Below are 56,578 nucleotides of genomic sequence, written 5' to 3'. Positions count from 1 at the left end.
CGACGCCGCGCGTGCAATCGCCAGAAAGGTCGGGTGCAGTGCATGCGCGGAACGCAGCATCGTGTCCAAGTCGAGGTCGCGATGCGCGCCGCTGCCGCGTTGATCGACGAGCGCGGGCTTCGGCGTCAGCCGTGCCTCGGCGATCAGCGCATCACGCGCACATGTGGCGATGACCGCCGGTTCGAGTGCAAGCTCGCGGGCTTCTTCATGCAGCAAGGGGAGGGCGTTCATCGCGCTCACCAGCTGCGAAAGCGCGCGGGCGGCGCATACAGGCCACCCGACCACGCGACGAGATCGTCGATGCTGCGCGCTGCGAGCAGCGAGCGCTTCGCTTCGCCGCGCCGCACGCCGAGGTCTTCCGGATACGCGACGATGCCGCGCCGTCTCAACTCGGCCGTCTTCGCGGGATCGGCGCGCATGCCGATGGGCGTCACGCCCGCAACCGCCGCAAGCGCCGCACGCCGTTCATCGAAACCTTCGGCCGCGTGCAGATACGCGATGCCTTCCTCGGTGACGACATGCGTGACATCGTCGCCGTAGATCATCACGGGCGCGATGGGCATGCCGCTCTTCGCACCGACCGCGATGGCATCGAGCGACTCGACGATGGTCGGCTCGCCGCCTTTCTTGTAGGTCTCGGCGGTCTGTACGACGAGCTTGTGGCCGCGCGCGATCTGCGGATTCGGGCCGTCGTTCTTGAGCAGCTTGAGCCAGGCTTCGCTCGAATGGCGCCGGCCGCGCGGATCGTGTCCCATGTTCGGCGCGCCGCCGAAGCCCGCGAGGCGGCCGAGCGTGACGGTCGAGGAATTGGCGTCGGCGTCCATCTGCAAGGTCGAGCCGATGAACAGGTCCACGCCATACTGGCCCGCGAGCTGACAGAACACGCGGTTCGAACGCAGGCTGCCATCGCGTCCGGTGAAGAACACGTCCGGGCGCGCCGCGATGTAATCCTCCATGCCCACTTCGCTGCCGAAGCAATGCACGCTCTGCACCCAGCCGGATTCGATCGCGGGAATCAGCGTCGGATGCGGATTGAGCGCCCAATGCGTGCAGATCTTGCCCTTCAAGCCGAGCGCTTCGCCGTAGGTGGGCAACAGCAGTTCGATCGCCGCGGTATCGAAGCCGATGCCGTGATTGAGCGCCGTCACGCCGTAGCGGTCGTAGATGCCGCGGATCGTCATCATCCCCATCAGGATCTGCAATTCGCCGATATGGCGCGGATCGCGCGTGAAGAGCGGCTCCACGGCAAAGGGCCGGTCGGCCTGCACGACGACATCCACCCACGAGCCGGGAATATCGACGCGCGGCAGTTCATCGACGATCTCGTTCACCTGCGCCACCACAATGCCGTGCCGGAACGCGGCGGCCTCGACGATGGTCGGCGTGTCCTCGGTGTTCGCGCCCGTGTAGAGATTGCCGTGACGGTCGGCCTGTACCGCGCACACCAGCGCAACCTGCGGCGTGAGATCGATGAACATGCGCGCGTACAGCTCGATGTACGTATAGATCGCGCCGATCTCCAGCATGCCGTCCTCGAGCAGTTGCGCCACGCGCAGGCTCTGCGGTCCGGCGAAGGCGAAGTCCACCTTGTGCGCGATCCCTTGCTCGAACAGCGCGAGATGTTCCGGGCGGCTGATGCTTGAAATCAGGAGATGAATGTCGTGCACGCGCGCCGGATCCAGTTTTGCGAACGCGCGCGACAGGAAGTCGGCCTGTTTCTGATTGTTACCTTCCAGCGCCACGCGGTCGCCCGTGACGATCAGCGCGCCCAAGGCATCGACGATATGCGCCGGATCGAGCACCGCGCCGTCCAGCCAGGGCTCGATCAGTTTCAGGCGGCGCGCCTTTTCCTGTGCGCGCGTGTTCCAGTTGCGGCTGTCGCGGGAAGCGTCAGCGGGGAGGGACGAATTCATCGGTCGGCCTTCGGAGTGAGCGTTCGGGAAGAAGCGCGGCGCTTTTTCTTCTTGTGGCTCAGGTGAGCGAGCGCTTGCGCATCGGCGAGAAAGCGGTAGATCAGGTCTCCCGTCGCGAGCAGATGGCGCGCGACCAGCGTCTGCGCCTGTTCGGTATCGCGGGCGGCGAGCGCGGCGAAGATCGCGCGATGCTCGGCATCGGACGCGTCCTTGTGAATCGGCAAGCCGAGCTTCAGGCGCAGATAGCGTTCGCCGCGCCGGTGCATCTGGCCGATCAGTTCCATCAGGCGTGGCCGGTCGGCGGGCGCATAGAGGCTCATGTGGAACTGCTCGTTGCGCACGACATAGAGCGCCGGGTCGGGCTCGCGTTCCGCGGCTTCCAGCAGACCCTGCGCTTCGGTCAGCGTTTCCGGCGTGTGATGCTCGATGGCAATGCCGATCGCCAGACTCTCCAGCGACGCCCGTATCTCGTAGATCTCGCGCGCCTCGTCGGCGGATTGCAGGCTGACGGCCGCGCCGCGATTCGGCTCGATGGTCACCCAGCCCTCGCTTTCGAGCTGGCGGAACGCTTCGCGCACGGGAATCGCGCTGACCGAGAACTGCCGCGCGATGGCGTCCTGGCGCAGCGGCTCGCCCGGCAGCAGCGCGCCCTCGACGATGGCCGAACGCAGCGCATCCGCAATGAAGCGCGACGTGCTCTGGCGCGGTTCGAACTGCGCGTCGCGGAACGACGCGGCAGGCTGGGATCTTCCGGAAGCAGCGAGATCGGTAGGCATGGCTAGGTGAAAGTGCGGACTTGTCGGGGGTCGATGTTGAAATATTATATATAAAAACGCGCACCGGGTTTCGGTGCTTTCCCTAGACGCCATAACAAGATTCCGAATGCGCGCGTCGTTCATCCTCGCTTTGAGTTTCATCGGAGAGACATGGCCATGCCGACAACGCTAGATCGTGAGATAGGCGCGACGCGCGCCGCGAAGACACCGCTCAACCGCTCGCAGATCACGGGCTTCTGGGGCGCCTGGGCCGGCTGGACGCTCGACGGCATGGACTCGTTCATCTATGCGCTCGTGCTCGCGCCCGCGCTCACCGAACTGCTGCCGCGCTCGGGCTATGCCGCGACGCCGGCGAACGTCGGTCTGGCGGGCTCGATCCTGTTCGCGCTGTTCCTGGTGGGATGGGGACTGTCGTTCATCTGGGGCCCGCTCGCGGATCGCTTCGGGCGCACCAAGGTGCTCGCCGCGACCATCTTCACGTTCGCGATCTTCACCGGACTCGCCGCGACCGCGCACAACGTGTGGGAACTCGGCATCTACCGGTTCTTCGCGGGCGTGGGGATCGGCGGGGAATGGGCGCTCGCCGGCACCTACGTCGCCGAGGCCTGGCCGGAAGATCGCCGCAAGATGGGCGCGGGCTATCTGCAAACCGGCTATTACGCGGGCTTCTTCCTCGCGGCCGCGCTGAACTATACGATCGGCGCGGCGTTCGGCTGGCGCGCGATGTTCCTGGTCGGCCTGTTCCCGGTCGTCATCTCGATCCTCGTGTTGCTGCGCGTGAAGGAAACCGACAAGTGGCAACGCGCCGAAACCGCCCAGCCGCATGTGAAGCACGAAAGTGCGCTGAAGGCGATCTTCAACGCGCAATACCGCAAGCGCACGATCGTCGCGGCGGTGCTCCTCACGGTGGCGATCATCGGCTTGTGGGCGGGCGCGGTGTATGAGCCGTCGGCGGTCATCCAGCTGGCGACGAAAGCCGGCATGGACAAGCATGACGCGGCGCGGATGGCGTCGATCGCGACAGGGCTGCTTTCCATCGGTACCATCGTCGGCTGTCTCGCGCTACCGCCGATGGCCGAGAAAATCGGCCGCCGCAAGACGCTCGCGGTGTATTTCATCGGCATGGCGGCGTCGATTGCGCTGGCCTTCGGCTGGGCGTTCTATCTGCCGAACGGGCTGGTGCCGTTCATTGCGCTGCTGGTCGTGCTCGGCTTCTTCGGCGGCAACTTCGCGCTGTTCTCGTTGTGGCTGCCGGAGCAGTTCGAAACCCGCGTGCGCGCGACCGCCTTCGCGTTCTGTACGTCGGTGGGACGTTTCATCGGCGCGATCGTCAACTTCGGCATCGGCGCGATGGTGCTCAACATGAAGACACTCGGCGTGCCGATCGCGCTGACCGGCATCGTCTTCCTGGTCGGACTCGCTGTCATTCCGTTCGCGCCGGAAACGAAAGGGCAGGAACTGCCGAACTGAACGATGTTCGCGTAGGTGTCCAACGGCGGCCTGCTCAATGCAGGACCGCCGTTTTTGCATCTGGGCGCGTTTTCCTTTCGAAAGGTTTCCGGCGGTAATAGGACGTTACCAAGTCAAACACTTGCGTCGGCATCCGTCCGATATAGTCCGGTCAACACTACAAACAAACCGTCGAGGTGGGCTTCACATGAACAAGGTTTTGAAGGCTTCCGCGCTGGCCGGCGCCGTGCTGATCGGTGGCGTGACGATGTCCGGCGCAGCCATGGCAGGGGTGTCCGTCGGCGTGAACATCGGGGTGCCCGCGCCCGTCTATGTCGCGCCCGCGCCGGTTTATGCACCGCCGCCGCCCCCGGTGGTCTACGCGCCGCCCCCGCCGCCCGTGTATGCGCAACCGGCCATCGTGATCGGCTGGCATGGCGACCGTTACTGGGACGGCCGCCGCTACTGGAATCACGACGATTACTACCGCAACCACGGGCATGGATACGGCCACGGCTACGACCACGGCCATCGCGGCTGGCATTGACCGGCTGGGAAGTCCCCGAGGAAGCCACCCCGCGCGGGTGGCTTTTTCATTCTTGTCAATGCTCGAAAGGGGTAATTGCCGTTGGCTGTCTGTTTGAAGGCAATTTCCACCCACGTGCAATGTAACAAAAGGTAAGCTTTCTCCTGACATTACGCCGGGACGCGCAACAACTTACAAAGCTGAAATATTGCATTGAAAGCCTTCCGTTATATTTCCCGGCAAGCGAACAAGCACAACAGCGAGGTCCGTTTGCACATGAAGATCCACTCGAAAACATTCTGGACGGGCGTGATGGCCGTCGCGGCCGTCGGTCTGATGAGCACGCAAGCCGCGCGCGCTGACGTGCATGTCGGCGTGAACGTTGGCATTCCGGCGCCGGTGTATGTCGCGCCCACGCCGGTGTACGCGCCGCCGCCGCCGCCGGTCGTATATCGTCCCGCGCCCGTCTACGCGCCGCCCGTCGTGATCGGCTGGCATGGCAGCCGCTACTGGGACGGCCGTCGCTACTGGAGCCGCAACGATTACTACCGACATCACGGGCATGGTCGCGGGCCGCATCGTGGTCCGCCGCCGGGACATGGCCACGGGCACGGACACGGCGGGCCGCACGGCCGTCATTGAGGGCAGGGCAGGCTGAAGTCGCCACGAGAGTCGCTGCGATCGAGCCTTCAAAGCCAATTCGTTGAAGCAAATGAAAAGCGCCGCTCGACCCACTGAGCGGCGCTTTCGTTTGTGCGCTTTGTATCGGCGCGTCCGTTTGCACGGCACGCCTTGCGAAGAGGACGCGTTACTCCGCGTCGACGCCCATTCCGCCAACCACGGCATGGAAGCCCGCATCGACGTGCACGACTTCCGCGCTTACGCCCGCCGACAAATCCGACAGCAGGAACGCCGCGACATTGCCCACCTGTTCGGTCGTGACATTGCGCTTGAGCGGGGCATTTTCCTCGACGAAGTTCAGGATCTTGCCGAAGCCCTTGATGCCGCTCGCGGCGAGCGTCTTGATCGGGCCAGCCGAGATGGCGTTCACGCGCACGCCCTTGCCGCCCAGCGACGGCGATGCCGCCATGTAGCGCACGCTCGCTTCGAGCGAGGCCTTCGCGAGACCCATCGTGTTGTAGTTCGGCAGCGCGCGTTCGGCGCCGAGATAGGACAGCGTGAGCAGCGACGAGCCGTCTTTCAGCAGCGGCAGCGCGGCCTTGGCGAGCGCCGGGAAGCTGTAGGCGGAGATATCGTGCGCGATGCGGAAGTTCTCGCGCGTCATGCCGTCGAGGAAGTCGCCCGCGATGGCCTCGCGCGGCGCAAAGCCGATGGAATGCACGAGACCGTCGAGCGAGTCCCAGCGTTCCTTGAGCGCACCGAACAGCGCGTCGATTTGCGCGTCGTCGCCGACGTCGCACGGGTAGATCATGTCGCTGCCGAACTCGGCGGCGAATTCGGTGATGCGCTCCTTGAAGCGCTCGCCGACGTAGGTGAACGCGAGTTCGGCGCCTTCGCGCTTGCAGGCCTCGGCGATGCCATAGGCGATCGACCGGTTCGACAGCAGGCCTGTGAGCAGAATCCGTTTTCCAGCGAGAAAGCCCATGAATGCTCCTTCTTTGAAGTCAGTGTCGCGCGCGGGCGGGCAGGCGGGGCCGCGCGCAGTCGCCGGCGGGGACCGCCTTCGGGAGGACCCGATAGAGCAAGCCGGACGGCGCGTGATTTTGGGTAGAATTCTCTCACATCGCAATGCCCCGCCGAGGATTGCTGCGCTTGCGCGGGTTGTCCGGCGAGGCGTTCATCTCCATCACCCAGCGCGCCCAGAGACCACCAAGGCACATGACGACTCGCCCGACGATCCGCTCATCCAGCGTCTTACGCCTGGTTCTATCCGGGTGGCTGGCCGGATCGATTGCACTGGCGGCGAGTCCGGCTTTCGCAGTGCATGCCATCGCGCAATACGGCGAGCCCAAGTACCCGGCGGATTTCAAGCATTTCGACTACGTCAATTCCGACGCCCCGCGCGACGGCACGCTGGTGCTCGCCAATCCGAACCGCCTGACGAGCTTCGACAAGTTCAATCCGTTCACGCTGCGCGGCAATCCGGCGCCGGGTCTGTCGTTGATGTTCGAGAGCCTGACAACAGGTAGCTCCGATGAAGTCGCGACCGCCTACGGCCTGCTTGCCGACGACATCTCGGTGGCGCCCGACGGCATGTCGACTACCTTCCACATCAATCCGAAGGCGCGCTTCTCGAACGGCGACCCGGTCACCGCCGAAGACGTGAAGTTTTCGTTCGAGACGCTGAAGAGCCCGCTCGCCGCGCCGCAGTTCGCGGTGTATTTCGGGCAGATTGCGCGTGCGGTGATCGTCGATCCGCTGACCATCCGCTTCGAATTCAAGGCCGCGACGCGCGAAATGCCGCTGCTTGCGGGCGGCATCCCGGTGTTCTCGCGCAAGTGGGCGATGAAGCCCGACGGCACGCGCGTTCCGTTCGATCAGATCGCGTTCCAGAAGCCAATCGGCAGCGGCCCGTATCTGATCGATCATTACGACAACGGCCGCACCATCTCGTACCGGCGCAATCCGGATTACTGGGGCGCGGCGCTGCCGGTGCGGGTCGGCTTGTTCAACTTCGCGCACATCGACTACAAGCTCTACGGCGATCCCACCGCGCGCCTCGAAGCCTTCAAGGCCGGCGAGTACGACGTGCTGGTCGAGTACATCGCGCGCAGCTGGGTGCGGCGCGACATCGGGAAGCGTTTCGACAACGGCGAACTCATCAAGCGCGAATTCCCGCAGCACAACGGCACCGGCATGCAGGGCTTCTTCATGAACACGCGCCGGCCGCTGTTCAAGGACGTGCGCGTGCGTCAGGCGCTGGATCTCGCGCTCGACTTCGAATGGCTCAACCGGCAACTGTTCTTCAACCAGTATCGGCGTATCGACAGTTTCTTCGTCAACACGGACCTGCAGGCGAAGGGCCTGCCGAGCGAAGGCGAACTGGCCATCCTGAATCCGTTGCAGCCGCAACTCGACCCCTCCGTGTTCGGTCCGATGCCGCGCCAGCCGGACACCGATCCGCCCGGTTCGCTGCGCGCCAATCTCATCAAGGCGCGCGAGTTGCTGGCGCAGGCGGGCTGGACCTATCGCGACGGCGCGCTGCGCAACGCGAAAGGCGAGCCCTTCGTGTTCGAGATCCTCGATGACACGGGCGGCGGCGCGTCGATGGAGCCGGTCGCGGCCGCGTTCGGGCGCAATCTGCAGAAGCTCGGCATCACGATGAACTTCCGCACGGTGGATTACGCGCTGATCCAGAAGCGTCTCGATGCCTTCGACTTCGACATGACGAGCGTGCGCATGCCCGACGTGCAAGTGCCGGGCACGGAACAGGTGTCGCGCTTCGGCAGCCAGTCGGCGAACGAGCCGGGCTCGGACAATCTGGCGGGCGTGAAGTCGCCGGCCGTCGATGCCATCTTGCAGAAGGTGGTGTCCGCGCAAACGCGCGAGCAACTGGTCGACGCCACCCACGCGCTCGATCGCGTACTGATGAACGGCTACTATGTGGTGCCGCATTGGTACTCGGCGACGCATCGCGTGGCATATCGCAACACGCTGGCGTATCCGTCGACCTTGCCGCTGTACTACGGCGCCGAGGAATGGATCATCTCGACGTGGTGGGCGAAGCACGCGCCCGCGGCGTCAACCAAATAGCCGATTAAGCCGAATAGGGCGCGCCATGTGGAGCTACATCCTTAAACGCATTCTGTTGATGATCCCGACGCTGCTCGGCGTGCTGACGCTGACCTTCGTCGTGATCCAGTTCGTGCCGGGCGGGCCGGTCGAGCAGGCGGTGCACGATTTGCGGCGCGGGCAGTCCGAAGGCGGGGGCGGCGGTTTCGGGTTGCGCACGCACACGGGCGTCGATGCACAACAGGTCGAGCAACTGAAGAAGCTCTACGGCTTCGACAAGCCGCCGCTGCAACGCTATGTGCTGATGCTCGGCAAGTTCGCACGCTTCGACCTCGGCGAGAGCTATTTCAGGCATCAGAGCGTGTGGTCGCTGATTGTCTCGAAGCTGCCGGTGTCGATCAGCATCGGCCTGTGGACCTTCTTCATTACATATCTGATATCGGTGCCGCTCGGCATTGCGAAGGCGGTCAGGAACGGCTCGAAGTTCGATGTTGCGACGAGCCTGATCGTGCTGATCGGCTTTGCGATCCCGGGCTTCGTGCTCGGCGTGCTGCTGCTCGTGCTGTTCGGCGGAGGAACGTTCTGGCAACTGTTCCCGCTGCGCAATCTCACCTCCGACAACTGGGCCACGCTGTCGCTCGGCGGCAAGATTCTCGATTACCTGTGGCACATCACGCTGCCGGTGACGGCCTCGGTGGTGGGCAGCTTCGCCATCGTCACGATGCTCACCAAGAACGCCTTCCTCGATGAAATCCGCAAGCAATACGTGCTGACCGCGCGCGCGAAGGGCCTCTCCGAGCGCCGCGTGCTGTGGAAGCACGTGTTCCGCAATGCGCTGCTGCCGTTGATCGTTGGCTTTCCGGCGGCGTTCATCGGCGCGTTCTTCACCGGCAGCCTGCTGATCGAGACGCTGTTCTCCCTCGACGGGCTCGGCCTGCTTTCTTACGAATCCGTCGTGCGCCGCGACTATCCGGTGGTGCTCGGCACGCTCTATCTCTTCACGCTGATCGGCCTCGCGACGAAGCTCATTTCAGACCTGTGCTACGTCTGGGTCGATCCGCGCATTCAATTCGAACAACTGGAGCGCTGATTTGAATCGAGCCGCTTCATCCCGCTCCTCACGGCGCGACGCGCACGGCAGCGACGCCCAGCCGCTCAGCTTCGAAAAGTCCATCCCGCCCGGACGGCGCGTGTGGCAGCGCTTCAAGCGCAACCGGCTGGGCTACTGGAGCCTGGTCGTGTTCGTCGTGGCGTTCGTCATCAGCCTCGCCGGGCCGCTGTGGTCGAACGACAAGCCGCTGGTCGTGCGCTATCAGGGGCATCTCTACTTTCCGCTCGTGAAGACCTACGCGGAGACCACCTTCGGCGGCGACTTTCCCACGCCCGCCGATTATCTCGATCCCTTCGTGCGCGACCGTTTCAGCGCGCCCGGCAACTTCGCGATCTATCCGCCGAATCACTACTACTACGACACGCTCAACTACTTCTCGAAGGGCTCGAATCCGGCGCCGCCGTCGCGCGAGAACTGGCTCGGCACCGACGACCGCGGACGTGACGTGTTCGCGCGGCTCGTGTACGGCTTTCGCGTGTCGGTGCTGTTCGCGCTCGTGCTGACGGCGATCGGCACGCTGCTGGGCGTCGTCGCGGGCGCGGTGCAGGGGTATTTCGGCGGGCGGATCGACATCACGGGGCAGCGGCTCATCGAAGTCTGGAGCGCGTTGCCCGAGCTTTACCTGCTCATCATCTTCGCGTCGATCTTCGAGCCTAGTCTGATCCTGCTGATCATCCTGCTCTCGCTGTTCGGGTGGATCGGCCTGTCGGACTATGTGCGCGCCGAGTTCCTGCGCAATCGCACGCAGGATTACGTGCGCGCCGCCCGCGCGATGGGCCTCTCGAACTGGCAGATCATCTGGCGTCACGTCTTGCCGAACAGTCTCACGCCGGTCATCACGTTCCTGCCGTTCCGCATGAGCGGCGCCATTCTCGCGCTGACGAGCCTCGACTTTCTCGGGCTGGGCGTGCCGTCGCCGACGCCGTCGCTTGGTGAGCTGCTCGCGCAAGGCAAAGCCAATCTCGATGCCTGGTGGATCTCACTGTCCACCTTCGGCGTGCTGGTCGCGACGCTGCTCTTGCTGACCTTCATGGGCGACGCGCTGCGCAACGCGCTCGACACGCGTATCGCGGATGCCGTGAAAGCCGGAGGCGGGCAGTGAACGAACCACTGTTGTCCATTGCAGACCTGCGCGTACGTTTCGGCGACACGCTGGCCGTCGACGGCGTCAATCTCGACATCCATGCGGGCGAACGCGTGGCGCTGGTCGGCGAATCGGGTTCGGGCAAAAGCGTCACGGCGCTGTCCATCCTGCGCCTGCTGCGCGAAGCCGAGTTGTCCGGCTCGATCCGCTTTGCCGGCGAGGAACTGCTCGACAAGAGCGAGCGCGCGATGCGCGGCCTGCGCGGTTCCGACATCGCAATGATCTTCCAGGAGCCGATGACGGCGCTCAATCCGCTCTACACGGTGGGCGACCAGATCGGCGAGACGATCCAGCTGCACGACGGCATCACGCCACGCGAGGCGCGCCGCCGTGCGATCGCACTGCTCGCGCGCACCGGCATCACGGAGCCCGAACGGCGCGTGGACAGCTATCCGCATCAGTTGTCGGGCGGCCAGCGCCAGCGGGTGATGATCGCGATGGCGCTCGCGTGCCGTCCGCGCCTCCTGCTCGCCGACGAACCCACGACCGCGCTCGACGTGACGATCCGCGCGCAGATCGTCGAACTGCTGCTCGAACTGCAACGCGACGAAGCCCAGCAGCGCGGCATGGCGGTGCTGCTGATCACGCACGACCTGAATCTTGTCAAGCGCTTCGCGGAGCGCGTCGCGGTGATGGAGAAGGGCGTGCTGGTCGAAAGCGGCACAGTGGAATCGATCTTCGACTCGCCGCAGCATCCGTACACCCAGCGGCTGCTGGCCAGCAAGCCGAAGCGCAGCGTGCTGCCGGTGCTGCCGATCGCGCCGGTCCTGCTCGACGCGAAGAACGTCTCCGTCGATTACCCGACGCGCCTGCCGGGCTTCCAGGGCTGGCTCCGGCGCGGCCGCTTCAAGGCCGTCGACGACGTCACGCTGACGGTGCGGCAGGGCGAAACGCTCGGGATCGTCGGGGAATCCGGCTCGGGCAAGTCCACGCTGGCGATGGCGCTGCTCGGCCTGCAGCGCATCTCGCACGGCGCGGTGCAGTTCCAGGGCCGCGCGCTCAGTGAGTTCCGCGGTCGCGAGCAGACCGCGCTGCGCTCGAATCTGCAAGTGGTGTTTCAGGATCCGTTCAGTTCGCTGTCGCCGCGGCAGACGGTCGAGCGGATCGTCGGCGAGGGTTTGGCGCTGCATCGGCCGGAACTGGACGCCGCCGCGCGCCGGGCGCGGGTCGTGGCGGTGTTGCGGGAAGTCGGCATGGAGCGCTCGGCGCTCACGCGTTATCCACACGAGTTCTCGGGCGGTCAGCGGCAGCGCATTGCAATCGCCCGCGCGCTGGTGCTCGAACCGAGCATCCTGATCCTCGACGAACCCACCAGCGCGCTCGATGTGTCGATCCAGACTCAAGTTCTGACGCTGCTCGCCGACATTCAGAAGAAGCACAACCTGGGATACGTCTTTATTAGCCACGACCTACAGGTGATCGGCGCGATGGCACATCGCGTCGCGGTGATGCGAAATGGTTTTATCGTGGAGTCGGGGGAGGTAGAGAAGATTTTTTCGAACCCCTCCGACGAATACACGCGAAAGCTTCTGAGTGCAGCCCTCGAATCCTAAAATCTTTCTTTTTCACCAATTGGGTGCTCGTCTCAATTGTATTTTTCTATTTCTTTTGACAGGTAAATACTTTGTGGCTAGTATCCTTCCAAACTTTCTGCTATCTCCCTGATTTAACAGCTTTTAATTGTAAAACCTACCGACCGATGCAGCCACTAACGTTGACTCAGACATGCGCGCGCGCCGCCGCGGGCATGTTGATCGGCCTCCTGATGACAGCAACTTCCGGCGCGTTCGCCGACGAAGTCAGCAGTAGCAGCCAGAATGCCACCACCGGCATTTTCTCCTCCAGATCCACCGATACCGCCAGTACCGACGCCACCAGCAGCCAGAGCGGCGCAAAGTCGTTTTTGTCGGGCATGGCGAGCAAGGCGGGCGACGTCGTCGTCGGCGCGCTCAACATGATCGGCGTGCGTTATCGCTGGGGTGGCAATTCTCCGGATTCCGGTCTCGATTGCAGCGGCTTCGTGCGTTACGTGTTTCAGGACACGCTCGGCATGACGCTCCCGCGCCGCGCCGAGGAAATGAGCCGCGTCGGCGAGAAGGTCCGGGTGTCGGATCTGAAGCCTGGCGACCTCGTGTTCTTCAACACGATGCGCCGCTCGTTTTCGCACGTGGGCATCTATATCGGCGACAACAAGTTCGTGCATTCGCCGTCCACCGGCAGCACGATCCGCGTCGACGACATGGAAGACGGCTACTGGGAGAAGCGTTTCCAGGGCGCGCGCCGGATTGACAACGCGCAAGTCGGCGACGGTTCCGAATTGCGCCAGCGCGTGAGCGCGAGCGTCGGCGGATACTGATTGCCGTTGTGAAGGAAAATCGAAAGCCTGCCTCCTGACCGGACGCAGGCTTTTTTGTTTTAGCGCTCGTGTGATGGCGCGAGCGGAACGCCTCATTGCACGAGCCTCGGAAAGCCGTTATAGTTTTTGAATGCGTTTTTTCCTGTTCCCCTTCCTGTCGGTCCAAGCTGGTGCGTCGCTACGCGCACTATCGCTACTAGCGCGCCTACCGCGCTAATCTTTCTCGCCTCCCGTCTGCTCGTCCTGTCAGGTTTTCGACGCCAGCGGTGGCGCGAACACCCGAATTCCCTTTTGCATTTCCGCGCGTCATTTCCAACACTTAAACAATCCAATCTCCCCACTGGAGCCCAACATGGCAGCAGACAAGTTGATCATCTTCGACACCACCTTGCGTGATGGCGAGCAGTCCCCCGGCGCGTCGATGACGAAGGAAGAGAAGATCCGCATCGCGAAGCAGCTGGAGCGCATGAAGGTGGACATCATCGAAGCGGGCTTTGCTGCCAGCTCGAACGGCGATTTCGACGCCATCCACACCATCGCCTCTCTCGTGAAGGACAGCACGGTCTGCTCGCTGGCCCGGGCGAACGACAAGGACATCCAGCGCGCCGCCGACGCCCTCAAGCCGGCCGGCCAGTTCCGCATTCACACGTTCATTGCCACGTCGGCGCTGCACATGGAGAAGAAGCTGCGCATGACGCCGGAGCAGGTCTACGACCAGGCGCGTCTTGCCGTACGTTTCGCCCGCAAGTTCACCGACGACGTCGAGTTCTCGCCGGAAGACGGCAGCCGTTCGGACATCGACTATCTCTGCCGCGTCCTCGAAGCGGTCATCGATGAAGGCGCACGCACCATCAATATTGCGGATACGGTCGGTTACGGCGTGCCTGAGCTCTACGGCAACCTCGTCAAGACGCTGCGCGAGCGCGTGCCCAATTCCGACAAGGCTGTCTGGTCGGTGCACTGCCATGACGACCTCGGCATGGCCGTCGCGAATTCGCTGGCCGGCGTGCAGATCGGCGGCGCGCGTCAGGTGGAATGCACGATCAACGGTCTCGGCGAGCGCGCGGGCAATACGTCGCTCGAAGAGATCGTGATGTCGATCAAGACGCGCAAGGACTATTTCGGTCTGGATGTCGGCATCGACACGTCGCAGATCGTGCCGACTTCGAAGCTCGTTTCGCAGATCACCGGCTTCGTCGTGCAGCCGAACAAGGCGGTGGTCGGCGCGAACGCGTTCGCGCACGCGTCGGGCATTCACCAGGACGGCGTGCTGAAGGCGCGCGACACTTACGAAATCATGCGCGCGGAAGACGTGGGCTGGGCCGCGAACAAGATCGTGCTCGGCAAGCTCTCGGGTCGCAATGCGTTCAAGCAGCGTCTCGAAGAACTGGGCGTGCAGCTGGAGTCCGAAGGCGAAGTGAACGCCGCGTTCGCGCGCTTCAAGGAACTCGCCGACCGCAAGTCCGAGATCTTCGACGAAGACATCATGCAGATCGTCTCCGAGGAATCCGCCGAGGCGCAGGCGAAAGAGCACTTCCGCTTCGTGTCGCTGAAGCAGCATTCAGAGACGGGCGAGCAACCGCAGGCCAAGGTCGTGTTCGCGGTGGAAGGCGCCGAGGTCACGGGCGAAGCGCGCGGCAACGGTCCGGTGGACGCGACGCTGCACGCGATCGAATCGAAGGTCGACAGCGGCGCGGAACTCGTCCTCTATTCGGTCAACGCCATTACCACCGGCACGCAGGCACAAGGCGAAGTGACGGTGCGTCTGTCGAAGAGCGGGCGTATCGTGAACGGCGTGGGCACCGATCCGGATATCGTCGCGGCGTCGGCGAAGGCTTATCTGGCTGCGTTGAACAAGCTGCACTCGAAGGTCGAGAAGCTCAACCCGCAGCTCTGATTCCGGCGCTTCATGCGGACATGAAAAAGCCCTCGCGAGAGGGCTTTTCTTTTGCGCTGGAAGATGGAAGGCCGGCCATCAGAACATGTTGCGCCGGTCCGGATCGTGCAGCGGATCAGGCGTCTTCTGCGTCATGCGCAGGATGCCCTGATCGTCGAAATAGAAGTTGTACATCAGGTACCAGATGTTCGCCTCCATGTAGCGATACGTCCAGACCTGGCGTTTCATCAACGGGAAGTACGAGGTTTCGACCGGCCGGCCGAAATTCACCAGCACGTCCGCCTTCGTCCACGTGCCGATCTGCGCCTTGTAGAACTCGTTCTCGTCGAGCACCTGGCGCACGCTGACGATTTTCCCCGAGCTGTCGATATCGGCGGCCGTGGTGAATTCGCCGAGCGGCTGCGTCGGCCACATCAGGCGCTTGCCGCCGCTGGGGAGGTCATAGACTTCGCGCGGCGGGCCGAGGCGCGCGGTGATCGTCGATGCATCCGCGCCCGCCTGATAGTTCTGCCACGGTTGGGCGCAGGCGGACAGCAGAAGCGCGGCGCCCGCGCCCGCCAACAGGGCGCGCAGGCGGAAGAGGGGATACGGCATGGCAAGCCTCCGGCATGTGGAGATCCTCGTGATGGCGAGGATCGTTCATTCGATCTTTTCCGTAATTCTGACATGCGCGGACGCCGAATCATGCTCCGCGACGCTGCGGCATCCGGGCGGAACTGTCGGCAATGACGCACTTGCGCGGCGTCGGCGTGGCGGCCTATGATCCGCGCTTTCAGCAAATCGGCGGCAGGCATGAAGAATCGAATCGGCGCGCGCGGGGCGCGATGGCTGTGCGTGGCGGCTTGGGCGTGGGTGTTCGGCGTGCAGGCGGCAAGCGCCGCCGGCCCAACGCCGATCAAGCTCGCGATGATCGAGGGCATGTCGGGCCCGTTTGCCAACGCGGGCGCGATGGTCGAGCGTAACCTGCAGTTCGGCGTCGAGCGCGTGAACGCGCAGGGCGGCGTCAAGCTCCCCGACGGCCGGCATCCGCTGGAACTGGTCGTGCTCGACGGCAAGGGCGGCAGCGAAGCGAGCCTCGTGCAGCTGCGCGCGGCGATTGACGACGGCGTCGGCTTCGTGATGCAGGGCAACAGCTCGGCGGTGGCGGCCGCGCTGGTGGCGGCGATCGACCGACAGAACGCGCGCGATCCGCAGCATCGCGTGCTGTTCCTCAACTATTCCGCCGACGACCCCGCGCTCACCAACGACGCCTGCAGTTTCTGGCATTTCCGTTTCGATGCCCACGCCGGCATGCGCATGGACGCGCTCGCGGACGCGCTGAAGGACGATCGCGCGGTCAAGAAGGTGTATCTGCTGAACCAGGATTACAGCTTCGGTCACGACGTGAGCCGCGAGGCGCAGCGCGCGTTGAAAGAGCGCCGGCCGGACATCGCGATTGCGGGCGACGAGTTTCATCCGATCGGCCGCGTCAAGGATTTCGCGCCCTACATCGCGAAAATCCGCGCGAGCGGCGCGGACGCGGTCGTCACTGGCAACTGGGGCAACGATCTCACGCTGCTCGTGAAGGCCGCGCGCGAACAAGGCCTCGACACGAAGTTCTACACTTTCTACGGAAATAGCCTGGGCGCGCCGGCCGCGCTCGGCGACGCCGGCGTGAAGCGCGTGATTGCCGTGGCGGACTGGCATCCGAACGTGGGCGGCGCGGCATCGGATGCGTACTACCGCGCGTTTCGCGCCCGCTATCCCGCGGCCGCCGACGACTATCTGGTGGCGCGCATGCCGCTGATGGTCGAAATGCTCGCCGCCGCGATGACACGCGCGGGCAGCGCGGATCCTTTGGCGGTGGCGCGTGCGCTGGAAGGCATGAAGTTCGACGGCGAGGGTTTCCATCCGTCGACGATGCGCGCCGCTGATCACCAACTGATCCAGCCCCTGTATGTCATGGAGATGGACCGCGCCGGCACGGCGGGCGTGAAGCTGGACAACGAAGGCTCGGGCTATGGCTTCCGGACACTGCTTGCCATCTCCGCTGACAAGACGGTCCAGCCGACCACTTGCAGGATGACGCGCCCGGACCGGTGAGGGTCGTGGGCGGCGTGCGCCTGTGCTATACTCCGCGCTTCGTCTTCAGCCGGCAGATCTGTCTGAAGCGAAGCAAGAAGCGAAACATGAAACCTGTAACCCCACGGCACGGCCTTTCTTCCGTGACCGCCTGTCTGTATCAAAGGAAAAGCAAATGCCCGTAGCAGAAATCAAGAAGTCCGACATCGTCGCTGAATACGCGCGCGGCGCCAACGACACCGGCTCCCCCGAAGTGCAAGTCGCACTGCTCACGAGCCGCATCAACGAACTCACTTCCCACTTCAAGTCGCACTCGAAGGATCACCACAGCCGCCGCGGTCTGCTGCGCATGGTGAGCCGTCGCCGCAAGCTGCTCGACTACTTGAAGGGCAAGGACGCGGACCGCTACCGCTCGCTGATCGAGAAGCTGGGTCTGCGCAAGTAATTGGCGCATATGTGGCTTCATAGCCGCCTTTGAAACAGAGTGCCTGTGTCAGTCCGCTGATACAGGCACTTTGTTTTTGTACGGTCCGGCGATGAAGTGGTGTGCGATCGCTTAACCGCGCTCGATACGTTCAGTTTGGTGATTTCGGCAGTACACATGCTTTACCCGGATGCTCCATCCGGTTCGACACCCGGTCCGGCCTCGCGGCAGAGCTTTGTGTCATTCCAGCGCGGCACGCCGCGCTTCGTTCGCGCGACGTACCGCGCTGGAATGGCATAACACACCTCTTCGCGCGGCTTGGGATCGTCCCGCCAGCGTCGAGGGACGCTGGCGCAACGTATAAGGAGTGGAAATGTTCAATAAGATCGTCAAGGAATTCAAGTGGGGCCAGCATAACGTCCGTCTCGAAACGGGCGAGATCGCCCGTCAGGCTGGCGGCGCGGTGATCGTCGACGTCGAAGACACCGTGGTGCTGGCCACCGTCGTCGGCGCGAAGAGCGCCAAGCCGGGTCAGGACTTCTTCCCGCTGACCGTCGATTACCTCGAAAAGACCTACGCCGCCGGCAAGATCCCGGGCGGCTTCTTCCGTCGCGAAGGCCGTCCGTCGGAAGGCGAAACGCTGATTTCGCGCCTGATCGACCGTCCGCTGCGCCCGCTCTTCCCGGAAGGTTTCTATAACGAAGTGCAGGTCGTGATCCACGTCCTGTCGCTGAACCCGGAAGTTCCCGCCGACATCCCCGCGCTGATCGGCGCCTCCGCCGCGCTCGCCGTGTCGGGTCTGCCGTTCAACGGTCCGGTCGGCGCCGCGCGCGTCGCCTACATCAACAACGAGTACGTGCTGAACCCGACGCGTCCGCAGATGAAGGAATCGGCGCTGGATCTGGTGGTCGCGGGCACGGAACGCGCGGTGCTGATGGTCGAATCCGAAGCGAAGCAGCTGTCCGAGGAAGTCATGCTCGGCGCAGTCGTGTTCGGTCACGAGCAGATGCAGACGGCCATCGACGCCATTCATGAACTCGTGCGCGAAGGCGGCAAGCCGGAGTGGGACTGGGCGCCGGCGCCGAAGAACGAAGCGCTGATCGCGCGCGTCACCGAAGTCGCGAAGCCGGAACTCGAAGCCGCTTACCAGCTGCGCGACAAGTCGGCGCGTTCGGCCAAGCTGAAGGAAGTGTACGCAGCGACCTCGGCCAAGCTGGAGCAAGACGCCGCCGCGAGCGGCACGGTGGCCGCCGACAAGGCGACCGTCGGCAACGTCCTGTTCGACATCGAAGCGAAGATCGTCCGCACGCAGATCCTGAACGGCGAGCCGCGTATCGACGGCCGCGACACGCGCACTGTCCGTCCGATCGAAATCCGCACGGGCGTCCTGCCGCGCACGCACGGCTCGGCGCTGTTCACGCGCGGCGAGACGCAGGCGCTGGTCGTCGCGACGCTCGGCACGAAGGGCGACGAGCAGAACATCGACGCGCTCGAAGGCGAATATCGCGAGCGCTTCATGCTCCACTACAACATGCCGCCGTTCGCGACGGGCGAAACGGGCCGCGTCGGCTCGCCGAAGCGCCGTGAAATCGGCCATGGCCGTCTGGCCAAGCGCGCGCTGGTCGCGTGCCTGCCGGGTCCGGACGAGTTCGGCTATTCGATCCGCGTGGTGTCGGAAATCACGGAATCGAATGGTTCGTCGTCGATGGCTTCGGTGTGCGGTGGCTGTCTCGCGCTGATGGACGCCGGCGTGCCGATGAAGGCGCACGTCGCGGGCATCGCGATGGGCCTGATCCTCGAGGACAACAAGTTTGCGGTGCTGACCGACATCCTCGGCGACGAAGATCACCTCGGCGACATGGACTTCAAGGTGGCCGGCACGGCGCAAGGCGTGACCGCGCTGCAGATGGACATCAAGATCCAGGGCATCACGAAGGAAATCATGCAGGTTGCGCTCGCGCAGGCGAAGGAAGGCCGCATGCACATCCTCGGCAAGATGACCGCGGCAGTGCCGAGCACGAACACGGAACTGTCGGACTACGCGCCGCGCATGATCACCATCAAGATCAATCCGGAGAAGATCCGCGACGTGATCGGCAAGGGCGGTTCGGTGATCCGCGCGCTGACGGAAGAAACCGGCACGACCATCGACATTTCGGACGACGGCGTCGTGACCATCGCGAGCACGAGCTCGGAAGGCATGGCCGAGGCGAAGAAGCGCATCGAGAACATCACGGCCGAAGTGGAAGTCGGCCAGGTCTACGAAGGCCCGGTGCTCAAGCTGCTCGACTTCGGCGCGATCGTGAACATCCTGCCGGGCAAGGACGGTCTGCTGCATATCTCGGAGATCGTCAACGAGCGCGTGAAGGACATCAACGACTATCTGAAGGAAGGCCAGGTCGTGAAGGTCAAGGTCATCCAGACGGACGAGAAGGGCCGCGTGCGCCTGTCGGCGAAGGCTTTGCTGAACGAAGCCGCGCAACCGGCCCAACCTGCCCAACCCGCGGAACCGACGCAGCCGCAGCAGTAATGCGGTAATGTGTTGACGGCCGGCCGCTAGCGCGAGCCGGCCGTTTTCTTGTCTGACGCGTGTCCGTGGCATGAGAGCGGACGCGTCGTCGGACCGGATCACCGTGTGACGTGCGAGTCCGGGAGTATCGATTGCTCCAGCGCGCACGGTGTCATCCGGTTCGAATCATTCCGAGCGCGATCGCGGGTTCCAGGGGAGAGGTCATGAAAGCCATCGAAATCACCGAGTTTGGCGCGCCCGAAGTCTTGAAACTGGGCGAGCGCCCGCAGCCCGCGCCCGGCAAGAATGAAGTGCTCATCAAGGTGTCGGCGTCGGGCGTGAACCGTCCGGACGTCCTGCAGCGCAAGGGCGCGTATGCGCCGCCGCCGGGCGCGTCGGACCTGCCGGGGCTGGAAGTGGCGGGTGAGATCGTCGATGGCGATTTCAATCCGAAGCACAATCCGTTCGGTCTGAAGAAGGGCGATCGCGTGTGCGCGCTGCTTGCGGGCGGCGGTTATGCCGAATACGCGGTCGCGCCGCTCGAACAATGTCTGCCGGTGCCGGCGGGCTTGTCCGACATCGAGGCCGCATCGCTGCCGGAAACCTTCTTCACCGTGTGGAGCAACGTTTTCGAGCGTGCGCATCTTGGCGCGGGCGAGAACGGCGAGGAAGAGACGCTGCTGGTGCAGGGCGGGTCGAGCGGGATCGGCGTGACGGCGATCCAGATCGCGAAGGCGCTCGGCTTTCGCGTGTTCGCGACGGCCGGCACCGACGAAAAATGCCGCGCGTGCGAAGCACTCGGCGCGGAGCGGGCGATCAACTACAAGACGGAGGATTTCGTCGAAGTAGTGAAGTCGCTGACCAACGACCGCGGCGTCGATGTGATTCTCGACATGGTCGCCGGCGACTATCTGCCGCGCGAACTCAAGGCGCTCGCCGATGGCGGTCGTGTCTGCGTGATCGCGCTGCTTGGCGGCTCGAAGGCCGAGATCAATCTGAACGATATCCTGCGGCGCCGCCTGGTCATCACGGGTTCGACGCTGCGGCCGCGTCCGGTCGCGTTCAAGGCGAAGCTCGCGGCGAAGCTGAAAGAGCGCGTGTGGCCCGAGATCGAGGCGGGGCGTATCAAGCCGGTCATCCATCAGGTGTTTCCGGCCGCCGAAGCCGCGGCCGCGCACACGCTGATGGAAAGCAGCACGCATGTCGGCAAGATCATGCTCGACTGGCGCGATGCGTCGTGACGTGCTGTGACGTGCCGATGTTGCAAGGCACTTTTGCCGGTTTGACCGGTTTCGTCGGATCACAGTAAAATCGCCTGTTTTGCAGGCAGTTTGCGATTCGTAACGGTTTCATTCCAATAACAGGGCGGCTGTTCCGGTGCACCGGTCAAGCGCATCCGGCAAGCCGCCGCCGATCGACGAGACTTATGTCCAGACAACGAGCGAAACTGGTGGTAGGCAACTGGAAGATGCATGGTCGCATCGACGAGAACGCGGCCCTGCTGACCGAAGTAGCTGCCGGAGCATCGGCTTTGCAGAAGGACGTGCGCGTGGGCGTGTGCGTGCCGTGCCCTTATCTCGCGCAATCGCAGGCGTTGCTGAGCGGCTCGGTGGTGAAGTGGGGCGTGCAGGACGTGTCCGCGCATGCCGGCGGCGCCTACACCGGCGAAGTTGCGGCAGAAATGGCGGTGGATTTCGGCGTCACGTATGCGATCGTGGGTCATTCGGAGCGTCGCGCGTATCATCGCGAAAGCCCGGAACTCGTTGGCGCAAAAACGCAGCGCGCCCTCGAATCGGGTCTCACGCCCATCGTATGTGTCGGTGAAACGCTGGAAGAGCGCGAGTCGGGCGCGACCGAACAGGTCATCGGCACGCAGCTGGACGCCGTGCTGATACTGCTGAGCGAAGAGCAGGCAGCGGGCATCGTGGTCGCGTATGAACCGGTCTGGGCCATCGGCACGGGCAAAACTGCGCAGCCGGAGCAGGCGCAGGCGGTTCACGCGTTCCTGCGCCGCAAGCTGCAGGAGAAGGGCGCGGCAGTGGCCAACGCGTTGCTGCTGTACGGCGGCAGCGTCAAGCCGGACAATGCGCGGGAATTGTTTGCACAAGGCGACATCGATGGCGGCCTGATTGGCGGCGCGTCGTTGAAGTCGAAGGATTTTCTGCCGATCTGCCAAGCTGCGCAAACCGCCTTCCAATAAGGTGCCGGCAAGCGTGCGGGGCAGATCAGGGAAGTCAATTGCGACACGCAAGTGTCATTGAAACATCAGGAATCAGGTGAGTTGAAATGCTGTATTTGAAGACATTGATTATCGTCGTCCAGTTGTTGTCGGCGCTGGGCGTTATCGGACTCGTGCTGTTGCAGCACGGCAAGGGCGCCGACATGGGCGCGGCATTCGGCAGCGGTTCGTCGGGCAGCCTGTTCGGCGCGACCGGATCAGCGAATTTTCTTTCGCGTACCACGGCCGTTCTCGCCGCCGTGTTCTTCGTCACGACGCTGGCGCTGACCTATCTCGGCAGCTACAAGCCGCAGGCATCGGCGGGCATTCTGGGTGACGCGCCGGTGGCCGCTTCGGGTGCGATTCCGGGCTCGGGCGCCGCTCCCGCGACGGCTGCTTCGGGTGCTGCGCCGGCTGCTGCATCGTCCGCGCCAGGCAACGACGTTCCCAAATAATCGGCTCGAACGCCAAAACAAATTTCTCGCGAAATCTGCATTTTGTGCGTTGAACAATTCAGAAGGGCCAGTTATAATTTGATTCTTGAAGCGATTCGCGGCAATTAAGAAGTAGTTTTCCCGGATTGCAATACAGTGCCGACGTGGTGAAATTGGTAGACACGCTATCTTGAGGGGGTAGTGGCGAAAGCTGTGCGAGTTCGAGTCTCGCCGTCGGCACCAAAGTTATCCAATGCCAGCCGCATGCATCGCTTCGGCTGGCATTGTCACTTCTGGAGTACCCTTACGGTTTTGATGCGGTGGTGCTCGTCATACGGCGATTGTCACAGTGTGCTGATAACGTGAGCGGTCCCAAGTGAATCCCCTGTCGGGTGGTCCGTCCCGGCTGAGGCGCTCAATCAATAACAGACCATCTCTACCGAACAGAGGATAGCCTTGAACCTCGCACCCTATTACCCCGTCTTCTTGTTTCTTGTGGTGGGCCTTGGTTTAGGTATAGCGCTGGTCAGCATTGGCAAGATCCTAGGTCCCAACAGGCCCGACACCGAAAAAAACGCACCTTACGAGTGCGGCTTCGAAGCCTTCGAAGACGCGCGGATGAAGTTCGATGTGCGTTACTATCTCGTCGCAATTCTTTTCATCATTTTCGACCTTGAGACTGCGTTCCTGTTTCCGTGGGGCGTGTCCCTGCGCGAGATCGGCTGGCCCGGCTTCATCGCGATGATGATTTTCCTGCTCGAATTTTTGCTCGGTTTCGCCTACATCTGGAGAAAGGGCGGGCTCGACTGGGAATGACGGTTAGATCACCGGATTCATGGGCGGCTTTGGCTGGCAGCTCATCTGGAGTGGACAAGAAATGAGTATCGAAGGGGTCTTGAAGGAAGGCTTTGTCACCACCACGGCTGACAAGCTGATCAACTGGACGCGCACCGGCTCGCTGTGGCCGATGACGTTCGGCCTCGCCTGCTGCGCGGTCGAGATGATGCACGCGGGCGCGGCCCGCTATGACCTGGACCGCTTCGGCGTCGTGTTCCGCCCGAGTCCGCGTCAGTCCGACGTCATGATCGTCGCCGGCACGCTGTGCAACAAGATGGCGCCCGCGCTGCGCAAGGTCTACGACCAGATGGCCGAGCCGCGCTGGGTCATTTCCATGGGCTCGTGCGCGAACGGCGGCGGCTACTACCACTATTCGTATTCCGTCGTGCGCGGTTGCGACCGGATCGTGCCGGTGGATGTCTACGTCCCCGGCTGCCCTCCGACCGCCGAAGCGCTGGTCTACGGCGTGATCCAGTTGCAGGCGAAGATTCGCCGCACCAACACCATCGCCCGTAGTTAAGGGCCTGAGTCTCCCCAACTATGGCAAGCAAACTCGAGACCCTCAAAGCGAACCTCGAGACGGCATTTGGCGGCCGTCTGCAGAGCATTACGGAGTCGCTCGGGCAAGTGACGATCGTCGTCAAGGCGTCGAACTACCTGGAAGTCTGCAAGCAGCTGCGCGATGATCCGTCGCTGCGCTTCGAGCAGCTCATGGACGTCTCCGGCGTGGACTATTCCACCTACGGCGACGGCGCCTACGACGGCCCGCGTTTCGCCGCCGTCAGCCATCTTCTGTCCATCTCGAACAACTGGCGTGTGCGCGTGCGCGTATTCGCGCCGGACGACGAAGTGCCTATCGTGCCTTCGGTGGTCGACATCTGGACCTCGTCGAACTGGTACGAGCGCGAAGCATTCGACCTCTACGGCATCGTGTTCGAGGGCCACCCCGACCTGCGCCGCATCCTGACGGACTATGGCTTCATCGGCCATCCGTTCCGCAAGGACTTCCCGGTGTCCGGCTACGTGGAAATGCGCTACGACCCGGAAGAGAAGCGCGTGGTGTATCAGCCTGTGACGATCGAACCGCGCGAAATCACGCCGCGCGTGATTCGCGAAGATCGCTATGGCGGTCTGAAACATTAAGAGAACGCCATGGCAGAGATCAAGAACTACACGCTGAATTTCGGTCCGCAGCACCCGGCAGCGCACGGCGTGCTGCGCCTCGTGCTCGAACTCGACGGCGAAGTGATCCAGCGCGCGGACCCGCACATCGGTCTGCTGCATCGCGCGACCGAGAAGCTCGCCGAAACCAAGACCTTCCTCCAGTCCGTGCCGTACATGGACCGTCTCGACTACGTGTCGATGATGGTCAACGAGCACGGCTATGTGATGGCGATCGAGAAGCTGCTGGGCATCGACGTGCCGATTCGCGCGAAGTACATCCGCGTGCTGTTCGACGAAATCACGCGCGTGCTGAACCACCTGATGTGGATCGGCTCGCACGCGCTCGACGTCGGCGCGATGGCGGTGTTCCTGTACGCGTTCCGCGAGCGCGAAGACCTGATGGACGTCTACGAGGCAGTGTCCGGCGCGCGCATGCACGCAGCGTACTATCGCCCGGGCGGCGTCTATCGCGACCTGCCGGATGCGATGCCGCAATACAAGGCATCGAAGATCCGCAACGCGAAGGCGCTCGACCGGATGAACGAGACGCGTCAGGGTTCGCTGCTCGACTTCATCGAAGACTTCTTCAACCGTTTCCCGGGTTGTGTCGACGAGTACGAAACGCTCCTCACCGACAACCGCATCTGGAAGCAGCGTCTCGTGGGGATCGGCGTGGTGAGCCCGGAGCGTGCGTTGCAGATGGGCCTGTCCGGCGCGATGCTGCGCGGCTCGGGCATCGAGTGGGATCTGCGCAAGAAGCAGCCGTACGAAGTGTATGACCAGCTGGACTTCGACATTCCCGTCGGCGTGAACGGCGATTGCTACGACCGTTATCTGGTGCGCGTGGAAGAAATGCGCCAGTCGGTCCGTATCGCCAAACAGTGCATTGCGTGGCTTCGCAAGAATCCCGGCCCTGTGATGGTCGATAATCACAAGGTTGCGCCGCCGTCGCGCGTCGGCATGAAGAGCAACATGGAAGAGCTGATTCACCACTTCAAGCTCTTCACCGAAGGTTTTCACGTGCCGGAAGGCGAAACATACGCGGCCGTGGAGCATCCGAAGGGCGAGTTCGGCATCTATCTGATCTCGGACGGCGCCAACAAGCCGTATCGCCTCAAGATTCGCGCGCCGGGTTATGCGCATCTCGCAGCGCTCGACGAAATGGCGCGTGGCCACATGATCGCCGACGCCGTGACGATCATCGGTACGCAGGACATCGTGTTCGGCGAGATCGATCGCTGATCTCCCTTGCCGCGTGAGCGGCGTGCTCATCGAGCCGCCGCGCATGAAAACGCGAGTGCAATAACAGGAATCCGCGGGAACGCCAGGTCTGCCGCAAGTGAAGAGCGCGGCGGGTTTTCGTTCGGTAGGAATTGAAAGAGTCGTGTCTGAAAATGATCTCAGCTGAAGGCCTGAAAGAAATCGATCGCGCAGTCGCGAAATATCCCGCCGAGCAAAAGCAGTCGGCGGTGATGGCGGCGCTTGCGGTCGCCCAGGAAGAGCAGGGTTGGCTCTCGCCCGAACTCATGCAGTTCGTGGCGGACTACCTGAGCATGCCGCCGGTCGCCGTGCAGGAAGTCGCGACGTTCTACACGATGTACGAGCTGAAGCCGGTCGGCAAGCACAAGGTCACGCTCTGCACGAACCTGCCTTGCCAGCTCGGACCGGACGGCGGTTCGGACAGCGCGGCCGAGTATCTGAAGCAGAAGCTGGGAATCGATTTCGGCGAAACCACCGCCGACGGCAAGTTCACGTTGAAGGAAGGCGAGTGCTTCGGCGCGTGCGGCGACGCACCCGTGATGCTCGTGAACAACCATCGCATGTGCAGCTTCATGAGCCGCGAGAAGATCGACCAGTTGCTCGAGGAACTTTCGAAATGACGTCACTCCACGATCGGCACATCAAGCCGCTGATCCTCGCCGGCCTCAATGGCGAGAACTGGCATCTCGAAGACTACGTCGCGCGCGGCGGCTACAAGCAGCTGCGCCGCATCCTGGAAGAGAAGATTCCGGCCGAGCAGGTGATCGCCGACGTCAAGGCGTCGGGCTTGCGCGGCCGCGGCGGCGCGGGCTTCCCGACCGGCCTGAAGTGGAGCTTCATGCCGCGTCAGTTCCCGGGGCAGAAATATCTCGTCTGCAACTCGGACGAAGGCGAACCGGGCACGTTCAAGGACCGCGACATCCTGCGCTGGAACCCGCATGCGCTGATCGAAGGCATGGCCATCGGCGCGTACGCGATGGGTATCACGGTCGGCTACAACTACATTCACGGCGAGATCTTCGAGGTCTACCGCGTGTTCGAGGCGGCGCTTGAAGAAGCGCGCCAGGCCGGTTACCTCGGCGCGAACATCCTGGGCTCGGGCTTCTCGTTCGAACTGTATGCGCATCATGGCTATGGCGCGTACATCTGCGGCGAGGAAACCGCGCTGCTCGAATCGCTGGAAGGCAAGAAGGGCCAGCCGCGCTTCAAGCCGCCGTTCCCGGCGAGCTTCGGCGTGTATGGCAAGCCGACCACGATCAACAACACCGAGACCTTTGCGGCCGTGCCTTTCCTGCTGGAAATTGGTCCGCAGAATTATCTCGAAATCGGCAAGCCGAACAACGGCGGCACGAAGATCTTCTCCGTCTCGGGCGACGTGAACCGTCCGGGCAACTACGAGATTCCGCTCGGCACGCCGTTCTCGACGCTGATGGAACTGGCCGGCGGCGTGCGCGGCGAGAAGATCAAGGCGGTGATTCCGGGCGGATCGTCGGCGCCGGTGGTGCCGGGCGACATGATGCTCGCCACCGACATGGACTACGATTCCATCGCCAAGGCCGGCTCCATGCTGGGTTCGGGCGCGGTGATCGTGATGAACGAAACGCGCTGCATGGTGCGCTCGCTGCTGCGCCTGTCGTACTTCTACTATGAAGAGTCGTGCGGCCAGTGCACGCCGTGCCGCGAAGGCACCGGCTGGCTGTATCGCGTGGTGCATCGCATCGAGCATGGCCTCGGCCGCAAGGAAGATCTGGATCTGCTGAACTCGGTCGCCGAGAACATCATGGGCCGCACCATCTGCGCGCTGGGCGACGCAGCGGCGATGCCCGTGCGCGGCATGCTCAAGCACTTCTGGGACGAATTCGAATATCACGTCGAGCACAAGCACTGTGTTGTCGGCGGACATGCGCACGCGCCGTCCGAAGCGCTGACCGCGTAATCAGGCGCGCAGTCAGATGCGCGAGACAAGAGGTTGAGGACCATTCCCCATCATGGTTGAACTAGAAATTGACGGCAAGACGGTCGAGGTGCCCGAAGGCAGCATGGTGATCCAGGCTGCGCACAAGGTCGACACGTACATTCCTCACTTCTGCTATCACAAGAAGCTCTCGATCGCGGCGAACTGCCGGATGTGCCTCGTCGAAGTCGAGAAGATGCCGAAGGCCGTTCCCGCCTGTGCCACGCCGGTGTCGGCGGGCATGATCGTGCGCACGACTTCCGACAAGGCCGTGAAGGCCCAGCAGTCGGTGATGGAATTCCTGCTGATCAACCACCCGCTCGACTGCCCGATCTGCGATCAGGGCGGCGAATGCCAGCTGCAGGATCTGGCCGTCGGTTACGGCAAGTCGCAGTCGCGCTACAGCGAAGAAAAGCGCGTGGTGTTCCACAAGAATGTCGGTCCGCTCATCTCGATGGAAGAGATGTCGCGCTGCATCCATTGCACGCGCTGCGTGCGCTTCGGCCAGGAAGTGGCCGGCGTGATGGAGCTCGGCATGCTGGGCCGCGGCGAGCATTCGGAAATCACGTCCTTCGTCGGCAAGACGGTGGACTCGGAACTGTCGGGCAACATGATCGACCTGTGCCCGGTCGGCGCGCTCACGAGCAAGCCGTTCCGCTACAGCGCACGGACGTGGGAACTGTCGCGCCGCAAGTCGGTGAGCCCGCATGATTCCGTCGGCGCGAACCTCGTGGTGCAGGTGAAGAACAACCGCGTGATGCGCGTTCTGCCGATGGAAAACGAAGCCATCAACGAATGCTGGATCTCGGACAAGGACCGTTTCTCGTACGAAGGCCTGAACAGCGACGAGCGTCTCACCACGCCGATGCTCAAGCAAGGCGGCAACTGGATCGAAACTGACTGGCAGACCGCGCTCGAATACGTGGCGAAGGGCCTGAAGGGCATCCAGGCGGATCATGGCGCGAACGCCATCGCCGCACTGGCCACGCCGCACAGCACGGTCGAGGAACTGCATCTGCTGAAGGCGCTGGCTGAAGGCGTCGGTACGCCGAACGTGGACTTCCGTCTGCGCCAGCACGATTTCTCGGCGCCGGTCGGCGTCGGCGCACCGTGGCTCGGCGCGAAGATCGCCGATCTGTCGTTGATCGACACGGCCTTCGTGATCGGCTCGTTCCTGCGCCGTGATCATCCGCTGTTCGCCGCACGTCTGCGTCAGGCCGCGAAGAGCGGCGCGAAGATCACCTTCCTCAACGCCAGCAACGACGACTCGCTGATTCCGACCGCGCATCGCCTGGTCGCGGCGCCGTCGGCGTGGCTCGATCAACTCGCGGGCATCGCGGCAGCCGTGGCGGAAGCGCGCGGCGTCGCGCTGCCGGACGCATTCGCGGGCCGCGAAGTATCGGCGGCGGCCAAGGACGTGGCAGCTTCACTGTCGGCGGGCGAGAAGCGCGTCGTGCTGCTTGGCAACGTCGCGGTCCAGCATCCGGATTTCGCGCAGATTCAGGCGGCGGCCCAGTGGATCGCCGACAACACCGGCGCGACGCTCGGCTTCCTTACGGAAGGCGCGAACTCGGTGGGCGCGTATCTCGTCGATGCCGTGCCGGGCGAGGGCGGTCTCAACGCCCGCGAAGTGTTCGAACAGCCGCGCAAGGGCTACGTGCTGCTGCACGCCGAGCCGGAATTCGACACGGCCAATCCGGCGCAGGCCATTGCCGTGCTGAAGGCTGCGGAAATGGTCGTCGTGATGTCGCCGTTCAAGCACGGCATGGACTACGCGGACGTGCTGCTGCCGGTCGCGCCGCACACCGAAACCTCGGGCACTTTCGTCAATGCGGAAGGCACGGCTCAGTCGTTCAACGGCGTCGTGCGCGCGCTGGGCGACACGCGTCCGGGCTGGAAGGTATTGCGCGTGCTGGGCACGATCCTCGGCCTGCCGGGCTTCGAATTCGATACGGCGGAAGAAGTGCGCGTCGCGGCCCTCGGTACGGGCGACCTGACTGCGCGTCTGTCGAACAAGACTTCGGTGGCGGCAACGCGTGCTGCATCGAAGGTCGCGTTGAACGGCAGCGGCCTGCAGCGTCTCGCCGATGTGCCGATCTATCATGCCGATGCGCTCGTGCGCCGCGCGCCGTCGCTGCATCTGACGGTGGCCGCGCGTGACGCGAACGTCGCCGGCCTGCCGACCGCGCTGTTCGACAAGCTCGGCCTGAAGGATGGCGAAGCGGTGCGCATCAAGCAGGGCGACCGGTCGGTGACGCTGCCGGCGGTCCGCGATGCAAACCTGGCGGAATCGGTGGTCCGCGTGTCGGCGGGCACGACGGCTGGCGCCGCGCTCGGCGGCCTGTTCGGTGAACTGGTAGTGGAGAAGGCGTAAATGGGCTTGTTCGATACGATCAACGCAGGCGGCACGCAGCTTCTCGGCGTCGCATGGCCGACGGTGTGGGCGGTGGTCCGCATCCTGGTGGTTTCGGTGGTCATCCTGTTGTGCGTCGCGTACCTGATTCTCTGGGAACGCAAGCTCATCGGCTGGATGCACGTGCGTATCGGTCCGAACCGTGTCGGTCCCGCCGGTCTGCTGCAGCCGATCGCGGACGTGCTGAAGCTTCTGCTCAAGGAAGTGATTCAGCCGACCGCCGCCAGCAAATGGATCTACATGATCGCGCCGATCATGACCGTGGTGCCCGCGTTCGCGGTATGGGCGGTGATCCCGTTCCAGGCGAAGGCGGTGCTGGGCGACATCAACGCGGGTCTGCTGTACGTGATGGCGATCTCGTCGATCGGCGTGTACGGGGTGATCCTGGCGGGCTGGGCGTCGAACTCCAAGTACGCGTTCCTCGGCGCGATGCGCGCGGCGGCGCAGATGGTGTCCTACGAAATCTCGATGGGCTTCGCGCTGGTCGTGGTGCTGATGGTCGCCGGCACGCTGAACATGTCGGAGATCGTGCATTCGCAGCAGCGCGGCATGTTCGCGGGCTGGGGGGTCAACTTCCTGTCGTGGAACTGGCTGCCGCTCCTGCCGATGTTCGTCGTGTACTTCATCTCGGGCATTGCTGAAACGAACCGTCACCCGTTCGACGTGGTGGAAGGCGAATCGGAAATCGTCGCGGGCCACATGATCGATTACTCCGGCATGGCGTTCGCGCTGTTCTTCCTGGCCGAGTACATCAACATGATCGTGATCTCGGCCATCGCGACGACGCTGTTCCTCGGCGGCTGGGATGCGCCGTTCGGCTTCCTGACTTTCATTCCGGGCGTATTCTGGTTCGCCTTCAAGGTGTTCCTGCTGCTGTCGGTATTCATCTGGGCGCGCGCGACGTTTCCGCGTTACCGCTACGACCAGATCATGCGTCTGGGCTGGAAGGTGTTCCTGCCGGTGTCGGTGATCTGGGTGGTCGTGGTCGGTTTCTGGATCATGTCGCCGCTCAACATCTGGAAGTAGTCGGACGAAGCCAGGACAAGAGCGCAGGACAAGAGCGGACGAAATCATCATGAACGCAATTCAGAACTTCTTCAAAACCTTCTTCCTGACCGAGCTGCTGAAGGGTCTGGCGCTGACGGGCCGTTACACGTTCCAGCGCAAGATCACGGTGCAGTTCCCGGAAGAGAAGACCCCGATCTCGCCGCGTTTCCGCGGCCTGCACGCACTGCGCCGTTATGAAAATGGCGAAGAGCGCTGCATCGCCTGCAAGCTGTGCGAAGCAGTCTGCCCGGCCATGGCGATCACGATCGAATCGGAAACGCGCGCGGACAACACGCGCCGCACGACGCGCTACGACATCGACCTGACCAAGTGCATCTTCTGCGGTTTCTGCGAAGAGAGCTGCCCGGTCGATTCGATCGTCGAGACGCACATCCTCGAATATCACGGCGAGAAGCGCGGCGACCTGTACTTCACGAAGGACATGCTGCTTGCAGTCGGCGACCGTTACGAAAACGAGATTGCCGCGTCGAAGGCGGCGGACGCGCCGTATCGTTGATTGATTTGTTGCAAACGCAGTTGCTCGCAGTTGCTGTTCGGGCACATGCGGCAAGCGCGGGGCGGACCGTCCCGGCGCCGACACACCATGCCTGATGATGGCCTAACGATGAACCGGTAATCATGGAATTCACAACCGTACTGTTCTATATCTTCGCGCTGCTGCTGGTGGCATCCGCGCTGAAGGTGATCACCTCGCGCAACCCGGTGTCGTCCGCGCTGTTTCTCGTGCTCGCGTTCTTCAACGCGGCCGCGATCTGGATGCTGCTGCAGGCAGAATTCCTGGCGATCCTGCTGGTGCTCGTGTATGTGGGCGCGGTGATGGTGCTGTTCCTGTTCGTGGTCATGATGCTCGACATCAACATCGATGTCCTGCGCCGCGACTTCAAGCGCTTCGTGCCGCTCGCGAGCATCGTCGGCGCGATCATCGTGGTGGAAACCGCGCTGATCCTGTGGCACGGCTTCGGCGCGACCACCACGCCGCTGCGCGACGCCTCCGCCGGCGCGGGCGTGTCGGGTGCCGCCGTGATGTCGAACACCCAGCTGATCGGCAAGGTCATCTACACCGACTACATCTTCGCGTTCGAAGTGGCGGGCCTCGTGCTGCTGGTCGCGATCATCGCGGCCATCTCGCTGACGATCCGAGACAAGAAGGACAAGAAGTCGCAAAACGTCAGCCAGCAGGTCAAGGTGCGCGCGCAGGATCGCGTGCGCATCGTGAAGATGAAGTCCGAAACGGAGGCGCCCGATGCCGCCACGGAACCCGCGGTGACCGGCAACATCGGCGCGGGCGCGGTCGACAACAAGGGCTGAGCGGAAGGAGATAACCAGAAAATGTTGAGTCTTGCCCATTACCTCGTGCTCGGTGCGATCCTGTTTGCGATCAGCATCGTCGGCATCTTCCTGAACCGCCGCAACGTCATCATCATCCTGATGGCGATCGAACTGATGCTGCTCGCGGTGAACACTAATTTCGTCGCGTTCTCGCACTATCTCGGCGACGTGCACGGCCAGATCTTCGTGTTCTTCGTGCTGACCGTCGCCGCCGCCGAAGCTGCAATCGGCCTGGCGATTCTCGTGACCCTGTTCCGTAGCCTCGACACGATCAACGTCGAGGACCTCGATCAGCTCAAAGGTTAATTTCAGGCAAGGCTGTTATGTCCACGACACTCAATGAAAACCTCCTGCTCGCGGTTCCGCTGGCGCCGCTTGCCGGCTCGCTGATCGCAGGGCTGTTCGGGAAGGCGGTGGGGCGCAAGGGCGCGCACAGCGTGACCATTCTCGGCGTCTTCATTTCCCTCGTTTTGTCGGTGCTCGTCTTCAACGACGTGATGCACGGCGCGAGCTTCAACGCCACCATCTACGAATGGATGAACGTCGGCCCGTTGAAGATGGAAGTCGGCTTCCTGGTCGATTCGCTGACGGCCATGATGATGGTCATCGTGACCTTCGTCTCGCTGATGGTGCACATCTACACGATCGGCTACATGGCGGATGAGGAAGTGGGCTACGAGCGCTTCTTCTCGTACATCTCGCTGTTCACGTTCTCGATGCTGATGCTCGTCATGAGCAACAACTTCCTTCAGCTGTTCTTCGGCTGGGAAGCGGTGGGTCTGGTGTCGTACCTGCTGATCGGCTTCTACTTCACGCGTGAGAGCGCGATCTACGCCAACATGAAGGCGTTCATCGTGAACCGCGTAGGCGACTTCGGCTTCCTGCTGGGCATCGGCCTGCTGCTCGCGTTCTCGGGCTCGCTCAACTACGGCGACGTCTTCGCGCAAAGCGACAAGCTCGCCACGATGGCCTTCCCGGGTACGCACTGGGGCCTGCTGACGGTCGCCTGCATCTGCCTGTTCATCGGCGCGATGGGCAAGTCGGCGCAGTTCCCGCTGCACGTGTGGCTGCCGGACTCCATGGAAGGCCCGACGCCGATCTCCGCGCTGATTCACGCGGCAACCATGGTGACGGCCGGTATCTTCATGGTGACGCGCATGTCGCCGCTGTTCGAGCATTCGGACGCCGCGCTCTCGTTCGTCACGGTCATCGGCGCGATCACCGCGCTGTTCATGGGCTTCCTCGGCGTCGTGCAGAACGACATCAAGCGCGTGGTCGCGTATTCCACGCTGTCGCAACTGGGCTACATGACGGTCGCGCTGGGCGTGTCCGCTTATCCGGTCGCCGTGTTCCACCTCGGCACGCACGCGTTCTTCAAGGCGCTGCTGTTCCTCGGCGCGGGTTCGGTCATCATCGGCATGCACCACGACCAGGACATGCGCAACATGGGCGGCCTGGCCAAGTACATGCCGGTCACGTGGATCACGTCGCTGATCGGGTCGCTGGCGCTGATCGGCACGCCGTTCTTCTCGGGCTTCTACTCGAAGGATTCGATCATCGAAGCCGTGAAGTACTCGCATCTGGCCGGCTCGGGCTTCGCGTACTTCGCGGTGGTGGCGAGCGTGTTCGTCACATCGCTGTACTCGTTCCGCATGTATTTCATGGTGTTCCACGGTCCAGAGCGCTTCCGCGGTCCGAAGCATCCCGACTCGCCGATGGGCCAGGCGGAAGCGCATGGCCATGGTCATGACGACCACGGTCACGACGACCACGGCCATGGCCACGGTCCGCACATTCCGCACGAAAGCCCGTGGGTGGTGACGCTGCCGCTCATCCTGCTGGCGATTCCGTCGATCATCATCGGTGCGATCATGATCGGCCCGATGATCTACGGCGACTTCTTCTCGCACGGCGTGGTGTTCGACAAGGTCATCTTCATCGGCGAAAACCATGAAGGCCTGAAGGAAATGGCCGAAGAGTTCCACGGCTGGATGGCGATGGCGATTCACGGCGTCGTGACGCCGGGCCCGGTGTGGCTCGCGGCGCTGGGCGTGATCGTCGCGTGGTTCTTCTACATGAAGCGCCCGGACCTGCCGGCCGTCGTTGCCCGCACGTTCCGTCCGATCTACGTGCTGCTCGACAACAAGTATTACTGCGACAAGATCAACGAGGTCGTGTTCGCGAAGGGCGCGGTGGCTCTGGGCCGCGGCCTGTGGAAAGAAGGCGATGTGGTCGTCATCGACGGCATCGTCAACGGCAGCGCGCGGTTCATGGGCTGGTTCGCCGGCGTGATCCGCTTCCTTCAATCCGGCTACATCTACCACTACGCGTTCGCCATGATTATCGGCATGTTGGGGCTCTTGACCCTGTTTGTGACGCTCGGCGGCAAATAAGGCGAGGGACTCCATGCACTCTTTTCCGATTCTCAGTGTCGCGATCTGGCTGCCGATCATCTTCGGTCTGCTGGTGCTCGCGGTAGGCAATGACCAGAACCCGGCGCCCGCGCGCTGGGTGGCGCTGATTGGCGCGGTGCTCGGGCTGATCGTCACGATCCCGCTCATCACCGGCTTCGACAACTCCACCGCCGCGCTCCAGTTCGTCGAGCAGGCGAACTGGATCGAACGCTTCAACATCACGTATCACCTCGGTGTCGACGGCATCTCGATGTGGTTTGTCGTCTTGACGGCGCTCATCACGGTGATCGTCGTGATCGCCGGCTGGGAAGTGATCACCGAGCGCGTGTCGCAGTACATGGCCGCGTTCCTGATTCTCTCGGGCATCATGATCGGCGTGTTCTCCACGGCGGACGGCCTGCTGTTCTACGTGTTCTTCGAAGCCACGCTGATTCCGATGTACATCATCATCGGCGTGTGGGGCGGACCGAACCGCGTCTATGCGGCGTTCAAGTTCTTCCTGTACACGCTGGCCGGTTCGCTGCTGATGCTGATCGCGCTGCTGTATCTCTACACGAAGACCGGCACGTTCGACCTCGCCACGTGGCATGCGGTGAAGCTCGACATGACACCACAGGTGTTGTTGTTCATCGCATTCTTCCTGGCCTTCGCGGTCAAGGTGCCGATGTTCCCGGTCCACACCTGGCTGCCGGATGCGCACGTGGAAGCGCCGACGGGCGGCTCGGTCGTGCTGGCGGCGATCATGCTGAAGCTGGGCGCCTACGGGTTCCTGCGCTTCTCGCTGCCGATCGCGCCGGATGCCAGCCACTTCCTCGCGCCGGTGGTGATCACGCTGTCGCTGATCGCGGTGATCTACATCGGCCTGGTCGCGATGGTGCAGGCCGACATGAAGAAGCTGGTCGCGTATTCGTCGATCGCGCACATGGGCTTCGTCACGCTCGGGTTTTTCATGTTCGGTCCGTCGAGCCAACTCGGCGTGGAAGGCGCGATCATCCAGATGATCTCGCACGGCTTCGTGTCGGGCGCGATGTTCCTGTCCATCGGTGTGCTGTATGACCGCGTGCATTCGCGTCAGATCGCGGATTACGGCGGCGTCGTCAACACGATGCCGAAGTTCGCCGCGTTCGTGATGCTGTTCGCGATGGCCAACTGCGGCCTGCCGGGCACCTCGGGTTTCGTCGGCGAGTTCATGGTGATTCTGGCGGCGGTGAAGTACAACTTCTGGATCGCCTTCCTGGCCACCTTCACGCTGATCCTGGGCGCGGCCTACACGCTGTGGATGTACAAGCGCGTGTACTTCGGCGCGGTCGCGAACGACCACGTCGCGAAGCTCAAGGACATCAACAAGCGCGAATTCCTGATGCTGACCGTGCTCGCGGTGTTCACGCTGTACATGGGCCTGCATCCGAAGCCCTTTACCGACGTGATGCACGCGTCGGTGGCAAACCTGCTCTCCCACGTCGCGCAGTCCAAGCTGCCGCTGGCCCAGTAACGGCGTGCGGAGGAACTAAAAGATCATGCAAAACGCCCCTATGAGCATTCTCTGGCCCGACGCGCTCCTGATGGCCGCGGTCGTCGTGGCCTGGCTGAACGATACGATCTTCGGACCGAAGAGCCGCGGCACGACCTATCTGATCGCGCTCGTCTCGACGGTCGTCATCGGCGTGTGGTTCGCCTTCACGGCGCTCGACCCGACGCCGCATTACTTCTTCACGCGCATGTACATCGTCGATCCGTTCGCGAGCGCGATGAAGGCGGTGGTGTGCCTGGGCTACGCGGTATCGATCATCTATTCGAAGAAGTACCTCGAAGACCGCGACCTGTTCCGCGGCGACTTCTTCCTGCTTGGCCTGTTTTCGCTGCTGGGCCAGTGCGTGATGATCTCGGGCAACAATTTCCTGACGCTGTATCTCGGCCTCGAACTGATGTCGCTGTCGCTGTATGCGGTCATCGCGCTGCGCAAGGATGCGCCGCAGTCGAACGAGTCGGCCATGAAGTACTACGTGCTCGGTGCGCTCGCGTCCGGCTTCCTGCTCTACGGCATCTCGATGCTGTACGGCGCGACCGGTTCGCTCGAACTGAACGAAGTGCTGAAGGCGGTGGCCTCCGGCCATATCAACGACGCGGTCCTGCTGTTCGGCGTGATCTTCATCGTGGCGGGCGTGGCCTTCAAGATGGGCGCGGTGCCGTTCCACATGTGGGTACCCGACGTCTACCAGGGCGCGCCGACCGCCATGACCATGCTCACCGGCGGCGGCCCGAAGGTCGCGGCCTTCGCGTGGGGCCTGCGCTTCCTCGTGATGGCGCTGTTGCCGCTCGCCGTGGACTGGCAGGAAATGCTGGTGATCCTCGCGGCGCTGTCGCTGATCGTGGGCAATATCACCGGGATCGTGCAGAAGAATATCAAGCGGATGCTGGCGTACTCGGCGATCTCGAACATGGGCTTCGTGCTGCTCGGCCTGCTGTCGGGCGTCGTCGACGGCAAGCTCACGGGCGCGGCCGGCGCGTACAGCTCGGCGATGTTCTACAGCATCATCTATCTGATCACGACGCTCGGTTCGTTCGGTGTGGTCATGCTGCTGGCGCGTCGCGATTTCGAAGCCGAGATGCTGGACGACTTCAAGGGTCTCAACCAACGCAGCCCGGTGTTCGCGTTCGTCATGATGATCATGATGTTCTCGCTGGCAGGCATTCCGCCGACGGTCGGCTTCTATGCGAAGCTCGCCGTGCTCGAAGCGACGATGAACGCCGGCCTGACCTGGCTTGCCGTGCTGGCCGTGCTGACGTCGCTGGTGGGTGCGTTCTACTACCTGCGCGTCGTGAAGCTGATGTACTTCGATGCGCCGGATGACCACGCGCCGATCGTCGCGGGCGGCCTCAACCGCTCGCTGCTGACGCTGAACGGCCTTGCCGTGCTGGTGCTCGGCCTGGTGCCGGGTCCGCTGATGTCGGCGTGCCTGACGGCCATCTCGCATACGCTGTCGCTGTAATGTCGGCAGCGGGCTGGTTCATCGTGTTGTTGGCGTTCGTGTGCGCCAACCTGCCGTTCCTGAATCAGCGCCTCTTCGCCGCGGTGCCGCTGCCCCTGTCTGCAACGGCGGGGCACGAGGCCGCGAAGAAGAGCGCGTGGATCCGTATCGGCGAGCTTGTGGTTCTCTACTTCGTCGTCGGCGCGCTCGGCTTCATGCTCGAAGCGCGCGCCGGCAACCGCTTCGATCAGGGATGGCAGTTCTACGCCATCACCTTCAGTCTGTTCGTGGTGTTCGCGTTTCCGGGCTTCACGTTCCAGTACTTCATCAAACGCCGCTGACGGCTTCATGCCGTTAGCGGCCTGTTCGCTTCCCACGCACAGGTTTCCAGATGGCAGATCAACGTTCCTTTCCCGCCGGCGATGAAGGCCTTGTCGAGAAGAAGGTCGAAAGCGTCACGCTCCACGAAGGCAAGTTCCTGACCCTCAAGTGCGATACCGTCGAATTGCCCGACGGCAAGCATGCGACGCGCGAGTTCGTCGAGCATCCCGGCGCGGTCATGATCCTGCCGGTCTTCGACGACGGCCGCGTGCTGCTCGAACGGCAGTTTCGTTATCCGGTGGGGCAGGTGCTGCTGGAGTTTCCGGCAGGCAAGCTCGATCCGAACGAAAGCGAACTGAGCTGCGCGAAGCGCGAACTGCAGGAAGAGACCGGCTATACGGCGCGCGAATGGACCTTCCTGACGCGGATCCATCCGGTGATTTCGTATTCGACGGAATTCATCGACATTTATCTGGCGCGCGGTCTCGTCGAAGGCGATGCGCGGCTCGATGAAGGTGAGTTTCTCGAAACCTTCATCGCCGACGAAGCGCAACTGATGCGCTGGGTGAAGGACGGCAGCATCAGCGATGTGAAGACGATCATCGGCGTGTTCTGGCTGGAGAAGATTCGCTCGGGTGAATGGCAGCCGGGCCAGCCAGCGCAGGGTTAAGACACGGATTCAACCGACACAGGCGGCCCACCAGCCGCCTGTGTCGTTTCTGGCCATGCGAGGCAGCGCGCTGGCCGAGCGGATAGAATGAACGACCGGCCCAATCCGGTTATGATTTTCGATCCCACCGCGTTTTAGTACGCTCGTTCATAAAGTCCGTGAACTGAGCTACACTCCATGAAGCCTGAATAGCATGAAGGTCCTCGATTTAAAGTGTGCGCACGATCACCGGTTCGAAGGCTGGTTCGCCTCCACGGAGGAGTTCGAGTCGCAACTGGCGCGCAAGCTCGTCGCCTGCCCGGTGTGTTCGGCGACTGACGTCAGCCGTATGCCGTCCGCGCCGCGTCTCAATCTGTCTTCGGCGCGGAGTGAGACAGCGCAGAAGGCGGTGAACGCGCCTGCTGCAACTGACGTACAAGCCCGCGCGTTGCATTTCATGCGCGAGCTGATGTCGAAGACCGAGAACGTGGGCGAGCGGTTTGCCGAGGAAGCGCGGCGCATTCATTACAACGAGGCGCCGGCGCGCAACATTCGCGGCGTCACCACGCCTGAAGATGCGCACGCGTTGCTCGAAGAAGGAATCGACGTTTTGCCGTTGCCTGTTCCGGACGCACTGAAGGAGCCGCTGCAGTAAGCATCGCGCGCGGTGTTCTCCATGGCCCGGATGCGGGTCATGAACTTTGCAGCGGACCGGAGATGCGCAGAAGCGCCCACTCCGGCCGAGTTCTGCATGGGACCGGAGACAAGCGCGCATGGACCTCAGCTACTCGCCTTCCGACGACGCCTTTCGCGTCGACATTCGCACCTGGCTCGAAGCCAATCTTCCGCGCACGCTGCGCGACAAAGTTCTCCATCACAAGCGCTTGACGCGCGACGATTACATCAGCTGGCACAGGCTGCTTGGTGCGCGCGGCTGGTCGGCTGTCGCGTGGCCGACTGAATACGGCGGCCCCGGCTGGAGCGTGACCCAGCGCCATATCTGGGACGAAGAGTGCGCCCGCGCGGGCGCGCCTTCGGTGCTGCCGTTCGGCGTGTCGATGGTTGCGCCGGTGCTGATGAAATTCGGCAGCGTCGAACAGCGGTCTTACTATCTGCCGCGCATTCTCGACGGCACCGACTGGTGGTGCCAGGGCTATTCGGAACCCGGCGCGGGCTCGGACCTGGCCTCGCTGCGCACGCGCGCGGAACGGCGCGGCGATCACTACCTCGTCAACGGCCAGAAGACCTGGACCACGCTCGCCCAGCACGCCGACATGATGTTCTGCCTCGTGCGCACCGACCCCGACGCGAAGAAGCAAGAAGGTATCTCATTCCTGCTGATCGACATGAAGACACCGGGCGTGACCGTGCGCCCGATCATCACGCTCGACGAAGATCACGAAGTCAACGAGGTCTTCTTCGAGGACGTGCAGGTGCCGGTGTCGAACCGCGTCGGCGATGAAAATCGCGGCTGGACCTATGCGAAGTATCTGCTCGGCCACGAGCGCACGGGCATCGCGCGGGTGGGGCAGTCGAAACGTGAAATGCAGTTCCTGAAGCGGCTGGCGCTGGATCGCACGCAAGGCGGCAAGCCGCTGCTGCATGATCCGTTGTTCGCCGCCAAGGTGGCCGCGCTCGAAATCGAGCTGATGGCGCTCGAAGTGACGGTGCAGCGCGTGGTGGCGAGCGAGGCGGGCGGGCAGGGGCCGGGGCCCGAGGCGTCGATGCTGAAGATCAAGGGCACGGAAGTGCAGCAGGCGCTGACCGAACTGATGGTCGAGGCCATCGGCCCGCAGGCCGCGGCGTTCGATCCCGCGTTCCTCGAAGGCGAACGCGCTCACAGCCTCACCGGCGACGACGATGCCGCGCCGCTCGCCGCGTATTACTTCAACTTCCGCAAGACATCGATCTATGGCGGCTCGAACGAGATTCAAAAGAACATCATCGCGCAGATGATCCTGGGACTCTGAGGAGCGGCGCATGGACTTCACTTTCAGCGACGAACAGCAGCAATTTGGCGATGCACTGCGCCGTTATCTGGACCGCGAATATCCGTTCGATGCGCGGCAGAAGATCGTGGCATCGGCGGCGGGTGTCGATGACCGACACTGGCGCGCGCTCGCCGAACTGGGCGTGCTCGCGTTGCCGGTACCCGAAGCGCAGGGCGGTTTCGACGGCAATCCGGTGGACATGCTCGTGGTCATGCAGGAGCTGGGGCGTGCGCGGGTGGTCGAGCCATACTGGGCCACGGCGGTCGGTATCGAGGCGTTGCGGCGCGGTGCGCGTGAGGGCAGTGCGACCGCGACGGAGCTGCTCGAACGCGCGGGTCGCGGCGAGATAAAACTGGCGGTCGCGTTCAACGAGCCGCACGCGCGCTACGATCTCTTCGACCTGCGCACCATCGCCACGATGGACGGCGACACGTTCACGCTCACAGGCACGAAGTCGATGGTGCAGCACGGCGCGCAGGCCGATCACTGGATCGTTCCGGCGCGGCTGGACGGTGAAGTGGCGCTGTTCATCGTCGGGAAGGACGCGGCGAACGTGCGCATGACGGAGTACCGCACGATCGACGGACAGCGCGCCGCAACCCTCGTCTTCGACCACACGACCGCTACACGCCTCGGCAACCGCGACACCGGCGCGGCCACGCTCCAGCGGATCGCCGATCACGCGTGCTTCCTGCTCTGCGCCGAAGCGCTCGGCGCGCTCGATGCGCTGCATCTCGCCACCGTCGCCTATAGCCGCGAGCGCCAGCAGTTCGGCATGCCGATCGGGCGCTTCCAGGCGTTGCAGCATCGCATGGTGGACATGCTGATCCATATCGAACAGGCGCGGTCCATCACCTACCTCGCGGCCGCGCATCTGCAAGACGATGACGCTGACCGCCGCGCCCGGACCATCAGCGCCGCGAAGGCGCGCATCGGGCAGGCCGCGCGATTCGTCGGCCAGCAGGCGGTGCAGTTGCACGGCGGCATGGGCGTGACCCACGAACTGCCGGCGGCGCACTGGTTCAAGCGGCTCTCGATCATCGAGACGACGCTCGGCGATGTCGATCATCATCTCGCGCGCTTCGCTTCGTTGCGCGCATTCTCCATGACCGAAGACTGACGTGCAGCGAGGAGACAGACATGAAATACGCCTATGAAGATTTCGATATCGGCAGCGCGGTGGTCCTGAGCGCGCATACCTTCACGCGCGAGGAGATCGTCGGCTTTGCGGAGCGTTACGATCCGCAGCCGTTCCATCTGAACGAAGCAGCGGGCGAGGCCTCGCATTTCGGCGGACTGGTCGCGAGTGGGTGGAACACCTGCGCCGCGATGATGGGCATCCTGGTGCGCGACATGGTCGGCGACTCGACCTCGATGGGTTCGCCCGGACTCGACAACATTCGCTGGCTCAAGCCGGTGCGCGTCGGCGACGCGGTGCGGCTGACCGTGCGCGTGCTCGACAAGCGCGTGTCGAAGAGCAAGCCGGACCGCGGCATCGTGCAGACGCGCTGGGAGGCCCACAACCAGCACGGCGAACTCGTGCTGACGGTCGATTCCGCCGCGCTCTTCGGCCTGCGCCATCCGGCTGCCGAAGCATGAGCGTCGCCTCGTTGAAGAGCGCGGCGGACGTGTTCGCGGCAGTCGGTACCGCGCGCTATGTGAGCGAATGGACCCTGATCGATCAGGCGCGCGTGAACCGCTTCGCCGATGCCACCGACGATCATCAATGGATCCACGTCGACGTGGAGCGCGCCGCGCGCGAGTCGCCGTTCGGCGGCACGATCGCGCATGGTTTCCTCACGCTCTCGCTCGTGCCGATGTGGCTCGTTCAGTGCGTGCCACTCGCTGCGCGCGTCAGCGTCAACTACGGGCTGAACCGCGTGCGCTTCATGTCGCCGGTACGCGTGGGTTCCCGGCTGCGTGCGAGCTTCGAAGTGGAGCAGGCGAGCGAAGTCGAACCGGGTGGCGTGCAGGTGACATGGCGCGTGACAGTGGAGTGCGAAGGCGCCGACAAGCCCGCGTGCGTCGCGGAATTCATCACGCGCCACGCGTTCTGACTACGCGACCCTGCCGAACTCCAGCTTGGCGATGGCGTTGCGATGCACTTCGTCGGGGCCGTCCGCGAGCCGCAAGGTGCGCGCCGACGCATACGCGTAGGCGAGCGGAAAGTCGTCGCTGACGCCGCCCGCGCCGTGCGCCTGGATGGCCCAGTCGATGACCTGGCACGCCACGTTCGGCGCGACCACCTTGATCATCGCAATCTCGCCGCGCGCGCTCTTGTTGCCAACGGTGTCCATCATGAAGGCGGCCTTGAGCGTCAACAGGCGAGCCTGTTCGATCATGATGCGCGCGTCGGCGATGCGCTCCTGCGTCACGCCATGCTGCGCGATCGGCTTGCCGAAGGCCACGCGTTCGAGCGTGCGCTTCGTCATGAGTTCGAGCGCGCGTTCGGCAAGGCCGATCAGCCGCATGCAGTGATGAATGCGGCCGGGTCCGAGCCGTCCTTGCGCGATCTCGAAGCCGCGGCCTTCGCCGAGCAGCAGATTGGCGGCGGGCACGCGCACGCTTTGCAGCGTGATGTCCATGTGACCGTGGGGCGCGTCGTCGTAACCGAACACATGCAGCGGCCGATGCACGGTGACGCCTTGCGAATCCGCGGGCACGAGAATCATCGACTGCTGCGCGTGTTTCGGCGCATCGGGATCGGTCTTGCCCATCACGATATAGATCTTGCAGCGCGGATCGCCCGCACCCGACGACCACCACTTGTGACCGTCGATCACATAGCTGTCGCCGTCGCGCACGATGCTGCACCGGATATTCGTCGCATCCGACGAAGCCACTTCCGGCTCGGTCATCAGGAACGCCGAACGGATCTCGCCGCGCAACAGCGGCTCCAGCCATTGGGCCTTCTGCGCCTCTGAACCATAGCGCTCGATGGTTTCCATGTTGCCGGTATCGGGCGCGCTGCAGTTGAACACTTCCGGCGCCCAGGGCACGCGGCCCATGATTTCGCACAGCGGCGCGTATTCGAGATTCGTGAGACCGGCGCCGCGTCCCGACGATGGCAGGAACAGATTCCACAGACCCTCGGCGCGCGCGCGTTCCTTGAGCGATTCGATGAGGCGCGTCGGCACCCATGCATTGCCCGCCGCGCGATTTGCCGCGACTTCGTCGGCATAAGCGCGTTCGTTCGGATAGATGTGCGCGTCGAAGAAGGCCAGCAATTTCTCGCGCAAGGCTTGCACTTTGGGCGTGTAGTCGAAGTTCATCGATGGTGTCTCCCGGTTCGTCAGCGGCCGACTTTCTGCGCGTACTGCCAGGCGAGTTCCGCCATCGGCCGTGCGCGCTGGCCGGCGTCGATAGCCTGCGCGCTCGCGGCGGTGCCATCGACGACGCGCTTCATGATGCCTTGCAGGATCGCGGCAATGCGGAACATGTTGTACGCGAGGTAGAAGTTCCAGTCGCCTTCGATCGCGAAGCCGGTGCGTTCGCAGTAGCGCTTCACATAGGCGTCTTCGTCCGGAAGGCCGAGCGCGGCCCAGTCGAGTCCCGCGATGCCGCGAAACTGCGACGGGTCCACGTGCCACGCCATGCAGTGATAGGCGAAATCGGCGAGCGGATCGCCGAGCGTCGAGAGTTCCCAGTCGAGCACCGCGAGCACGCGCGGTTCGGTCGCGTGAAAGATCAGGTTGTCGAGGCGGAAGTCGCCATGCACCACGCTCACGCGCGGCTCGCCGCTGTGCGGCACGTGTTGCGGCAGCCAGTCGATCAGGCGGTTCATCGCATCGATGTCGCCGGTCTGCGAAGCGAGATACTGCTTGCTCCAGCGGCCGATCTGCCGTTCGAAGTAGTTGCCCGGCTTGCCATAGCCAGACAGTCCGGCGGCATCGACATCCACCGTATGCAGCGCGGCGATCACGCGGTTCATTTCGTCGTAGATCGCGGCGCGCGCCGCGCGCGACAGACCCGGCAGCGACGGGTCCCACAACACGCGGCCTTCGACATAAGCCATCACATAGAACGCGCGGCCCATCACGCTTTCGTCCTCGCACAGCGCGAGCATGCGCGCGACGGGCACGTCAGTCGCGGCGAGGGCGTCCATCACGCGGTATTCGCGCTCGATCGCATGCGCCGACGGCAGCAGCTTCGCCGCGGGCCCGGGCTTCGTGCGCATTACGTAGCTGCGTTGGGGCGTGACGAGCTTGAAGGTGGGATTGGACTGACCGCCGGCGAACTGCTCGACCGTGAGAGGCCCGCCGAAGCCCTCGACGTGCGCTGCGAGCCACGCGGCGAGCGCGCCGGTGTCGAAGCGCTGCTGTTCCTGCACGGGACGCGTTCCCTCGAACGCGGAGTAATCCTGCATCGTCTCCTCCGTGTTGCGCGGCGCCGTCAGTTCGTGTCGCCGGCCTTGTAGCGGATGAATTGAGCGTAAAGCAGTTCCATCGTCGTATTGCGCACGTCGGCGTGCAGCGGCGATGGCGGCGCGTGATTGATCGCGTGCACGACCCAGTCGCCGGCCTTCTCGCCGACATCGAGTGCGTTGATGCAGCCGGTCGCCTGCGACAGATGCCCGAAGAACGCGCGCCCGCCCGCCGTGATCGCGTGTGACAACAACGCGCGATTGACGCCGCCGTGCAGCACGAGCAGCACCGTGTCCCACGCGGCGTCCGCACGCAGCCGCGCGACGGCGGGCAGCGCGCGATCCAGCAACTGGCCGATGGTTTCGCCGCCGAGGAACTGCGTGTCTTCAGCCACGACGCCATCGAACACCGAGAGAAACGCCCGCTCGATATCGGCGGTGGTCAGGTCCTTCAGGTTGCCGCCGCGAATTTCCTGCCAGTCGGGCCAGGTTTCGATATCGGCCTGCTGGCCCGTTTCCGCGAGCACGCGTTGGGCGGTCTCGACCGTGCGCGGCAGCCCGCTCACGATCACCCGGTCGAAACGCACCTGCTGCGCGGCGAATGCTCGGCCCGCCGCGCGCGCTTCCTCGCGTCCGCGTTCGTTGAGCGGCACGCTTTCCGGATCGATTGCGCGGCCGCTGTCGTCGAAGTAGGTGACGTCGCCGTGACGCATCAGGAAGATGCGGCGTCGCCGTGGCAGCTCGTAGTGGGCCATGGTTCAGCGGTAGTTCGGCTGGCGTTTGTCGAGGAACGCGGTGATGCCTTCGAGCGCGTCGCCGTGATGGAGGGCGTCGACGAAACTGTCGCGTTCCATGTCGAGATGCGCGGGCAGCCCCTGCGTCTCGGCGGCGCCGATCAGCGCCTTGATGCGCGCCAGCGCTTTCGGCGAGACGCTGCCGAGATCGTCGGCCCAGGCGATGGCGGCATCCAGCGCAATGCCTTTCTTCGTCAGCCGGTTGACCACGCCCACTTCATGCAGCCGCACCGCGCCGATCGGCTTCGCTTCCAGCAGCACTTCGCTCGCGAGCGTGCGCGGCAACGCGCGCGCCAGGAACCACGATGCGCCGCCATCCGGCGTCAGGCCGACGCGCGCATACGACATGACGAAGCGCGCGTCATCGGCGGCGACAATCAAATCGCACGCGAGCGCCAGCGAAAACCCTGCGCCGGCCGCCGCGCCTTCGACGGCCGCGATCACCGGCTTGGTCGAGGCGCGCAGCGCGCTGATCCATTCGGCCAGCAAGTCGATGCTGTCGGCCTGCACCGACGGATCCTGCGCGCGGTTCTCGAGCAGGCGATTCAGATTGCCGCCCGCGCAGAAGAAATTGTCCGCGCCGGTCAGCACGATGGCGCGCACGCTGGTATCGCGCTCGGCCGCGTTCAATGCCTCGGTGCCCGCCGCGTACATGTCCGGATGCAACGCATTGCGCGCGCCCGGATTGGAGAGCTTCAGCACCAGCGTGGTGTCGCTGCCGGCCGGCCGGGATGTCAGTAGTTCGGCGCTCATCCGAGCTCCTCGATATGGGTAAGCGGAAGTCCGAGCTGGGCGCGCCGCGTGAGCCACGGAGAAGGGCGGTAACGCGGATCGCCCAGCACGCTGTGAATGTTGCGCAGGATCGTGAGCACCGTATGCGCGCCGAGCGTGTCGCCGAGTGCGAGCGGACCGTGCGGATAGCCGAGCCCGAGCGTCACCGCGAGATCGATGTCCTCGGGCGTCGCGATGCCCTGTTGCGCGATGTCGCAGCCGATGTTCACGATGGTCGCGACGACGCGTTGCGCGACGAAACCGGTCGAGTCGCGGATTACGCTGACCGGCACGCCGTCGACGGCGAACAGCGCGTGGGCGGCGTCGCGCATCGCGGGCGTGGTGGCGGGCGTCGTCATGACGGTGCGGCGCGCGACGGCGTCGAGCGGGAACAGCGTATCGACGGCCACGACGCGCGTGGCATCGAGATGTTCGTTGATGGCGGTGGTCGTGGCATCCACGCCGAGCGGCGTGACGACGATCAGCGAATCCGGCGCCGGTGTGTGGCCGGTATCGAGATGCACCGAGCAGTCGCAGCGCGCGATCAGCTTCAGCACTTGCTCGCGCCCGGCGGGCCACGCGCGGCTGATCCACACGCGAGTGGGCAGACGCGTGGGCGCGGCGGCTTCGGGCGGCACGTCGGGCTTGCCGTCGACATAACGGTAGAAGCCTTCGCCCGTCTTGCGTCCGACCAGCCCGCCTGCGAGCCGCGTGGCCGTGATCGGCGACGGCCGGAAGCGCGGCTCCTCGTAGAACTGGTGATAGATCGACTCCATCACCGGATGCGAGACGTCGAGCGCGGTGAGGTCGAGCAGTTCGAACGGCCCGAGCCGGAAGCCCGCCTGCTCGCGCATGATGCGGTCGATGGTCGCGAAGCTCGCGACGCCTTCGCTCGCCACGCGCAGGCCTTCGGTGTTCATGCCGCGCCCGGCGTGATTGACAATGAAGCCCGGCATGTCCTTCGCGCGCACCGGCGTGTGACCCATGCGGCGCGCGAGCGCCATCAGCGCATCGCCGGCATGGGCGTCGCCGCGCAGGCCGTCGATCACTTCGACGACGCGCATCAGCGGCACCGGATTGAAAAAGTGGAAGCCCGCGACACGTTGCGGATGCGCGCAACCCGCGGCGATCGCGGTAATCGACAGCGAAGACGTGTTGGACGCCAGGATGCAATGTTCGCCGACGGCGGCTTCGAGGTCGCGGAACAGCCCGCGCTTGATGTCGAGATTCTCGACGATCGCCTCGATGACGGCGTCGCAGCCGGCCAGTTCACTCGTGTCGTGGGCCTCGCGGATGCGCGCGAGCGCCGCGTGCGCATCGGCTTCCTTGAGCTTGCCCTTGGCGCTGAGGCGCGCGAAGGTATCGGACAGATAGGCGCGCGCAGCGGCGAGCGCCTGCGGATTCGTATCGTGGAGCAGCACGTTCAGGCCGCCGAGCGCGGCGATCTGCGCGATGCCGCGTCCCATCGCGCCGCTGCCGACGATGCCGAGCGTCTCGATGCGGTATTCGGGTTGACTCATGATGCGGTTCGGCTCCTTCGGAAGTGGACCACACAGGCCCGCGCGGCGCCGCGCCGGACGAGCCGTTCAGCGGCGCGCGGCGGACCGCGCGCCCTTGGTTAGAGCCGGGCGAGCCGTTCGAGCGCGAGCGCGAGCGTCTCCTCCTTCTTGGCGAAGCAGAAGCGCACGACGCCCGACTCATGGCTCTCGTGATAGAACGCCGACACCGGAATCGCGGCCACGCCGATCTCGCTCGTGAGCCATTGCGCGAATTCGGCTTCGGGCAGGTCGCTGATCTTCGAGTAATCGACGCACTGGAAATAGGTGCCGTCGCAGGGCAGCAGCGAGAAGCGTGAGTTCGCCAGACCCGCGCGGAAAAAGTCGCGCTTCTGCTGATAGAACGCCGGCAGTTCGAGATACGGCTTCGGGTTCTCGAGGTAATGCGCGAGGCCGATCTGCATCGGCGTGTTGACCGTGAACACGTTGAACTGATGCACCTTGCGGAATTCGGCGGTCAGTGCGGCGGGGGCCGCCACGTAGCCGATCTTCCAGCCTGTCACGTGAAAGGTCTTGCCGAAGCTCGACACGACGAAGCTGCGCTTGGCCAGTTCCGGATAGCGCGCAACGCTTTCGTGCGGCGCGCCGTCGTACACCATGTGCTCGTAGACTTCGTCGGACACGATCAGCACGCCGGTGCCGCGCACGATGTCTTCCAGCTTGCGCATGTCCTCGGCGCGCCACACGCGGCCGGTCGGATTGTGCGGCGTGTTGATCATGAGCAGGCGCGTCTTCGGCGTGATCGCGGCGGCGATCTTGTCGAACGGCAGCGCGTAGTCGGGCGCCTCCAGCGACACGAACACCGGCTTGCCGCCCGCGAGTTCGATGGCCGGCACGTAGCTGTCGTACATCGGCTCGATCACCACGACTTCATCGCCCGGATGCACGCAGCACAGTATGGCCGTCAGCAGCGCCTGGGTCGCGCCCGCCGTCACCGTGATTTCACGTTCGGCGTCGTAGGCGCGGCCGTAGAGCGCCTCGATCTTGCGGGCGATCGCCTGGCGCAGCGGCGCCGCGCCGGCCATCGGCGGATATTGATTGTGACCCTGACGCATCGCGTCGGCTACGGCATCGACGATGCGTGCGTCGCAATCGAAATCGGGGAAACCCTGACCGAGGTTCACCGCGCCTTTCTGTGTCGCGAGCGCGCTCATCACAGTGAAGATGGTCGTGCCCACGTTGGGCAGGCGCGACGGGAAGGCATCGGGTGAAGCGGGCGGCAGTTCGTGCGTGGCGTTCATGGTCATGTCGGCGGGTAGGTCGCGATATGGAATGCAGATGCGGAAAGCACGTTGAAGCGCGTGTGCACGCTATTTTAGTGCAGCGTCAGTCTGTGTCAGCCGATGGCCGCGGCTGCTTCGAGTTCCTGGACGAACGGCTTGGGCTCCGCGATGCGGAAACCGAAATCGCGCGCCACGCGGCGTGCGAGTTTCAGCACCGCCCGATCCTTCGAGACGAGCCACTGCGCACCGGATGCATGCGCGAGTTCGAGGAACTTCTGATCGTCGCGGTCCTTGCACTTCGGCAGCGGGGGCGCGTCTTCGGCCAGGCTGGCTTCGACGAGCGTCGTCAGGCGCGCAACGGTCGCGAGCGCTGTCGCGGCGTTCACTTCCATGCGCACGAACTGAGGATAGTCGAGCACGTGCGTGAGCTCCCTGAGACAGCGCCGGTCGATCAGCGCTTCGAGCGTGCGCGCTTCGAGGGCCGCGTGGATCGGGCGCGTGGCGGGGTCGTCGAACACGAGGATGTCGATCCATACGTTCGAATCGAGCACGACGCGCAGCGGTGACGGCGGCGATGACGGCTGCGGCTGCGGCGCGGCGGAATGGTCCATTCGATACAATCTGGGGTTTATGCCTATGATCGCCGGCGGCGTGCCGGCGACCCTCCATGATAATCGTTCTCTCGCCTGCCAAATCGCTCGACTACGAGACGCCGCCTCACGTCCGCAAACACACGCTGCCGCAATTCGTCGATGACGCCGCCGAACTGATTCACGGCCTGCGCAAGCTGTCGCCGCAGGAAATCGGCGGCATGATGAGCATCTCCGACCCGCTTGCCGCCCTGAATTTCCAGCGCTTCGCGGAGTGGTCGACGACCTTCGACACGCACAATTCGAAGCAGGCCGTGCTCGCCTTCAATGGCGATGTGTACGAAGGTTTCGCCGCCAAAAGCCTGTCGGCGAGCGACCTCGACTTCGCACAAAATCACGTGCGCGTGCTGTCGGGTCTGTACGGGCTGTTGCGGCCGCTCGACCTGCTGCAGCCGTACCGGCTCGAAATGGGCACGAAGTTTCCCAATGCGCGCGGCAAGGATCTCTACGCCTTCTGGGGCGAACGCATCACCACAGCGCTCAACGAGCAGCTGCACAAGCAGCGCGGCGCGCGCGTGCTGGTGAATTGCGCGTCGGGCGAGTATTTCAAATCGGTCAAGCCGAAGCAACTGGCCGCGCCGGTGATTTCGCCCGTGTTCGAAGACTGGAAGGGCGGCCGCTACAAGATCATCAGCTTTCACGCCAAGCGCGCGCGCGGCCTGATGGCGCGTTATGCGGTGGAGAACCGTATCGACGAGCCGGAAGCGCTCAAGGATTTCGACAGCGAAGGTTATGCGTTCGACGCGAAGGCATCGAACGATTCGACTTATGTGTTTCGCCGGCGCATCGCGGACTGAGCCCGACGCCCGCGATGACGCGAACACGACAGCAAAAGGACATCACCATGAGCATCTTCATTTCGAGCAACTTCGACGCGGGCGCGATCGACGTCCTGAACGCCGACGACCCCGCCGACATTCGCCTGCGCATTCGTCCGGACACGCAGGCGGACTTCGCGCAGTGGTTCTACTTCCGGGTGTCGGGCGCGCGCGGCGAGCGTCTCGTGATGACCTTCGAGAACGCGGCACAGTGCGCGTTTCCCGAAGGCTGGCGCGACTACGAAGCGGTCGCGAGCTATGACCGCGTTAACTGGTTCCGCGTATCGACGGAGTACGACGGGAAAGTGATGACGATCGATCACACGCCCGACTTCGACCGCATCTATTACGCGTACTTCGAGCCGTACAGCGAGGAGCGTCATTCCGAGTTTCTTGGCGCGGTCCAGCAGATGCCGCTCGCGACGCTGACCGAGATCGGCAGCTCGGTGCAAGGCCGGCCGATGTCGATACTCTCGCTCGGCATCCCCGATTTCGGCGACGCGCCGCCGAAGAAGAACATCTGGATCATCGCGCGCCAGCATCCGGGCGAGACCATGGCCGAATGGTTCGTCGAAGGGCTCGTCAAGCGGCTGGCGGGCTTCGGCGACTGGTCGGGCGATCCGGTGGCGCGCGCGCTGTTCGAGCGGGCCATCTTCCACATCGTGCCGAACATGAATCCGGACGGCAGCGTGCTCGGCAACCTGCGCACCAACGCAGCGGGCGCGAATCTGAATCGCGAGTGGATGGAGCCGAGCGCCGAACGCAGTCCCGAAGTGCTGGCCGTGCGCGAGGCGATCGCGGAGATGGGCTGCGACATGTTTTTCGATATCCACGGCGACGAGGCCATTCCGTATGTGTTCGTCGCGGGGTCCGAGATGCTGCCGGGCTTCACCGAACGGCAGGCAGCGGAGCAGAAAGCCTTCGTACAGTTCTTCAAGCAGGCGAGCCCGGATTTCCAGGACGTCCATGGCTACGAGGCCAGCAAGTATCAGACGGATGCACTCAAGCTGGCGTCGAAGTACATCGGCAATGAGTACGGGTGTCTTTCATTGACGCTCGAGATGCCATTCAAGGACAACGCCAATCTGCCGGACGAGAGCGTGGGCTGGAGTGGCGCGCGCAGCGCGGCGCTGGGTGCTTCGATGCTGCAGGCCATCCTGTGGCATGTGCAGGCGTTTGCGGATTAAGGTGTGTCTTTGGGTTCATACGTGACAGGGCGTGGCCACATCGTGTGACCACGCCCTGTTCGTTTGACTTGGGCTTCGCCCGCAGGCCATGCAGCTTAGTGCTTCTTGCTGCTGTTCTTCGTCGACTTCGTCTTCGACGTGCTCTTCTTGCCCGATGACTTGGTCTTGGCGCCGTGCTTGGACTTCGTGCTGCGCGTGGCGTGCGATTGCGGACGCAGCGGCGGCACGGGATCGTTCCAGCCGAACGCCAGCAACTGGCTGCCGACATACCCGCACCGGAACTTCAATGGCGTAGGGTTGCGCTCGTCGCTCTTCGGCATGCCCTGGCCTTCGACCGTCACGACGTTGTCCACCTTGATGCGCTGCTTCTTCTCGTCGAAGGAATCGTTCCACGGCTCGATGCCGGAGTGTGACGAATCGAACGACTCGGGAGGAAACTCGACGTGGTCGAACGCCGTGGACGTGCTGGCGATGAAGTTGCCGTGCGCGGCGCAATCCGCCACCAGCGGATTGGCGTTGAAGTCGATGACGAAGTGATGAATCAACTCGTTGCGTTCGTCGAGCGTATCGGCAAAGGCGGATACCCCGCATGCCAACGACACGCATACCGTCAACCGGCCGACGAGCCGCAGCAGCCGGCGCGGTGCGTAGTTACTATCCATCAGGTCTGACGCTAAGAAGACACGGCCAAGTAAGATGCGCCGTGTGGGGAAGGAGTTCAATCTTATCGTACTTTGCGCGCGTTCCGACCTTGAACGGACTGTAATGGAGCGAACCAGACCGTACGGAAGTGACTGCCAGGATGCCGGCGACGAGACTCAGACGCGCGGACCGCGATCCAGCCGATAGCGGCGCACGTCATACGTGGTGATCCAGGCGGGCTTGTAGACCGTAATGAGGATGGTGAGCAGGCCGGTGAAGAGGGCCTCGCCCGCGCCAAGCAGAAAGGAGCCGCGCATGAACGCGGCGGGCACGACAAAGGGGCCGGTAGCCAGCGCCATCTCGAGCAGCACGGTGGCGCCGCATGCGGCAGCGACCGCCGCCCCCGACGTGATGAAGCCATGACCTGCAATGAACGTGAAGAGGTTGCGCGGCAGCCATGCATTGCTCAGGCGATGAAGCAGCGTGGATACGCCCACCGGCAACGCGCCGAACAGCAGATACGTGGTCGCGATGTTGAGCCATGACGCGTCAAGCACGACGGCGGCGAGTCCGGTGGTTGCCGCCGTGCCGATCAGGGCGAGCCGCCAGTCGAACAACGTGACCATGAGGGTTGCGCCGAGCAGATGGATCACGGGGCCGTCGTCGAACCACGCGTTGCAGGCCCACAGCACCGTGACGGCGACGATGGTGCCGAGCCAGACGTGCTGTAGCGTGGCGTCCTGCAGACGCGTGAACGGACGTTGCAGGACGGCAAGCGCGAGCAGGCCAGCGGCGGCGACCCAGCTGCCAACCGTCAGCCACAGCGGTAGCGGTGTGTAGAAGAACCCCATGTCTTGCATATTACTCGTTGCGCGTGAAACGTGTGCGCAAAGGACGGACCCGTTTGCACGCTTTTTTCCTAGAACGGCGTTCGCGGTTCTGCGGCCATGGGCAGTGAGGCCGGATCGAGGTCGGTCAGTGAAGGGTAACGTTTGCGCGAGCGCCTCAATGGAATGATGCCGGGTTCGCCGGTCACGACGGGCATGGGCTGCTCGTCGAGGTCACGCAGAATGGCGAGATGCGGATTCAGCACGCCGTTGTAGATGGCGACGGCCGCCGCGCGATTGCTTGCGCCCAGTTGCTGGAAGATGCTTGCAAGGTGGATCTTCACGGTGCCTTCGCTGATGCCCAGCGTCTTGGCGATCATCTTGTTGGTGCTTCCCATATGGACGCAGCGCATGATCTGCTGCTGCCGCGGCGACAATGTGGGATGGTGCCGGACCTTGAGCCACTGTTTCTCGACCCCTTGCGCGCGCCGCGCCGCGATCTCGCGCGTGAGATCGGGATCGACGATATCGGCCGGGATGTAGTGGCCGCCCACCAGCACCATCTCGAGCGCGCGCAGGATCAGCGCGGGGTCGAGCGCCCGTGGCACGATGCCCATGGCGCCGGCGTTCATCAGCGAGTACACGAGTCCCGCGCTGCAACGGTCGATCATCACGGCGGCGGGCACGCGCGGGACTTCGTCCAGGATGGACTGCAGGTCGTAGGCGCGCAGGTCCGATGTCCAGTCGATCATGACCATGTCAGGGCTGGTGCGCAGCAGTAACGAACGAGCTTGTCTCCAGTCCTTCGACTCGTTGAACTGCGCTTGACGAGCGATACGGCGCAGCAAGGTTTTGAGGCCCGCGCGGCGTTCTGCGTCGGAACCGATGATATTGATATTCATGCTTGACCTCGTGTCAAAAATGCCCCGCACGCGCCTCCGCGCCGGGATTGTTATCGCCTATATGGCAGGCGTTTCGGCAATATTGACAAATTCCGGGCCGTTCCGCGCCCTAGCCGAATGGCATAGGCATAAATACACAAAACCCCGCACAGGGCGGGGTTTGTTGAGTTTTGGCAGCGGGTTCGCGCGTCAGTGGAAGTGAGGCTGCGCGGGTTCGGCGTCCTCGGGCATCTCGGCGTGAACGATCTCGCCAAGTGGGTCTGCGTAAAGCGGCACGCCGCAGTCGTCGCAGAACTCGGGCTCGAAGCGCCCGGCATGACGGCGCACGTCCGTCACGCCCGCCTTCTTCAGCAACTCGACGATCTCCTCGACCGGGCCGTTCGCGCCTTCGAGTTCGGCGGTGTCGTCTTCCATGCCGAGTTCGCCGTTCTCGCGGCCATACAGCGGCCAGACCACACCGTAGATGACGTCATTGCTGCCGCGACGCGTGAAGCCGATGCGGTACTCATCGATGCGTCGCTCGCCAAACCCGGCGATGACCGCACGCAGATCCTGCGGCGCCGTCCCGAGCGTATCGAACAGATAGCGGACGGCAGTCCGCACGGTATGCGGGCGAACTTGCTCGTCGGCATCGCGGCAGGCCGAATAGTAGGCATCAGGCAGCAAGCACTCGAATTCGCAGCCCGGAAGAATGGCGGCGAAACTCGGACCGCCTTGCGTCGTCCATTGTTCGAGGCATTGCCCTCGTTCGACCCGGCTGCCGTTTTCGTCTTCCTGCCAGCGGAAGAACGCGGCGCCCGACGGCACCACGAGCAATGCGAGCAGGAAGCGCGGATCGGCCAGGATCGGGGAGGTTTCGGGAAGATCGGCGAGGTTCAACCGGATGGTCGCGCCGCCCAGGGCGCCTTGCAGCAGCTGTTGCGCGAGCCGGGCTGTGTCGACATGATGGCGCGGCAACTGGTCAATGCTGTAAAGATAGGGCGCCACGGCGACACGCACGTCCGCGGCGAGGATGTGCGCCTGCATTTGCGTGCGCAGGGCGTCCACGGCATCGCTCTTGAGCGCGCCCGACGGAATGGCATAGCGCGTCCAGGCGAGCACCGGGGCGGCGATCAGGAGCGTTTCGTGGGGCGCGCCGTCAATGTCGACGGAGAACGACTCGCTGTGCGTCTCGGCCATGTCGGCGAGTGCGCCGTAAGCGTCGGGATGATTTTGCTGAAGGTGATCGAGCGCGGCATCGAGCGTGGTCTGATTGCCGTTGCGCACGAGCTTGGCGATGAGCGTGTCGAGGCGGGCTTCCCAGAAGCGATCCTCGACGCGGCTGCCGGACGCGAAGAGCGCGAGGGAGAGGCTGACGAGCTTGTCGGCGTCGGGGGGAATACGTTTGGCGATTCGCGAGCGCATATCGGTACTGGAATGAGTTAGTGCGGTGAACCTTTGATTGTAGTCGCTCCGCCGCAGCTTTTACCGCTGGCCGTTTGGGTAACGCCGGGGTAGGGGAAGAGATGCATGAATCGATGCGCACGATTTTTTTCGATGCTTCCCTTGCGCTTCTCGATTCGGCTAACTAGAATTCCGTTCCTTCGCGATTCGATGAACGCGAAGGGAGCGGGAAAGGCGGTTTGGAGGTGGCGTTGTGGGGCAGGTGGTTGAATGCACCGAGCGCGGTTGGCGAGAAAGAAAGTTCGAATTTCTTGTTGACAGACTTCAAAACGTTGTTCATAATCTCGTTTCTCTGCTGCTGATGCAGCGACGCAAGACGGAAGTGCAGTGATTCTGTTCTGCGATGTGCTCTTTAAAAACTAACAGCCGATAAGTGTGGGCGCTTGATGCGAGTGCGGTTGTGGTTCTTCGGAACTACGGCATATAGCAAAAGTATCAAGAGTCTCACACGAAGTATCAGAGGAAGGTTTTTGTCTTGGGACGTGTCTTGAGGCATTAATCATCGTCAGTACGTTGAGTGAG

Annotated in this window: 54 protein-coding genes and 1 tRNA gene (1 of these 55 running past the window's edge); 39 read left to right on the top strand and 16 right to left on the bottom strand. The window is 63.6% G+C overall.

All coding sequences use genetic code 11. The features are described from left to right. The 3 genes in view from QCE63_RS10120 to QCE63_RS10110 are tightly spaced (at most 5 nt apart) and all read right to left on the bottom strand, a layout consistent with a single transcriptional unit that may run on beyond the window. A protein-coding gene (locus tag QCE63_RS10120; RefSeq protein ID WP_309832652.1) for a triphosphoribosyl-dephospho-CoA synthase crosses the window boundary here: on the bottom strand, positions 1 to 231 show its 5' end (the start). The gene continues 636 nt to the left of window position 1, outside the view; the window shows 231 of its 867 coding nt (coding positions 1-231); it begins with the start codon at positions 229 to 231; its stop codon lies beyond the left edge, outside the window. Between the two features lie 5 nt (positions 232 to 236). After that, complete coding sequence (gene mdcA / locus QCE63_RS10115; protein WP_309832651.1) at positions 237 to 1,913, bottom strand: malonate decarboxylase subunit alpha; 1,677 nt, start codon at positions 1,911 to 1,913, stop codon at positions 237 to 239. Beyond that, complete coding sequence (locus QCE63_RS10110) at positions 1,910 to 2,689, bottom strand: GntR family transcriptional regulator (protein WP_309832650.1); 780 nt, start codon at positions 2,687 to 2,689, stop codon at positions 1,910 to 1,912. The genes mdcA and QCE63_RS10110 overlap by 4 nt, the downstream gene beginning before the upstream one ends. Positions 2,690 to 2,845: 156 nt before the next feature. Between QCE63_RS10110 and QCE63_RS10105 the strand changes: the two genes are divergently transcribed. The 3 genes from QCE63_RS10105 to QCE63_RS10095 all read left to right on the top strand — a co-directional run bounded on the left by QCE63_RS10105 (position 2,846) and on the right by QCE63_RS10095 (position 5,306). Then, positions 2,846 to 4,159 (top strand): MFS transporter, encoded by a 1,314-nt coding sequence (locus QCE63_RS10105; RefSeq protein WP_309832649.1) that lies wholly within the window; start codon positions 2,846 to 2,848, stop codon positions 4,157 to 4,159. Positions 4,160 to 4,346: 187 nt separating this feature from the next. Then, positions 4,347 to 4,685: a hypothetical protein gene (locus tag QCE63_RS10100; RefSeq protein WP_309832648.1), complete on the top strand. Its 339-nt coding sequence runs from the start codon at positions 4,347 to 4,349 to the stop codon at positions 4,683 to 4,685. 255 nt (positions 4,686 to 4,940) lie between these two features. Then, positions 4,941 to 5,306, top strand: coding sequence for a hypothetical protein (locus QCE63_RS10095; RefSeq protein ID WP_309832647.1), 366 nt, complete (start codon positions 4,941 to 4,943; stop codon positions 5,304 to 5,306). 166 nt (positions 5,307 to 5,472) lie between these two features. On the opposite strand, the gene fabI is transcribed toward QCE63_RS10095, so the two are convergent. Next, a complete protein-coding gene (gene fabI, locus QCE63_RS10090; protein ID WP_309832646.1) occupies positions 5,473 to 6,270 on the bottom strand; it encodes an enoyl-ACP reductase FabI in 798 nt (265 codons plus the stop codon). Positions 6,271 to 6,503: 233 nt separating this feature from the next. On the opposite strand from fabI, the gene QCE63_RS10085 reads away from it, so the two are divergent. From QCE63_RS10085 to QCE63_RS10060, 6 genes are all read left to right on the top strand, one after another. Beyond that, positions 6,504 to 8,378: an extracellular solute-binding protein gene (locus QCE63_RS10085; protein ID WP_309832645.1), complete on the top strand. Its 1,875-nt coding sequence runs from the start codon at positions 6,504 to 6,506 to the stop codon at positions 8,376 to 8,378. A gap of 25 nt (positions 8,379 to 8,403) precedes the next feature. Continuing rightward, a complete protein-coding gene (locus QCE63_RS10080; protein WP_309808751.1) occupies positions 8,404 to 9,447 on the top strand; it encodes a microcin C ABC transporter permease YejB in 1,044 nt (347 codons plus the stop codon). A gap of 1 nt (position 9,448) precedes the next feature. Further along, on the top strand, positions 9,449 to 10,570 hold the full coding sequence (locus QCE63_RS10075; RefSeq protein WP_309832644.1) for an ABC transporter permease: 1,122 nt from the start codon (positions 9,449 to 9,451) through the stop codon (positions 10,568 to 10,570). Then, on the top strand, positions 10,567 to 12,165 hold the full coding sequence (locus QCE63_RS10070; protein ID WP_309832642.1) for a dipeptide ABC transporter ATP-binding protein: 1,599 nt from the start codon (positions 10,567 to 10,569) through the stop codon (positions 12,163 to 12,165). Before QCE63_RS10075 ends, QCE63_RS10070 begins: the two co-directional genes overlap by 4 nt. Positions 12,166 to 12,311: 146 nt before the next feature. Next, positions 12,312 to 12,968: a C40 family peptidase gene (locus QCE63_RS10065; protein ID WP_309832641.1), complete on the top strand. Its 657-nt coding sequence runs from the start codon at positions 12,312 to 12,314 to the stop codon at positions 12,966 to 12,968. Between the two features lie 352 nt (positions 12,969 to 13,320). Next, entirely contained in the window at positions 13,321 to 14,865 is a 1,545-nt protein-coding gene (locus QCE63_RS10060; protein ID WP_309832640.1) for a 2-isopropylmalate synthase, read from the top strand. A 78-nt stretch (positions 14,866 to 14,943) separates the two neighbouring features. Here QCE63_RS10060 and QCE63_RS10055 read toward each other — a convergent pair whose 3' ends face one another. Beyond that, complete coding sequence (locus QCE63_RS10055; RefSeq protein ID WP_309832639.1) at positions 14,944 to 15,459, bottom strand: hypothetical protein; 516 nt, start codon at positions 15,457 to 15,459, stop codon at positions 14,944 to 14,946. Between the two features lie 198 nt (positions 15,460 to 15,657). Here QCE63_RS10055 and QCE63_RS10050 point away from each other — a divergent pair, with 198 nt between their 5' ends. The 28 genes from QCE63_RS10050 (at position 15,658) to QCE63_RS09915 (ending at position 42,937) form a co-directional block, all read left to right on the top strand. Then, positions 15,658 to 16,947, top strand: a complete 1,290-nt coding sequence (locus tag QCE63_RS10050; protein ID WP_309832638.1) for a branched-chain amino acid ABC transporter substrate-binding protein — start codon at positions 15,658 to 15,660, stop codon at positions 16,945 to 16,947. Between the two features lie 154 nt (positions 16,948 to 17,101). After that, complete coding sequence (gene rpsO, locus QCE63_RS10045; RefSeq protein ID WP_309832637.1) at positions 17,102 to 17,371, top strand: 30S ribosomal protein S15; 270 nt, start codon at positions 17,102 to 17,104, stop codon at positions 17,369 to 17,371. A 346-nt stretch (positions 17,372 to 17,717) separates the two neighbouring features. Continuing rightward, positions 17,718 to 19,880 (top strand): polyribonucleotide nucleotidyltransferase, encoded by a 2,163-nt coding sequence (gene pnp / locus QCE63_RS10040; protein ID WP_309832636.1) that lies wholly within the window; start codon positions 17,718 to 17,720, stop codon positions 19,878 to 19,880. Positions 19,881 to 20,083: 203 nt separating this feature from the next. Further along, entirely contained in the window at positions 20,084 to 21,100 is a 1,017-nt protein-coding gene (locus QCE63_RS10035) for an NAD(P)H-quinone oxidoreductase (RefSeq protein ID WP_309832635.1), read from the top strand. A gap of 185 nt (positions 21,101 to 21,285) precedes the next feature. Further along, a complete protein-coding gene (gene tpiA, locus QCE63_RS10030; RefSeq protein ID WP_309832634.1) occupies positions 21,286 to 22,059 on the top strand; it encodes a triose-phosphate isomerase in 774 nt (257 codons plus the stop codon). A gap of 86 nt (positions 22,060 to 22,145) precedes the next feature. Beyond that, positions 22,146 to 22,532, top strand: coding sequence for a preprotein translocase subunit SecG (gene secG / locus QCE63_RS10025; RefSeq protein WP_309832632.1), 387 nt, complete (start codon positions 22,146 to 22,148; stop codon positions 22,530 to 22,532). A gap of 137 nt (positions 22,533 to 22,669) precedes the next feature. After that, a tRNA-Leu gene (locus QCE63_RS10020) sits at positions 22,670 to 22,754 on the top strand. A 213-nt stretch (positions 22,755 to 22,967) separates the two neighbouring features. Then, positions 22,968 to 23,327 (top strand): NADH-quinone oxidoreductase subunit A, encoded by a 360-nt coding sequence (locus tag QCE63_RS10015; RefSeq protein ID WP_309832630.1) that lies wholly within the window; start codon positions 22,968 to 22,970, stop codon positions 23,325 to 23,327. Positions 23,328 to 23,388: 61 nt separating this feature from the next. Continuing rightward, positions 23,389 to 23,868: an NADH-quinone oxidoreductase subunit B family protein gene (locus QCE63_RS10010; protein ID WP_076786425.1), complete on the top strand. Its 480-nt coding sequence runs from the start codon at positions 23,389 to 23,391 to the stop codon at positions 23,866 to 23,868. A 20-nt stretch (positions 23,869 to 23,888) separates the two neighbouring features. Then, entirely contained in the window at positions 23,889 to 24,491 is a 603-nt protein-coding gene (locus QCE63_RS10005) for an NADH-quinone oxidoreductase subunit C (protein WP_309832629.1), read from the top strand. Between the two features lie 9 nt (positions 24,492 to 24,500). After that, positions 24,501 to 25,754: an NADH-quinone oxidoreductase subunit D gene (locus QCE63_RS10000; RefSeq protein ID WP_309832627.1), complete on the top strand. Its 1,254-nt coding sequence runs from the start codon at positions 24,501 to 24,503 to the stop codon at positions 25,752 to 25,754. 152 nt (positions 25,755 to 25,906) lie between these two features. Continuing rightward, positions 25,907 to 26,392: an NADH-quinone oxidoreductase subunit NuoE gene (gene nuoE, locus QCE63_RS09995; RefSeq protein WP_309832626.1), complete on the top strand. Its 486-nt coding sequence runs from the start codon at positions 25,907 to 25,909 to the stop codon at positions 26,390 to 26,392. Then, entirely contained in the window at positions 26,389 to 27,708 is a 1,320-nt protein-coding gene (gene nuoF / locus QCE63_RS09990; RefSeq protein ID WP_309832625.1) for an NADH-quinone oxidoreductase subunit NuoF, read from the top strand. Before nuoE ends, nuoF begins: the two co-directional genes overlap by 4 nt. A 52-nt stretch (positions 27,709 to 27,760) precedes the next feature. Continuing rightward, positions 27,761 to 30,100 (top strand): NADH-quinone oxidoreductase subunit NuoG, encoded by a 2,340-nt coding sequence (gene nuoG / locus QCE63_RS09985; RefSeq protein ID WP_309832624.1) that lies wholly within the window; start codon positions 27,761 to 27,763, stop codon positions 30,098 to 30,100. Next, positions 30,101 to 31,165, top strand: coding sequence for an NADH-quinone oxidoreductase subunit NuoH (gene nuoH / locus QCE63_RS09980; protein ID WP_309832623.1), 1,065 nt, complete (start codon positions 30,101 to 30,103; stop codon positions 31,163 to 31,165). It begins immediately after the preceding gene. Between the two features lie 49 nt (positions 31,166 to 31,214). Further along, a complete protein-coding gene (gene nuoI, locus QCE63_RS09975; protein WP_016345650.1) occupies positions 31,215 to 31,703 on the top strand; it encodes an NADH-quinone oxidoreductase subunit NuoI in 489 nt (162 codons plus the stop codon). Positions 31,704 to 31,825: 122 nt separating this feature from the next. Continuing rightward, positions 31,826 to 32,515 carry an NADH-quinone oxidoreductase subunit J gene (locus tag QCE63_RS09970; protein WP_309832621.1) on the top strand — a complete coding sequence of 230 codons (690 nt, stop codon included), beginning with the start codon at positions 31,826 to 31,828 and terminating at the stop codon, positions 32,513 to 32,515. A gap of 21 nt (positions 32,516 to 32,536) precedes the next feature. Then, positions 32,537 to 32,842 carry an NADH-quinone oxidoreductase subunit NuoK gene (gene nuoK / locus QCE63_RS09965; RefSeq protein WP_007588140.1) on the top strand — a complete coding sequence of 102 codons (306 nt, stop codon included), beginning with the start codon at positions 32,537 to 32,539 and terminating at the stop codon, positions 32,840 to 32,842. Positions 32,843 to 32,859: 17 nt separating this feature from the next. Then, positions 32,860 to 34,929 carry an NADH-quinone oxidoreductase subunit L gene (gene nuoL, locus QCE63_RS09960; RefSeq protein ID WP_309832619.1) on the top strand — a complete coding sequence of 690 codons (2,070 nt, stop codon included), beginning with the start codon at positions 32,860 to 32,862 and terminating at the stop codon, positions 34,927 to 34,929. A gap of 13 nt (positions 34,930 to 34,942) precedes the next feature. Continuing rightward, entirely contained in the window at positions 34,943 to 36,442 is a 1,500-nt protein-coding gene (locus QCE63_RS09955; RefSeq protein WP_309832618.1) for an NADH-quinone oxidoreductase subunit M, read from the top strand. A gap of 25 nt (positions 36,443 to 36,467) precedes the next feature. Continuing rightward, positions 36,468 to 37,940: an NADH-quinone oxidoreductase subunit NuoN gene (gene nuoN, locus QCE63_RS09950; protein ID WP_309832617.1), complete on the top strand. Its 1,473-nt coding sequence runs from the start codon at positions 36,468 to 36,470 to the stop codon at positions 37,938 to 37,940. Beyond that, on the top strand, positions 37,940 to 38,260 hold the full coding sequence (locus tag QCE63_RS09945) for a DUF2818 family protein (RefSeq protein ID WP_309832616.1): 321 nt from the start codon (positions 37,940 to 37,942) through the stop codon (positions 38,258 to 38,260). Before nuoN ends, QCE63_RS09945 begins: the two co-directional genes overlap by 1 nt. A 50-nt stretch (positions 38,261 to 38,310) precedes the next feature. Continuing rightward, positions 38,311 to 38,910 (top strand): NUDIX hydrolase, encoded by a 600-nt coding sequence (locus QCE63_RS09940; RefSeq protein ID WP_309832614.1) that lies wholly within the window; start codon positions 38,311 to 38,313, stop codon positions 38,908 to 38,910. 193 nt (positions 38,911 to 39,103) lie between these two features. Continuing rightward, positions 39,104 to 39,544 carry a DUF1178 family protein gene (locus QCE63_RS09935; protein ID WP_309832612.1) on the top strand — a complete coding sequence of 147 codons (441 nt, stop codon included), beginning with the start codon at positions 39,104 to 39,106 and terminating at the stop codon, positions 39,542 to 39,544. 118 nt (positions 39,545 to 39,662) lie between these two features. Next, positions 39,663 to 40,859, top strand: a complete 1,197-nt coding sequence (locus QCE63_RS09930) for an acyl-CoA dehydrogenase family protein (protein ID WP_309832611.1) — start codon at positions 39,663 to 39,665, stop codon at positions 40,857 to 40,859. Positions 40,860 to 40,869: 10 nt separating this feature from the next. Further along, positions 40,870 to 42,000 (top strand): acyl-CoA dehydrogenase family protein, encoded by a 1,131-nt coding sequence (locus QCE63_RS09925; protein WP_309832610.1) that lies wholly within the window; start codon positions 40,870 to 40,872, stop codon positions 41,998 to 42,000. Positions 42,001 to 42,020: 20 nt separating this feature from the next. Beyond that, a complete protein-coding gene (locus tag QCE63_RS09920; protein WP_309832607.1) occupies positions 42,021 to 42,479 on the top strand; it encodes a MaoC family dehydratase in 459 nt (152 codons plus the stop codon). Beyond that, positions 42,476 to 42,937 (top strand): MaoC family dehydratase, encoded by a 462-nt coding sequence (locus tag QCE63_RS09915; protein ID WP_309832605.1) that lies wholly within the window; start codon positions 42,476 to 42,478, stop codon positions 42,935 to 42,937. Before QCE63_RS09920 ends, QCE63_RS09915 begins: the two co-directional genes overlap by 4 nt. Here the strand turns inward: QCE63_RS09915 and QCE63_RS09910 are convergent, their stop codons facing one another. The 7 genes from QCE63_RS09910 to QCE63_RS09880 form a co-directional block, all read right to left on the bottom strand. After that, complete coding sequence (locus QCE63_RS09910; RefSeq protein ID WP_309832604.1) at positions 42,938 to 44,152, bottom strand: acyl-CoA dehydrogenase family protein; 1,215 nt, start codon at positions 44,150 to 44,152, stop codon at positions 42,938 to 42,940. A gap of 20 nt (positions 44,153 to 44,172) precedes the next feature. After that, a complete protein-coding gene (locus tag QCE63_RS09905) occupies positions 44,173 to 45,246 on the bottom strand; it encodes a phosphotransferase (RefSeq protein ID WP_309832602.1) in 1,074 nt (357 codons plus the stop codon). A gap of 26 nt (positions 45,247 to 45,272) precedes the next feature. Then, a complete protein-coding gene (locus QCE63_RS09900) occupies positions 45,273 to 45,998 on the bottom strand; it encodes a histidine phosphatase family protein (RefSeq protein ID WP_309832601.1) in 726 nt (241 codons plus the stop codon). Between the two features lie 3 nt (positions 45,999 to 46,001). After that, positions 46,002 to 46,790, bottom strand: a complete 789-nt coding sequence (locus QCE63_RS09895; RefSeq protein WP_309832600.1) for an oxepin-CoA hydrolase, alternative type — start codon at positions 46,788 to 46,790, stop codon at positions 46,002 to 46,004. Then, complete coding sequence (locus tag QCE63_RS09890) at positions 46,787 to 48,328, bottom strand: 3-hydroxyacyl-CoA dehydrogenase (protein ID WP_309832599.1); 1,542 nt, start codon at positions 48,326 to 48,328, stop codon at positions 46,787 to 46,789. Before QCE63_RS09890 ends, QCE63_RS09895 begins: the two co-directional genes overlap by 4 nt. 98 nt (positions 48,329 to 48,426) lie before the next feature. Beyond that, positions 48,427 to 49,605, bottom strand: coding sequence for a pyridoxal phosphate-dependent aminotransferase (locus QCE63_RS09885; RefSeq protein ID WP_309832597.1), 1,179 nt, complete (start codon positions 49,603 to 49,605; stop codon positions 48,427 to 48,429). Positions 49,606 to 49,700: 95 nt separating this feature from the next. Beyond that, positions 49,701 to 50,198 carry a putative toxin-antitoxin system toxin component, PIN family gene (locus QCE63_RS09880; protein ID WP_309832595.1) on the bottom strand — a complete coding sequence of 166 codons (498 nt, stop codon included), beginning with the start codon at positions 50,196 to 50,198 and terminating at the stop codon, positions 49,701 to 49,703. A gap of 56 nt (positions 50,199 to 50,254) precedes the next feature. On the opposite strand from QCE63_RS09880, the gene yaaA reads away from it, so the two are divergent. Both yaaA and QCE63_RS09870 read left to right on the top strand, forming a co-directional pair. Continuing rightward, entirely contained in the window at positions 50,255 to 51,034 is a 780-nt protein-coding gene (gene yaaA / locus QCE63_RS09875; protein WP_309832594.1) for a peroxide stress protein YaaA, read from the top strand. Positions 51,035 to 51,081: 47 nt separating this feature from the next. After that, positions 51,082 to 52,242 carry a M14-type cytosolic carboxypeptidase gene (locus QCE63_RS09870; RefSeq protein ID WP_309832592.1) on the top strand — a complete coding sequence of 387 codons (1,161 nt, stop codon included), beginning with the start codon at positions 51,082 to 51,084 and terminating at the stop codon, positions 52,240 to 52,242. A 95-nt stretch (positions 52,243 to 52,337) separates the two neighbouring features. On the opposite strand, the gene QCE63_RS09865 is transcribed toward QCE63_RS09870, so the two are convergent. The 4 genes from QCE63_RS09865 to QCE63_RS09850 all read right to left on the bottom strand — a co-directional run bounded on the left by QCE63_RS09865 (position 52,338) and on the right by QCE63_RS09850 (position 56,017). Then, entirely contained in the window at positions 52,338 to 52,904 is a 567-nt protein-coding gene (locus tag QCE63_RS09865; protein ID WP_309832590.1) for a BspC domain-containing protein, read from the bottom strand. A 156-nt stretch (positions 52,905 to 53,060) separates the two neighbouring features. Next, entirely contained in the window at positions 53,061 to 53,735 is a 675-nt protein-coding gene (locus QCE63_RS09860) for an energy-coupling factor ABC transporter permease (protein ID WP_309833759.1), read from the bottom strand. Positions 53,736 to 53,803: 68 nt separating this feature from the next. After that, on the bottom strand, positions 53,804 to 54,613 hold the full coding sequence (locus QCE63_RS09855; RefSeq protein ID WP_309832589.1) for a response regulator transcription factor: 810 nt from the start codon (positions 54,611 to 54,613) through the stop codon (positions 53,804 to 53,806). A 189-nt stretch (positions 54,614 to 54,802) separates the two neighbouring features. Then, entirely contained in the window at positions 54,803 to 56,017 is a 1,215-nt protein-coding gene (locus QCE63_RS09850) for a DUF2863 family protein (RefSeq protein ID WP_309832587.1), read from the bottom strand. Between the last annotated feature and the right edge of the window lie 561 nt (positions 56,018 to 56,578).

Origin of the sequence: Caballeronia sp. LZ065 (assembly GCF_031450975.1) — a bacterium.
Taxonomy (GTDB): domain Bacteria; phylum Pseudomonadota; class Gammaproteobacteria; order Burkholderiales; family Burkholderiaceae; genus Caballeronia.
This window is presented reverse-complemented; position numbering and strand designations above follow the sequence as displayed.

Bases quoted from the DNA above. Each gene is read 5' to 3' on its own strand.
- mdcA (WP_309832651.1), bottom strand. From the start codon at position 1,913: ATGAATTCGTCCCTCCCCGCTGACGCTTCCCGCGACAGCCGCAACTGG.
- QCE63_RS10110 (WP_309832650.1), bottom strand. From the start codon at position 2,689: ATGCCTACCGATCTCGCTGCTTCCGGAAGATCCCAGCCTGCCGCGTCG.
- QCE63_RS10105 (WP_309832649.1), top strand. From the start codon at position 2,846: ATGCCGACAACGCTAGATCGTGAGATAGGCGCGACGCGCGCCGCGAAG.
- QCE63_RS10100 (WP_309832648.1), top strand. From the start codon at position 4,347: ATGAACAAGGTTTTGAAGGCTTCCGCGCTGGCCGGCGCCGTGCTGATC.
- QCE63_RS10095 (WP_309832647.1), top strand. From the start codon at position 4,941: ATGAAGATCCACTCGAAAACATTCTGGACGGGCGTGATGGCCGTCGCG.
- fabI (WP_309832646.1), bottom strand. From the start codon at position 6,270: ATGGGCTTTCTCGCTGGAAAACGGATTCTGCTCACAGGCCTGCTGTCG.
- QCE63_RS10085 (WP_309832645.1), top strand. From the start codon at position 6,504: ATGACGACTCGCCCGACGATCCGCTCATCCAGCGTCTTACGCCTGGTT.
- QCE63_RS10080 (WP_309808751.1), top strand. From the start codon at position 8,404: ATGTGGAGCTACATCCTTAAACGCATTCTGTTGATGATCCCGACGCTG.
- QCE63_RS10065 (WP_309832641.1), top strand. From the start codon at position 12,312: ATGCAGCCACTAACGTTGACTCAGACATGCGCGCGCGCCGCCGCGGGC.
- QCE63_RS10060 (WP_309832640.1), top strand. From the start codon at position 13,321: ATGGCAGCAGACAAGTTGATCATCTTCGACACCACCTTGCGTGATGGC.
- QCE63_RS10055 (WP_309832639.1), bottom strand. From the start codon at position 15,459: ATGCCGTATCCCCTCTTCCGCCTGCGCGCCCTGTTGGCGGGCGCGGGC.
- QCE63_RS10050 (WP_309832638.1), top strand. From the start codon at position 15,658: ATGAAGAATCGAATCGGCGCGCGCGGGGCGCGATGGCTGTGCGTGGCG.
- rpsO (WP_309832637.1), top strand. From the start codon at position 17,102: ATGCCCGTAGCAGAAATCAAGAAGTCCGACATCGTCGCTGAATACGCG.
- QCE63_RS10035 (WP_309832635.1), top strand. From the start codon at position 20,084: ATGAAAGCCATCGAAATCACCGAGTTTGGCGCGCCCGAAGTCTTGAAA.
- tpiA (WP_309832634.1), top strand. From the start codon at position 21,286: ATGTCCAGACAACGAGCGAAACTGGTGGTAGGCAACTGGAAGATGCAT.
- secG (WP_309832632.1), top strand. From the start codon at position 22,146: ATGCTGTATTTGAAGACATTGATTATCGTCGTCCAGTTGTTGTCGGCG.
- QCE63_RS10010 (WP_076786425.1), top strand. From the start codon at position 23,389: ATGAGTATCGAAGGGGTCTTGAAGGAAGGCTTTGTCACCACCACGGCT.
- QCE63_RS10005 (WP_309832629.1), top strand. From the start codon at position 23,889: ATGGCAAGCAAACTCGAGACCCTCAAAGCGAACCTCGAGACGGCATTT.
- QCE63_RS10000 (WP_309832627.1), top strand. From the start codon at position 24,501: ATGGCAGAGATCAAGAACTACACGCTGAATTTCGGTCCGCAGCACCCG.
- nuoE (WP_309832626.1), top strand. From the start codon at position 25,907: ATGATCTCAGCTGAAGGCCTGAAAGAAATCGATCGCGCAGTCGCGAAA.
- nuoF (WP_309832625.1), top strand. From the start codon at position 26,389: ATGACGTCACTCCACGATCGGCACATCAAGCCGCTGATCCTCGCCGGC.
- nuoG (WP_309832624.1), top strand. From the start codon at position 27,761: ATGGTTGAACTAGAAATTGACGGCAAGACGGTCGAGGTGCCCGAAGGC.
- nuoH (WP_309832623.1), top strand. From the start codon at position 30,101: ATGGGCTTGTTCGATACGATCAACGCAGGCGGCACGCAGCTTCTCGGC.
- nuoI (WP_016345650.1), top strand. From the start codon at position 31,215: ATGAACGCAATTCAGAACTTCTTCAAAACCTTCTTCCTGACCGAGCTG.
- QCE63_RS09970 (WP_309832621.1), top strand. From the start codon at position 31,826: ATGGAATTCACAACCGTACTGTTCTATATCTTCGCGCTGCTGCTGGTG.
- nuoK (WP_007588140.1), top strand. From the start codon at position 32,537: ATGTTGAGTCTTGCCCATTACCTCGTGCTCGGTGCGATCCTGTTTGCG.
- nuoL (WP_309832619.1), top strand. From the start codon at position 32,860: ATGTCCACGACACTCAATGAAAACCTCCTGCTCGCGGTTCCGCTGGCG.
- QCE63_RS09955 (WP_309832618.1), top strand. From the start codon at position 34,943: ATGCACTCTTTTCCGATTCTCAGTGTCGCGATCTGGCTGCCGATCATC.
- nuoN (WP_309832617.1), top strand. From the start codon at position 36,468: ATGCAAAACGCCCCTATGAGCATTCTCTGGCCCGACGCGCTCCTGATG.
- QCE63_RS09945 (WP_309832616.1), top strand. From the start codon at position 37,940: ATGTCGGCAGCGGGCTGGTTCATCGTGTTGTTGGCGTTCGTGTGCGCC.
- QCE63_RS09940 (WP_309832614.1), top strand. From the start codon at position 38,311: ATGGCAGATCAACGTTCCTTTCCCGCCGGCGATGAAGGCCTTGTCGAG.
- QCE63_RS09935 (WP_309832612.1), top strand. From the start codon at position 39,104: ATGAAGGTCCTCGATTTAAAGTGTGCGCACGATCACCGGTTCGAAGGC.
- QCE63_RS09930 (WP_309832611.1), top strand. From the start codon at position 39,663: ATGGACCTCAGCTACTCGCCTTCCGACGACGCCTTTCGCGTCGACATT.
- QCE63_RS09925 (WP_309832610.1), top strand. From the start codon at position 40,870: ATGGACTTCACTTTCAGCGACGAACAGCAGCAATTTGGCGATGCACTG.
- QCE63_RS09920 (WP_309832607.1), top strand. From the start codon at position 42,021: ATGAAATACGCCTATGAAGATTTCGATATCGGCAGCGCGGTGGTCCTG.
- QCE63_RS09915 (WP_309832605.1), top strand. From the start codon at position 42,476: ATGAGCGTCGCCTCGTTGAAGAGCGCGGCGGACGTGTTCGCGGCAGTC.
- QCE63_RS09910 (WP_309832604.1), bottom strand. From the start codon at position 44,152: ATGAACTTCGACTACACGCCCAAAGTGCAAGCCTTGCGCGAGAAATTG.
- QCE63_RS09905 (WP_309832602.1), bottom strand. From the start codon at position 45,246: ATGCAGGATTACTCCGCGTTCGAGGGAACGCGTCCCGTGCAGGAACAG.
- QCE63_RS09900 (WP_309832601.1), bottom strand. From the start codon at position 45,998: ATGGCCCACTACGAGCTGCCACGGCGACGCCGCATCTTCCTGATGCGT.
- QCE63_RS09895 (WP_309832600.1), bottom strand. From the start codon at position 46,790: ATGAGCGCCGAACTACTGACATCCCGGCCGGCCGGCAGCGACACCACG.
- QCE63_RS09890 (WP_309832599.1), bottom strand. From the start codon at position 48,328: ATGAGTCAACCCGAATACCGCATCGAGACGCTCGGCATCGTCGGCAGC.
- QCE63_RS09885 (WP_309832597.1), bottom strand. From the start codon at position 49,605: ATGAACGCCACGCACGAACTGCCGCCCGCTTCACCCGATGCCTTCCCG.
- QCE63_RS09880 (WP_309832595.1), bottom strand. From the start codon at position 50,198: ATGGACCATTCCGCCGCGCCGCAGCCGCAGCCGTCATCGCCGCCGTCA.
- yaaA (WP_309832594.1), top strand. From the start codon at position 50,255: ATGATAATCGTTCTCTCGCCTGCCAAATCGCTCGACTACGAGACGCCG.
- QCE63_RS09870 (WP_309832592.1), top strand. From the start codon at position 51,082: ATGAGCATCTTCATTTCGAGCAACTTCGACGCGGGCGCGATCGACGTC.
- QCE63_RS09865 (WP_309832590.1), bottom strand. From the start codon at position 52,904: ATGGATAGTAACTACGCACCGCGCCGGCTGCTGCGGCTCGTCGGCCGG.
- QCE63_RS09860 (WP_309833759.1), bottom strand. From the start codon at position 53,735: ATGGGGTTCTTCTACACACCGCTACCGCTGTGGCTGACGGTTGGCAGC.
- QCE63_RS09855 (WP_309832589.1), bottom strand. From the start codon at position 54,613: ATGAATATCAATATCATCGGTTCCGACGCAGAACGCCGCGCGGGCCTC.
- QCE63_RS09850 (WP_309832587.1), bottom strand. From the start codon at position 56,017: ATGCGCTCGCGAATCGCCAAACGTATTCCCCCCGACGCCGACAAGCTC.